The organism is Streptomyces sp. NPDC037421, assembly GCF_055602105.1.
Window position 1 is genome coordinate 1 of record NZ_JBVJWV010000002.1, and the last position, 55197, is coordinate 55197.

Genomic DNA, 55197 nt, shown 5'->3' on the forward strand with positions numbered 1-55197 from the left:
CCCCCCCCCCCCCCCCCCCCCCCCCCCCCCCCCCCCCCCCCCCCCCCCCCCCCCCCCCCCCCCCCCCCCCCCCCCCCCCCCCCCCCCCCCGGGGCGCCGTGCGTTTCAGGCGGTGAGCTGCTTGGGGTTCGCCCCGTACTCGTTCGGTCCGGCGTCGCCCTCGATGGCCATGAGGACGATGATCCCGATCCAGCCGACGAAGGGGATGAAGCCGATCAGGTACCACCAGCCGGACTTTCCGGTGTCGTGCAGGCGGCGGACGCTGAGCCCGAGGGTGGGGAGGAAGACCGCGAGGTTGTAGATGTAGAAGATGACCGGGTAGCTCCCGAGCGCGAAGTCGAGCGCGATCGCCACGGCCATGATCGGGATGCTGCACAGGACGAACATCCAGTATTCCTGGCGGCGCGCACGGCCGGAGAAGTCCGCGTAGCGCTTGATGACGTCGACGTAGTAGTGCACGAGTCCCCCCTAAGGACGGCATCGACGGCCCTTCGGCCTGAAAGGGGCCGGGCCCGACTTATGCCCTGGGGCCGTCGCGCTCAAGCCACTGCCGAGCGTCTGAATTAGGCCACCGGCCTTGGTTTCAAAGGGAGTTGACGACGCCTGCGACGGGTGGGGGAACGGGGACCGGTGGTGTCCCGGGCGCCTCAGCCGATGCGGTAGGAGTCCCCGTAGACCTTCCATTCGAGCGGGGTGTCCAGGTTCAGGTTGCCCTTCCTCAGGAAGACCCGCTGGGCGGTGTCGACGCGGCTGGTGTCGCTATGGGCCTCCTCCTGCCTCATCGCCCAGACCCGGGCGTCCAGGAAGGCGTTCAGCCAGGCGGTCTCGTTGCCGCCCTGGGCCGGGGGCTTGGCCTTGGCGAGGGCCCGCTTGCGGATGTTGCGGAAGCCGGTGGAGTCGCTCCCGTCGCCGTGCATGACGATGGCGTCGTAGTAGATGAACTGGCCGAGGGTGCCGACCCCGTCGGACTTGCCCTGCCTGACGGCCGGGTCGAAGTAGACCCGGTCTCGTTCGCGGTCCTGGGCCTTCTTGAACTCCGCGTCCTGGGCGGCCCTGGCCCAGTCCTCGGTGAAGTCCGGGTCGAGTCCGGCGTGCGAGTCGCCGCCGTTGACCTTGCGGAGGGCGGGGAGGTACTTGGCGAGCACGTTGCCGGGCTTGACCTGCGTGTAGTACTCGACGAGGCCGAGCATGTCGCCGGTGCCGGAGCAGAAGCCGATGATGCCGGCGGTGTAGCCGCGGCCGTCGCCTATGTCCTCGATGTACTTGTACTGGGCCTTCCAGTCGAGCGAGGAGTTCTCGGCGCTGGAGACGATCCGCATGGCGATGTCCTTCTTCGCCGGGTCGTCGAGTCCGGTGGCCGACGCCGGCACCGGGGCCGCGGGGGCGGCGGCCGGCGCGGCGGTGGCGTGCGCCGTGACCGGGGCCGCGAGGAGGGCGGCGGCGAGCACGGCGCCGACGGCGATCGTCTTGCGACGGGGAGTGAACACAGGGCCTCCATGGGGTGGTTGAGTCTTCCCTGATCCGTTAGGAAACTTTCCTACCAGACATCGGAGACAGGGAACACCCCTGCGGACGACCCGTCCGGAATCCGCCCGTCCGCGAGCTCAGCCCTCCTGCCGGACCGCCAGCCGCTCGATCAGGGCCCGCTTCGCGTCAGGCCATTCCGGGCGGATGAGGGCGAAGACCACCGTGTCCCGGACGTGGCCGTCGCGCATCACCATGTGCCGGCGCATGATCCCCTCCTGGGTGGCACCGAGCCGGGCGATCGCGGCCCGCGAGGCGGCATTGCGCACGTCCGTCAGCAGCTCGACCCGGTTCATCCCGAGGTCCTCGAAGGCGTGCGTGAGCATCAGCAGCTTGGCCTCGGCGTTCACCCCCGTGCGCTGCCAGGTCCGGCCGAGGAAGGTCCAGCCGATCTCCAGCCGCCGGTGCGCCGTGTTGATCGTCATCAGCCGGGTCGAGCCCGCGATCCGGCCCGTGGCGAGGTCCACCGTCGCGTACGCGAGCTCCCGGCCGGCCTCGCGCGCAGCGACGGCGTCGGCTATGAAGCCGCGTACGTCCTGCGGGTGCGGCACGAGGGTCACCGCGAGCTCCCACAGGTTGCCGTCGCGCACCGCCTCGCACAGCCCGTCGTGGTGCCGCTGCTCCAGCGGCTCCAGCCGCACCCGACCGCCGACCAGTTCTGCCATGTCCGACCTGCCCGTTCCCCAAGATCCGCTGTTGCCAGCGGGACCTTACGCGGCGACCGCGCCGGGCTTCACCCGAGTTTCGCCGGCTGGGCCCGGCCCGCCGACGGACGGTCGCTCCCGTCGGGCGGTCCCGTCGGGCGGTCCCGTCGGGCGGTCCCGTCGGGCGGGTTCAGATCCAGCCGTTGCGCCGGAACCCCCGGTGGATGACGAAGCAGGCGACCGCCATCACGGCCAGGACCAGCGGGTAGCCGTAGGTCCAGTGCAGCTCGGGCATGTGGTCGAAGTTCATCCCGTACACCCCGCAGACCATGGTCGGCACGGCCACTATGGCCGCCCACGCCGTGATCTTGCGCATGTCCTCGTTCTGGGCGACCGTCACCTGCGCGAGGTGCGCCTGGAGGATGGAGTCGAGGAGCCCGTCGTAGGCGCCGATCTGCTCGGTGGCCCGCGTCAGGTGGTCGGAGACGTCGCGGAAGTACGCGCGGACGTCCGGCGGGATCACCGGTATCGGCTGCGTGGCCAGGTGCTGGAGCGGACGGCCGAGCGGGGCCACGGCCCGGCGCAGTTCGAGCAGTTCGCGCTTGAGCTGGTAGATCCGGCCCGCGTCGCCCCGGCCGCCGTGCTCGCTGAACACGGCCGTCTCCACGGCGTCCATGTCGCTCTGCACCGCGTCCGTGACGGCCACGTAGTCGTCCACCACGTGGTCCGCCATGGCGTGCAGGACGGCCGCCGGCCCCTTGGCCAGCTGTTCCGGCTCCGCCTCCAGGGCCTCGCGGACCGGCCCGAGGGTGCCGCGCCCGCCGTGCCGGATGGTGATCACGAAGTCCTCGCCGATGAAGGCCATCAGCTCGCCGGTCTCCACCACCTCGCTCGTCGCGGTCAGCTCCTCGTGCTCGACGTAGCGCACGGTCTTGAAGACGGCGAAGAGCGTCTCGTCGTAGCGCTCCACCTTCGGCCGCTGGTGCGCGTTGACGGCGTCCTCGACGGCGAGGGGGTGCAGGCCGAAGAGCTCGGCGAGGCCGGCCAGCTCCTGCTGCGAGGGTTCGTGCAGGCCGATCCAGACGAATCCGGCGCCCGTCTTGCGGACCCGGCGCAGGGCCTCCTCCACCTCGGCACAGCCGTCCTGGCGGATGCCGTCCTGGTAGACCACGCAGTTGACGACGGCGCTGCCGAGGGGGGAGCGGGCGGGGTGGCTGAGGTCGACGGCCCGCCGGTAGCCGCGGCGCACGGCACGGCGCAGGTTGCTGAACATGGACACGGTCGTACTCCCCTTCGGCGGATCAGCGGCCAGTCTGCCACCGCCCGCCGCCGGCTCCGCCACGCGCCCGCACCGCCGCCGCGCCCCGGGGCTAACAGGCCGGGGAGGAGCCCTTCTGGCCCTTGAGGTCGCGGTTGTAGAGCCACCCGGTGGCGTTGGTGCCTTCCACGCGCACGAACGTCCACTGGTTGCCGTACGAGTTGACGATGTAACAGTGGTACCAGAGCTTCGTGCCGTCCTTGACCAGGGCGCCCTGCGCGCACTGCTGGTACGGCGCGGCCAGCAGGTGGTGGTCGCCGGATATGTAGCCGTACGTGCCCGGCTTCGGATCCCGGTGGGTCCAGCCCGCGCAGCCCGTCGGTACGGGGCTGGGCTTGCCCGGGGCGGCCGAGGGCGACTTCGCGGAGGGCGACGGCGTGCCCGTCTTCTTCGAGGCGCTCGCGGAGGGCTTGGCCGTGGGCCCGGAGCCGGAGGGCGAGGGGGCCGGGGTGTCCGTGCCCGGCTGCCCGCCGGCCGCCGCGGAACCGCCGGGCGCCGGGGTGGGCCCCACCGCGTTCGTGCGGCCGCCGCCGCCCGAGGTCATGGCGTAGGTGACCCCGCCCGCGGCGAGTACGGCGACCACCGCGACGGCGATCGCGGCGCGGCTGCGCCGGCGCGCCCGGTCCACGTCCGCCGAGCCGGACCGGGCGACCGTGAGCGGCTGGCCGGGCGGGGGGCCCTGCGGGGGCCCTTGCGAGGGCCCTTGCGAGGGCCCTTGCGGCGGGAAGCCGGGCTGCGGGGCGGGGGCGTAGGGCTGCGGAAACGATACGCCGCCGGGGCCGGCCGACGGTGGGGGCCCGAACCCGGGAGCCGGGGCAGGGGCCGGTGCCGGGGCAGGGGCCGGTGCCGGGGCCGGCGTCGGCGCGTAGGGGGACGGCGCGCCGCCCGCCGCCACCTGCTCCAGCATCGCGCGGGCCTGCTCGGCGGTCGGCCGGTGCTCCGGCTCCTTCGCCATCAGCGCCCGCAGCACCGGGGCGAGCGGCCCCGCGCGCCGGGGCTCGGGCAGCGGGTCGCCGACGATCGCGGCCAGCGTGGACCACACCGAGGTGCGGCGGAACGGCGACACCCCCTCCACCGCCGCGTACAGGGTCATCCCGAGCGACCAGATGTCCGAGGCCGGGCCGGGCTCCCTGCCCTGCGCCCGCTCCGGCGGCAGGTAGTCGAGCGAGCCGACCAGCTCCCCGCTGCGGGTCAGCTTCGCCAGGGCCTCGTCACCGGAGGACTCGATGGTGGCGATGCCGAAGTCGGTCAGCACGACCCGGCCGCCCCGCTCCAGCAGCACGTTGCCCGGCTTCACGTCCCGGTGCAGGACGCCCGCCCGGTGTGCGGCGCCGAGCGCGTCCATCAGCTTGGCGCCGATCGCGGCGGCCTCGTGCGGGTCGAGGGCTCCGTAACGGGTCACCGAGTCGTCGAGCGAGGGGCCGTCGACGAGTTCCATGACGATGACGGGCAGGCCCTGCTCGTGCGTGACGTCGTGGACGGTGACCACGCCGGGGTGCCGGATGCGGGCGGCGGCCTGCGCCTCGCGCTCCATCCGGGTGCGCAGGTCCGTCAGCTCGGCGTCGCTGGCGTCGGTGTAGGCCCGCACGACCTTGACGGCGACCTCGCGGGCGAGCAGTTCGTCGACGGCGCGGGCGACCACGCCCATGCCGCCCCGGCCGACCACGGAGGTCACCCGGTAGCGCCCTCCGAGCACCTTGCCGACGAGGTCCCCGTCGTTCGCTTCCTCCGCTTGGCCCGCTGGCACCACATGCTCCGTTCCACGACCGGTCGTCCGTCTCGACGCTCTGACGGGGCACAAGCGTAGATGCATGATCGGCGGGCGGGCCGGGCGGACACCCCCTAGCCCGCGGCGCGGGGCAGATGGGTCTTGGCTTCCTCGTAGCCGGCGCTGCCGGGCCGCCCGGCCGGGGCGTAGAAGAGGTTGAGCACGCCGGTGTCGAAGGCCTCGCAGGAGAGCAGTTCGAGCGGGATGGCCGGCTCGCCCTCCTCGAAGAGGCGCATGCCCTTGCCCAGCACGACGGGGTGGACGAGCAGCTGGAGCCGGTCCAGCAGTCCGGCGGCCAGCAGTTGGCGGACGACGGAGACCGAGCCGCTGATCACGATCGGGTCCTCGCCCGGCTCGTTCTTCAACGCCGTGACCGCCTCGACGAGTTCCCCGTCGAGCCGTTCGGAGTTGCGCCAGGTGAAGTCGAGCGGCTGCCGCGACACGACGATCTTCCGGGCGTCGCCGAGCCGCTCGGCGAAGCCGGCGTCCTCGCCGCCGGCCGCTTCGCGCCCGGGCCAGGCTCCGGCGAAGCTGTCGTACGTCCTGCGGCCGAGGAGCAGGGTGCCGGCGGAACCGACGACGGCGTCGACGGCCGCGCCCATCCGGTCGTCGAAGTAGGGGAAGTGCCACTCGTGGGGCGCCTCCACGACGCCGTCGAGCGAGATGAACAGCTCTGCGGTGATCTTCCTCATCCGGCCGCTCCAGGGAAGTGGGGTCCGTCCGCCTTCCAGTAGACGCCCGGGGGCGGGCCCCCACATCCAGGCCGCGCCCTTCGGATCAGACCGGCCGCAGCTCCTCCATGGCCGTTTCGGCGACGACCCGGGCGACCAGCGCGAGCGCGGGCGAGTCGAGCTTCCACTGCTGCCAGTACAGCGGTACGTCCAGCCACCGGCCCGGCGCGAGCGGCACCAGCGCGCCGGTCTCCAGCAGCGGTTCCGCCTGCGGTTCGGGTACGAGCCCCCAGCCGAGGCCCGCGGCCACCGCGTCCCGGTAGCCCTCCGAGGTGGGTACGAGGTGCCGTGCCGCCGAGGCGGGCGAGGCGCCGCCGGTGAGCGCGCGGACGAAGTCGTCCTGGAGGGCGTCGCGCCGGTCGAAGACGATCAGCGGGGCCTCCCGCAGGTCCCGGGCCGGGGCCACGGTCAGGTGCCGGGCGGCGAAGTCGGGGCTCGCCACCGGCAGGTAGCGGGCCAGTCCCAGCGCCCGCACCGTGCACCCGGCCACCGGGTCCGGCGAGGAGGTGACGGCCGCCATGACCTGGCCCTCCCGCAGCAGCGCCGTCGTGTGGGACTCGTCCTCGCGGTGCAGCTCGAAGCAGATGGGCGGCTGCTGCGGCACCCGGGTGAGTGCGGGCAGGAACCACGTGGCCAGCGAGTCCGCGTTGACCGCGATCGGCATCCGGACCGGGCCGAGGCCGTCGGCCATGCCCATCCCGAGCTCGGCGCGCGCGTCCCGTTCCAGCCGGGCCAGCTGCCGGGCGAAGCGGATGACCACCTCTCCGGACTCCGTCGCCCGGACCGGCTTGGTCCGCATCAGCAGTACCCGTCCGGTGCGCTGTTCCAGGGCCTTCACCCGCTGGCTGACGGCGGAGGGCGTCACGTGCAGGGCGGCGGCGGCCGCGTCGAACGTACCCTCGTCCACGACCGCGAGGAGGGTCCGGACCTGTTCCAGGGGAAGCTCGTCCATCACGAGTGCTAATGATACGTAAAAATCTTTAGCTGTACGCAGTGGCGCGCGGTCCTTACGGTCGAACCATGACGAACGGCATCACCACAGCACTCCTGGCGGGTTTCGGTACCGGCCTCTCCCTCATCGTCGCGATCGGCGCGCAGAACGCCTTCGTGCTGCGCCAGGGCGCGCGGCGGCACGCCGTCCTGGCGGTGGTCGCGATCTGCGCCGTCTCCGACGCGGTGCTCATCTTCCTCGGCGTGGCCGGGGTCGGCGCCTTCGTCACCGCCTGGCCGGCCGCCCTGACCGCCGTCGCGATCGCCGGCGGCGGCTTCCTGATCTGCTACGGGGTCCTCGCGGCCCGCCGGGTGCTGCGCCCCGCCCCCGGCGCGGCCCTCACCGCCGAGGGCGCCACGGCCGGTTCCGTCCGCGCGGCGGTGCTCACCTGCCTGGCCATGACCTGGCTCAACCCGCACGTCTACCTGGACACCGTCCTGCTGGTGGGCTCGCTGGCCGCCGACCGGGGCGACCTGCGCTGGGCCTTCGGGATCGGGGCCGGGCTGGCCAGCCTGATCTGGTTCGCCACCCTGGGCTACGGCGCCCGGCTGCTCAGCGGCCCGCTGTCACGGCCCGGCGCCTGGCGGGTGCTGGACGGCCTGGTCGCCGCGACGATGGTCACGATGGGCGGACTCCTCCTCGCCCGGGCCTGAAGCCGGGCCGGGACGTGGTACTGATTCCGGTACGCCGCCCCCTCACCCCGACCCCGGAGCCGCCGCCGTGCCCGACCGCCCGTCGCCCGAGGCCGTGCGCGCCTACTACGCGGCCCAGCCGTCCCCGCTCGTCGCCGCGACCGGCATCGTGCTGGACCCGCGGGGGCGGGTCCTCGTCCTGACCCCGTCGTACAAGGACGGCCTCGAACTGCCCGGAGGCACGGTGGAGGACACCGAGACCCCGGAACAGGGCCTGGCCCGGGAGCTGGAGGAGGAGCTGGACCTGTCCGTCCCGGTCGGCCGGCTGCTGGCCGTGGACTCCTGTCCGCCGGGCGCGCTCGGCCGCTCGCTCGTGGTCCACGTGTACCTCGTGGGGCCGCTGACCGGCCCCGGCGTCGAGGGGATCGCCTTCGCCGACGGCGAGGTGGCCGAAGCCCGCTGGCTCACCCCGCAGGAGGCCGCGGAGCAGCTGCCGGACCGGATCGCGCCCCGGCTGCGCGCCGGGCTGGCCGCCCTGTACTCCGGCTCCGTCGCGCACCTGGCCGACGGCGTCCCGCAGCCCGGCTCCCCCGCCGGGCTGGATCCGGCCGACCGCGCCGCGCTGGAGCACGCGGGCCGCTACGACCCGGCCGGTCACCGCGCGGCCCGGCCCAAGGCCCTCACCGCCGCGAACGTGCTGTTCACCGACGGGTCCGGCGGGGTCCTGCTCGTCCGGCCCGGCTACGGCGAGCCGGACCGCTGGCTGCTGCCCGGCGGCGGCGTCGACAGCGATCTCGGCGAGACCCCGCGGGACGCGGCGGCGCGCGAGGTCCGCGAGGAGACCGGCCTGGACCGGGCCCCCGGCCGCCTCCTCGCCGTCAACTGGACCCACCGGACCGGCTACCCGGCGCGGATCCGCTTCCTCTACGACGGCGGCGTCCTGGGCCCGGCCGAACTCGCCGCGGTCCGGCTGCCGCCCACGGAGCTGCTGGAGTGGCGCACGGCGCGCCGCGAGGAGCTGCGGGGGCTGGTCAAGCCCGGGCTGCGGCGCCAGATCGAGGCCTGCCTGACGGCCCTGGCCGAGGGCACCGGCCCGCTGGAACTCCACTCGGGGCGGCCGGCGGGCCCGGCCTGAGCCGATCCGTCCGGCCTTCGCGGGATCGCCCGGGCGGCCGGGCGGCGGTGAAGCCGCTGCCGCCGGACTTCTCCGCCGTACCGGCGGCGACGGTGCGCGGGATGCCGGACACCACGACGGTCGACGCCGTCGGGTAGCGGTACGCCGCCCCGTGAACCCGTGCGGGTGGACCCGCGCCGGGATACCCCCTACCCCTGTGGAGTACCGCCCAGGGGTCATCTACGATGCCGCCATGAGGACGAGTACGCGGGCCGGACGCGCGAGGAGGCCCTCCGGGCTGCCCGCACGGCTGCTCCTCGTACTGGCCGTGCTCACGGGGATCGTGGGCATGCACGGCCTCGGCCCGGGAGCGGTCCCGCCCGCCGCGGCGCACGCGGCGGCCGCGGAGCACCCGTCGGCCGACCCCTGCGACTGCGTCCACGCCGACGGCCCCGACCACGGGGGGCCCTCCGGCGGCCACGCCCAGCACGCCGACCCGACCTGTGCCGCGTCCGGCACCAGCGGCGCCCCGGTGCTGTACGCGCCGGCGCCCGCGCTCGGCGGGATCCCCGCCGGGACCGAGGCCTCGCACGGCGCCGTGCTCGGGGCGACGGCGTACGGGCGCGCGCCCCCGTCACTGAGCGAACTGCAACTCCTGCGCGTATAGGCGGCCCTGGCCGGCGTTCCCGCCGGTGAGCGCACCCGTACGCACCTCACCAGGAGAAGCACCACCATGACCGTCAAGCGTTCCCCGATCCGCCGCACCACCGCGCTGGCCGCGGCCGCCACCGCCGTCCTCGTCCTCGCCGCCTGCGGCGGGAAGGCCGGCTCCGGCTCCTCGGCGCACGACAGCCACGACGGCGCGGCCTCCGCGTCCGCCTCCCCGTCGGCCAAGCCCTCCGCACCGGCCTCCGGCAACGCGCAGGCCGCGAACAACGCCGCCGACACCGCCTTCGCCAAGGGGATGATCCCGCACCACCGGCAGGCGGTCGAGATGGCCGGCCTCGCCGCGACCCGCTCCGAATCAGCCGAGGTCAAGGCATTGGCCGACGAGATCAAGAAGGCCCAGGACCCGGAGATCAAGACCCTGTCCGGCTGGCTGACGGCCTGGGGCGAGCAGGTCCCGGCGGCCGATGCCGCACAGGGCGGGCACGGCGGCCACTCCATGTCCGGGATGATGACGGGCGAGGAGATGGACCAGCTCGCGAAGGCCTCCGGCAAGGCCTTCGACACCGCGTTCCTCGATCTGATGGTCAAGCACCACGAGGGTGCCGTCGCCATGGCCAAGACGGAGCAGTCCGACGGCAAGTACCAGCCCGCCAAGGAGATGGCCGCCGCCATCATCGGCTCGCAGAGCGCCGAGATCACCCGGATGAACAAGCTCCTCGGCAAGGGCTGACCCCGACGGCCGGGGAGCCCCGCGGAACCCGCGGGGCTCCCCGGCCTTCCGGTCCTGCGGAAACCGGGTCGGTCAGAACTGGCGCTGGGTGCGCCAGGTCGCCTGGCTGGACGGGTTGGTCAGGTCGTACGTCGTACCCGAGAGGCGGCCGTCCGGGCCCCGCGTTCCGGTGTAGCGGCCCACGGGACCGTGCGACCAGGCGATGACGAAGTAGATCTGCTGGCCGTCGACGGAGCCTTCCCGGACGTTTCCGACGGTGTTTCCGGAGCGCACCGACCCGTAGAGACGGCCGTCGGCGGCCTGCGAGAAGTCCACGTGGACGGTGGCGTTGCTCTGGTAGATGTCGTACACCCCGCTCGCGTTGAACCCGGGCGCCCGGGCTGACCGCTCCGCCGCCGGGACGGCCGAGGCGCCGCTCGCCGGGGCGGCGAGGCCCGCTCCGGCGACGGAGAGGAGCACGGCGACGGAGGCGGCGGTCAGCAGCTTGGGGATACGGCGTGCGATGGACATGGGCCCTCCAGGGGCGGCCGAAACGATCGGCTCCGGTGCATCGTGCACGGAACCTCGGCCGCAGGCCTACCCACCCGCTCGGCCCTGAGGCCTGACTTCACCCGAACGAGTCCCCGGCCGCTTCCGCCGTCGCGACCGGCACCCCCTCGGCGTCAGCCGCCCGGGTCAGCCGCCGACCCGCGCGACCATCAGGGCGATGTCGTCGTCGGCCGCCGCCGGGACGAGGTGGGTGATCAGCGAGTCGCACAGGTGGTCCAGCTGGCGCTGGGGGTCGGCGAGGAGCTGTGTCAGCTCGCCGAGCCGCTCGTCGAGGTCGCTGCCGCGCGCTTCGATGAGGCCGTCGGTGTAGAGGACGAGGAGGCTGCCCGGGGGCACTTCGACCTCGGTGGGGGTGAACGCGATGCCTCCGACGCCGAGCGGCACCCCGGGCGGGGTGTCGAGGAGGCGGACGGTTCCGTCGGGGAGGGCGAGGGCCGGCGGCGGGTGCCCGGCGCGGGTGACGGTGCAGCGGCCGGCGGCCGGGTCGCAGACCACGTAGAGGAAGGTGGCCAGCATCGGTTCGGCGAGGTCGGCGAGCGCGGCTTCCAGCTGGTGCAGCAGCCGTACGGGTGGGAGGTCCAGGCGCGAGAGGGACCGTACGGAGGCGGAGAGGCGGCCCATGACCGCGGCGGCGGCGATGCCGTGGCCCATCACGTCGCCGATGAGCAGGGCGGCCTTGCCACCGGACAGGGCGAGGACGTCGTACCAGTCGCCGCCGACCTCGTTGACGTCGCTCGCGGGCAGGTAGCGGTGGCTGACCTCGATGCCGGGCGGCGGGGTGATGTGCTGCGGGAGCATGCTGCGCTGGAGGATGACGGCGGTCTCGTGCTCGCGGTGGTAGAGCCGGGCGTTGTCGATGCTGAGCGCGGCGCGGGCGGCGAGTTCCCCGGCGAGGGTGACGTCCTCGGCGGTGAACGGCCCGACCGGGCGGGTGCGGTAGAAGGTGGCGACGCCGAGCACCGATTCCCGGGCGACCAGCGGGGCCATGACGAAGGAGTGCACCCCCGCGGTGAGCAGTTGGGCGGGTTTCGTCGTGTGGCGGGCGGCGGGGGCGACGGCCTGGTCGTCGAGGCGGGCGATGAGGAAGGGCTGCCGGGCGGAGAGGGCCTGGGTGTAGGGGGCGGTCGCGGGGAAGGTGAGCGTCCGGCCGAGGGGGGCGAGGATGTCGGTCACCCGGGATCCGGACAGCGGGGCCCGGCCGAGCCTGCGCAGGGCCACCCCGCCGGTCAGCCCCATGCCGGGCTCGTCGCCGCGGGCCAGGGCGTCGAGGACGTCGACGGTGACGGCGTCGGCGAGGCGCGGAACGGCGAGGTCGGCGAGTTCCTGCGCGGTGCGCTCCAGGTCCAGGCTGGAGCCGACCCGCATGCTGGCCTCGCTGAGCAGGGCGAGGCGGCGACGGCCGGCTTCGGCTTCGACGTGGTCGCGCTGCTGCTCGGTGATGTCGACGAGGGAGGCGATCACGCCGATCGGCATCCGGGCGGGGTCCTCCACCCGGACGTAGGAGCAGGACCACACCCGGTCGTGGTCCGGCTCGGAGGGGGTCCGCCCGACCCGGCGGCGGTCCAGGACGGGATCGCCGGTCTCCAGGACCTGCCGCATGGCCTCCTCCATCTCCAGGGCGTTCACCTCGGGGAGGATCTCGGCCAGGCGGCGTCCGACGTGCGCCGACTCGGGCAGGCCGTTCATGGCTTCGAGGGCGGCGTTGACCTGGAGGAAACGGAGCTGCGTGTCGAGGATGGCGATGCCGACGGGCGAGCGGGCGAAGAGGCCGTCCCAGACCGCCGAGGACCCCCGGATGCGGCGGGCCGCGTGGGCGTCGGCCGCGAAGACCAGCACCGTCGAGCCGTGCTGCCGGTCGGACACCGGGGAGGCCCAGATCTCCACCTCCAGGGGGTGCCCGTCGCGGTGCCAGGCGGTGACGGTGCCCATCACTCCGCGTCCGGAGGCGGCCGCCTCCCACAGGGAGCGGCCGAGGCTGCGGTCGGATCCGGGGTGCAACAGGTCGGCGATGTTGCGTCCGAGCATCTGGGGCGGGGTGTAGCCCAGCAGCTCCTGCGCGACCTGGTTCCAGCGCACGATGGTCCCGTCGGCGCCGGTGGCCACGAGCGCGACGGGCAGCGCGCCCAGCCAGCCGCCGGCGGCCTGCGCGGCGCTGCTGATCAGCTCGTCGACCGGGACCTTTTCGTTCACCGGGCCTCGCTCATCGGGGCCCGGTCACGGCGGCCGGCTCATGTGGCACGTGCACGCCTCCATCGTCTGCCGGTCCGGGGGCCGCCGCCTCCCGGAGCCCGCCACCGGGTGCCCGCCGGGCGCAGGTGCTCGGCGTCGAGGGTGAGCTCGACGCCCCGCCCGGTACCGGTCCGGGGACCGCTCGTCCGCGCACGCCGTGCGCGGGAGGAGGCCGTTCTCAGCGGAGGCGGACCGCTATGGCCGCGACCGGGCAGGCCTGTGCGGCTTCGCGCACCAGGGGGTCGCCGTTGCCGTCCTCCCGGCCGGGCAGCACCTCGCTGAATCCGCTGTCGCCCTGGGTGAACACGTCCGGGGCCGTCAGCGCGCACTGGCCCGCTCCGATGCAGCGGCCGGTGTCGATCGCGATGTGGACGGGACGCACGGCGCTCACCAGGCCACGGGGAGCTGGACGATGCCCTGGATGGTGTCGCCCGGCTTGAACGGGATCTCCTGCGCGGGTGCGTCCAGCCGGAGCCCGGGAAGCCGGGTGATCAGGGTGCCCAGGGCGATCTCCATCTCCGCGCGGGCCAGGTTCTGCCCGAGGCACTGGTGGATGCCGAAGCCGAAGCCGACGTGGTGGCGCGCCGAGCGCTGCCAGTCGAGCACGTCGGGGTGGGGGTAGACGCTCTCGTCGCGGTTGACGAGGGAGAGGGAGAAGACCACGCCGTCGTCCTTGCGGATCGTCTCCCCCGCGATCTCGATGTCCTCCAGGGCGACGCGCAGCATGCCTTCGACGATGGACAGGTACCTCATCAGCTCCTCGACGGCCGTCGGTACGAGCGAGGGGTCCGCCCGAAGCTCGGCCAGCCGCTCGGGGTGCTCCAGCAGGGTGTAGGCGCCCAGCGAGACCATGTTGGCCGTGGTCTCGTGGCCGGCGATGAGCAGGATGAACGCCAGCCCCGCCAGTTCCTCGGCGTCGAACTCGCCCACGGCGGTCTGCTCGCGGATGATGTCGTCGAGCATGCCCTCGCCCGGCTCCGCCTGCTTGGCCTCGATCAGCGCCCGCAGGTAGTCCTCCAGCCGGTCCCTCGCGTCCTCCACATCGGACAGCTCGGGGCCGCGCAGCAGCCGGCGCGACTGCTCCTCGAAGAAGGAGTGGTCCGCGTACGGCACGCCGAGCATCGAGCAGATGACCTTCGACGGCATCGGCAGGGCGAAGTCGCCCACCAGTTCCGCCTTCGGGCCCTTGGCGGTCATGTCGTCGATCAGCTGGTCGACGATCTCCTGGATCCGCGGACGCATCGCGTGGGTGCGCTTGAGCGTGAAGCTCGGGATCAGGAGCCGGCGCTGGCGGTTGTGCTCGGGGTCGTCGACGCCCAGCAGCGGCGTGCGCCGGCGCAGCAGCCCGGCGTAGCGCTCGGAGGGCACGGGGAACGCCTCGTTCTCGCTGTCGCTGGACAGCCGCGCGTCCCCCAGCAGCGCCCTCGCGGCGGCGTGTCCGGTCACCGCCCACACCGAGCGGCCGTCGAAGAACGTCACCCGCTTGAGCGGGGCGCCGCCCCGGAGCGGGTCGTAGGCGGCCGGCGGGTGGTAGGGGCAGGTGCGGTCCTCGGGGAACGCGACGGGCTCGGTCATCGGGCATCCTCACGCAGACGGGCGGCGGGCGGCACACCCGCCGCCCGCAGCGTGACCGGCACCGGCTGTACGGCGCTGAAGCGGGGCCGGCGGACGTACCGCACCCGGTCCTCGCCGCCCGCCCCGCGCCGCGCCGTGCCCGGCCGGCACGGCGCGGGGTGCGGGTCACGGGCGCAGGTCGGCCCCGGCCGTGGGGGTGTCGTCGAGGAAGCCTCCCGACTGGTGCTGCCACAGCTTCGCGTAGGCGCCGTCCGCGGTGAGCAGTTCCTGGTGGGTGCCCTGCTCCACGATCCGGCCGCGGTCGAGGACGACGAGCCGGTCCATGGTGGCGACGGTGCTGAGCCGGTGCGCCACGACGAGTGCGGTCCGCCCTTCCATGAGCCGCCAGAGGGCGTCCTGGACGAGGATCTCGCTCTCGGAGTCGAGGGCGCTGGTGGCCTCGTCGAGCAGCAGGATCGGGGCGTCGCGCAGGATCGCCCGGGCGAGGGCGACCCGCTGGCGCTGTCCGCCGGACAGCTTCACCCCGCGCTCGCCCACCATGGTGTCGAAGCCGTCCGGCAGGGCGTCGGCGAACTCCGTCACGTGCGCCGCCTCGGCGGCGCGGCGGATCTCGGCGTCGGTGGCGTCGGGGCGGGCGAAGGCGATGTTCTCGCGCAGGGTGCGGTGGAACATCGCCGGCTCCTGCGGCACGTACGCCATCAGGCCGCGCAGGTCGGCCTGGGCGAGCCGGCTGATGTCCTGCCCGCCGACCGTGATCCGGCCTCCGTCGATGTCGGTCATCCGCAGCAGCAGCCGGGTGAGGGTGGTCTTGCCGCCGCCGGACCGGCCGACGAGGCCGATCTTCGTCCCGCTGGGCACGTCCAGGTCGAGCCCGGTGAAGAGCGGTTCCCCGCCCGCGTGGGCGAAGTCCACACCCTCGAAGCGCACTTCCGCGCCCTGGGACAGCAGCGGCTCCGGGGACTTCGGGTCGAGGACGCTCGGCGGGGTCAGCAGCAGTGCGGTGAACTGCGCGGCCTCCGTCATCGAGCTTTCCAGGCGGCGGTAGATCTGGTTGAACTCGAACATGATCCGGGTCGCGTTGCCGTAGTAGGTGAAGGCGACGACGACCGTCTCCACGCCGTGCCCCCGGGCGGCGAGCCCGACGGCGACCAGCAGGCCGAGCGCGTTGGTCAGTACGGACATCGGCGCGACGATCGTGTCGATGCGCAGGTTGCCGTAGTCCCACGAACGCAGCATGAGCCGCCGCGACTCGGCGACCCGCGAGCGGTGCTCGGCGGCCTCGCGTTCCTCGGCGGCGAAGGCACGGACCGTGTCCATGTTCATCAGGCTGTCGGCGACGTGGCCGGAGACCCGGGCGATGGCCGCCTCGCGCTCGTCGACGAGCCGCTGCCGCCGGCGGATCAGCGGTGTCACCAGCAGCCCGGTGAACGCGATCATCGCCAACAGGCCGACGACGAGCAGCGGTTCGTACTGCCACAGCACCACCGAGCCGAAGATCAGGGGCACGAACTTGCCGACGATCTGGAAGGTCAGCGTGTCGACGAACTCCTCGAAGCGGGAGGCGAAGCTCAGGACCCGCTTGGTGAGCGAGCCGGCGAAGTTGTCGTGGAAGAACGCGGCGTCCTTGGCGAACAGCTCGTCCATTCCGAGCACGTAGAGCCGCTCGACGCCGAGGGCGTCGAGGCGGTTGAGGCAGTGCAGTCCGAGGCGCCACAGCGCCTCGGCCAGCAGCAGGGCGCCGGCGAACCCGAGGACGTAGGGCAGGACCGGGCCGATGCCCGAGGCGACTGCGCCGCGGTCGGCCGCGATCCGGCCGACGAGTTTGGCGACGACCAGCGGCGCGACGTAGTTGATGCCGATGTTGCCCAGCGCCGGGAACAGCATGGCGGGTACGGCCAGCCGGCGGAGCCGGAACAGCTCCCGTCCGTAGTGGCGCAGTGCGAGGAGTACCGGGCCCCTGCCCGGCGGACTTTGGTGCGATTCGGGAGATCCCATACCAACCCTGTGCGGTGTGAGCGAGCGGTGGCAGGACAGGAGTCGCAGTGTTCCGCAGGGCCGCTCACCCCGTCCAAGCGTTTTCTCCGTCTTTCCGCCGATCGGATGGCGTCTGCACCGTCACCGGCCGGGAACGCCCGTGCTGCCACCACCCGGTCATTGGACACGCAGAAGCCCAGAAAAACCGGCATAGCTCCTGGCAGATACTGGCCACAGTGGCGCATTCACCTCTTGAATGAGAGAATGCACCGGCGCGGGCCGCACCAGCCCGTGCCGCCTCTCCCGGGCGGACGAGCGGCTCTCGCCGCCACGGGACGACCGGCAGGAGGCCCCCGCGTACCGATCGCGGTGTTCGGTACGCGGGGGCCCTGCGCGGGAAGGACTCAGAAGCACTGCGACCAGCCACTGCCCGGGCATCTCGGCCGGCTCGCAGTCGAGGTTGTCGACGCCCGGCATCCACACGCTGCCGACGACCTGCGCCGAGTGCGATCACCTGCACCAGCCCCTTCGGGGTGTTCAACGCGCCGCCGGCCGAGCTCTCCCACTCGACGACGCCCTGCACGCCGAGGGCGTCGCACCCGCCGGCCTTGGAGAAGTCGGGCTTGTCCAGGGCGAGTTGCGGGAAGGCCGGGAGCAGCGCCGTCCCGAAGGCCCCCCGCTCGTCCTCCAGGTCCGGCAGGGACCGCTCGTAGTGCGGCCGGCCGGCCATGGCGGCGGGCTCGCCGGCGATCTCCGGGGTGTCCTGCGCCTCGAACCGGTCGAACCGGGCCCGGGGAAGAAACTTCGGCCGGAGGCGAATCCTCTGGGGGCCTCCCCGCCTCTTATCCGCGTACGACTGACCGGACACACCGCAACACCCGGAGGTACCCCATGCTGATCACCGCCCTCGTAGTCGTCGGAGCCCTGCTCGTCGGCGCCTGCACCTGGCACCTGCTGCGGCGCTTCAAGAGCCGAGGCTGAGCACCGGACACCCCCAAGGCACCCGTCGGAGACGAGCAGCACATGAAACAACGCTTCGCCTGGCCGGACGACCGGCTGATCAAGGCCGCCCAGAACGGTGACGTCACCTCGCTCACCGCCGTCGTCATGGAATCGCAGCCCCACGTACGCAAGTTCGCCCTCTCGCTGTGCGCCTCGCCGCAGGACGCGGAGGACGCGGCGCAGGAAGCGCTGATCATCCTCTACCGGAAGATCGGCACCCTGCGGGCCACCGGCGCGCTCGCCTCGTGGATGTTCCGGATCGTGCGCAACGAATGCCTGCGCCAGGTACGGGTGCTCGTCTCGCGGAGCGACGACGCCCCGGCCGCACCGGACGCGTCGGCGGAACCGTCCGCCGAGGAGGCGGTGCTGCGCGGGCTGGAGGCGGAGCGGATCGCGGCGGCGGTCAGCGCCCTCCCGCGCGACCAGCGGCAGGTCCTGATCATGCGGGACGTACAGGGCCTGCCCGGCAAGGCCGTGGCGGACGCGCTGGGCCTGAGCACCGCCGGGATGAAGTCCCGGCTGCACAGGGCCCGCGCGGCACTCCGGCTCTCACTGGCACAGGCCACCCGACCAGGGGCAGGAGACCCATGACCATGACCACCACGAAGCCCGCACGACCGGCGGCCCCCCGCCCCGACTTCGCCAGCAGCTCCGTCCCGCGCCACCTGGCGCGGGGCGCCGTCGGCTTCGGCCTGATCATCGGCTCGATCGCCCTGGTCCCCACGGCCGGCCCGGCCGTCCTGCTGGCGGCCCCGCTGTCCCTGATCGCCTTCCGCGGCTGCCCGACCTGCTGGATGGTCGGCCTGGCCCAGACCGTCTCCCGCGGCCGCCTGAAGCGCGATTGCGCGAACGGCACCTGCACCCTCACCAGGGCGGACCCGGCGGGCAGTCCCCGGGAATGACCGAAGGGCCGTTTCAGATCACTCTGAAACGGCCCTTCGACCTACGACTCTCACGAGTCGGGACGACAGGATTTGAACCTGCGACCCCTTGACCCCCAGTCAAGTGCGCTACCAAGCTGCGCCACGTCCCGATGCCTGCTGACCTGGGGTTTCCCCTGGCCTGACCGGCACGAGAACAATACCGCACTTCCGGGGGTGGTCGCGCGCACCTTTCCGGGGGCGGGTGCGGACGCGCGCGGGGGTTGACCTCAAGTCCGCTTGAGGTTGCACGGTTGCTGTATGACACAGGCATCCGCGGACACAGGGCTCCGCTACGAGGATCTGGACCGGCTGATCGCGCTCATGACCGGGGCCGAGAAGCACGGGCCCGCCGCCACTTCCACCCTCGACGTGCTGTGGGTGCTCTACGACCGGGTGCTGCGCGTCGGGCCCGGGAGCGCGCGGGACGCCGGCCGGGACCGGTTCCTGCTGTCCAAGGGGCACGGACCGATGGCCTACTACGCCGTGCTCGCCGCCAAGGGGTTCTTCCCCGTCGACCGGCTGCCCGGCTTCGGGGCGTACGACTCCCCGCTCGGCCACCACCCCGACCGCACCCTGATCCCCGGCGTGGAGATCGGCAGCGGCTCCCTCGGGCACGGGCTGCCGCTCGCCGTCGGCAGCGCCCTCGGGCTGCGGGCGCAGGGGCTGGACGAGGCCGCCGTGTGGGTGCTGATCGGGGACGCGGAGCTCGACGAGGGCAGCAACCACGAGGCCATCGCCCATGCCGGCCCTGCCGGGCTGGAGGCGCTGCACACCGTGGTGATCGACAACGACTCCGCCACCCACGGCTGGCCCGGCGGGATCGCCTCCCGCTTCGAGGCGGCCGGCTGGAGCGCCGTCACCGTGGACGGACGGGACCACGCGGCGCTGCACGCCGCCTTCACCACACCGCATCCGGGCCGGCCGCACGCCGTCGTCGCCCGCGTCGAGAAGAAGTTCTGAGGGGAAACGCCATGGACACCATGCGGGAGCGGTTCATCTCGGTCACGTCGCGGCTGCTCGACGAGGACCCCCGGCTGGCACTCGTGCTCGCCGAGATCTCCATGGACGGGTTCCGGCCCGCCCAGGAGCGGCACCCGGACCGGGTGATCAATGTCGGGATCCGGGAGCAGCTGCTCGTCGGCGTCGGCGGCGGGCTGGCCCTCACCGGGCTGCGGCCCGTGCTGCACACCTTCGCCAGCTTCCTCGTCGAGCGGCCGTTCGAGCAGCTCAAGCTGGACTTCGGACACCAGGGCACGGGCGGCGTCCTGGTCAGCGCCGGCGCCAGCTACGACTGGCCGGCCGGCGGGTTCACCCACATGGCACCCGGCGACGTGGCGCTGCTCGACACCCTCGACGGCTGGACCGTCCACGTGCCCGGCCACCCCGACGAGGCCGAGGCGCTGCTGCGGCACGCCTGCGCCGCCGGGGACGACCGGGTGTACGTCCGGCTGTCCCAGCAGTCGAACGCCGCCCCGCGCCCCCTGGGCGACCTGCGCTTCCAGACCGTGCGGGAGGGACGCGCGGGTGTGGTGCTCGCCGTCGGGCCGCTGCTCGACAACGTCCTCGCGGCGACCGAGGGCCTCGACGTCACCGTCCTGTACGCGGCCACCGTGCGCCCCTTCGACGACGCGGCCCTGCGCGCGGCCGCCGGGCGGGCCGCGGCCGACGTGGTGCTGGTGGAGCCGTACCTCGCCGGCACCTCGGCGGCGGCCGCCGGGCGGGCCCTCGTGGACGTCCCGCACCGGGTGCTGCCGCTGGGGGTCGGGCGCGCCGAGCTGCGCCGCTACGGCACGATCGACGAGCACACCGCCGCCCACGGCCTGGACGCGGGCTCCCTGCGGCAGCGGATCACCGGCTTCCTGCGCTGATCACCTCCGGCGGTCCGGCCGGGCGTGCAGCAGCTCCGCCAGCTCGGCGGCGAGCGCCTTGACCGTCGCGAGGCCCTGCGTCCCCCACCGCCTCGGCACCACGTCCACCGCGCAGACGGTGCCGAGGACGAAGCCGCGCCGGTCGGCGAGGGGCGCTCCGAGGTAGGAGCGCACCCCGCTCTCGTCGACGACCGCGTTGCCCGCGAAGCGCGCGAAGTCCCGTACGTCCTCCAGCACCAGGGCCCGCCGCCGCACCACCACGTGCGGGCAGTAGCCGTGGTCCCGGGGCAGCACCCGCGCCGGGTAGCCGCTCGCCGCGGCGTCCGGGCCGTGGTGCAGGCCGGCGAAGAACTGCCGTTCCTCGCCGACGAAGTTGACGCCCGCGTACGGGGCCTCCAGGGTCCGGGCCACCCGGCGGGCGAAGTCGTCGAGTTCCTCGTCCACCCGCTCGCCGAGGTCCATCTCGCGCAGCCGCACGGCCCGCGCGGGCGCCTCCCGGTCCACGGGGGTGAGCAGCAGGTGTCCGGTCGATTCGTAGTAGGTCATGGCGGTTCCCCCGGATCCGAGTGTGGTGGGCGGCCCTGCCGGGCCGTGGACAGCAGGTGGTGCACGAGGGCGGCCAGGGTCCCCGTACCGGAGCGGGTGAGGCGTGCGTCGCACCGGACGACGGGTACGTCCGGGCCCAGGCCGACGGCGTCGCGGACCTCCTGGGAGGTGTAGCGGTGGCCGCCGTCGAACTCGTTGACGGCGACGACGAAGCCGATCCCGCGCCGCTCGAAGAAGTCCACGGCGGGGAAGCAGTCCGCGAGGCGGCGGGTGTCGGCGAGGACCACCGCGCCGAGCGCTCCCGCGCACAGCTCCTCCCACAGGAACCAGAAGCGCTCCTGACCGGGCGTGCCGAAGAGGTACAGGACGTGCCGGTCGTCCAGGGTGAGGCGCCCGAAGTCCAGGGCGACCGTCGTCGCCGTCTTCGCCGCCACCCCGTCGAGCCGGTCCGCGTGCTCGCCGAACCCGCTCAGGAGTTCCTCCGTGCACAGCGGTTCGATCTCGCTGACCGCGCCCACGAAGGTGGTCTTCCCCGCCCCGAAGCCGCCCGCGACCAGGATCTTCAAGGTCGCGGGCAGGGCCGGGGCGGCCACCTCACAGCCGTCGGCGCAGGCCATCGAGCACCGCCCGCAGCAGGGACAGGTCGTCGGCGGCGAACGAGCCGCCGCCGTTCGGGAACCGGGGTGACTGCGCCATGACGGCCCCGTACTCCATCAGGTCGGACAGCAGCACCTTCACCACCACGGCCGGGAGCCGCAGTTGCCCGGCCACCTCGGCGACCGTCACCGCCGCCGCGCCCGCGCACACGCGCAGGGCGAGGGTGTGCTCGGCTCCGAGCGGGATCCCCGGGCGGACGCCGGTCGCGGTCATCCGGGACAGCAGGTCGAGCGCGACGGCGGGACGGGTCCGGCCGCCGCAGGCCGTGTACGGGCGCATGACCCGGCCGGCGGAATCGTCCAGCCAGGGCGTGTCCCGGGCCGTGGGAAAGCCGGCCGGCGGGAAACCGTGGACCCCCCTCGCCCAGGCCCTCATCGCTCCGCGTCGGCGACGGGCCGGCGCGGCGGGGCCGCCAGGTACGGCCGGACGCTCTTGACCAGCATCGCCATCTCGTAGCCCAGCACGCCGGCGTCGGCCTCCCGGTCCGCGAGCACCGCCAGGCAGGTGCCGGAGCCGGCCGCCGAGACGAAGACGAGCGCGGTGTCGAGCTCCACGACCACCTGCCGGACCTCGGCCCCGTCCCCGAAGCGTGCTCCGGCGCTGCGCCCCAGGGAGTACAGGCCGGAGGCGAGGGCGGCCATGTGGTCGGCGCTGTCGGAGTCCATGCCGTGTACGCAGGTGACGAGTCCGTCGGCGGTGAGCAGTACCGCGCTGCGGGTGTACGGCACCCGTTGGACCAGACCGCTGAGCAGCCAGTCGAGATCGGAGAGGCTGCCTGTCTTCGTCGCCAGTTCGCCGGCCATGGGGGTGTGCTCCTTGCTGGGGTTCATGCCTGCTCGTCCGCTTGGGCGAGGCCGAAGCCCCGCTGGAAGGCCGCCATCAGGCCGGGGTCGTGCACGGGCTGTTCGGTTTCGTCGGCCCGCCGGGGGGCGGGGGCTTCGCGCAGCTGGGGCGCGAGGTGCTGCTGGGCGCGGCGCCGGGGCAGGGGCGGCCGTGCCCCCTCGGGGGCGGGGCTCTGCGGCGGGACGCGGCGCGGCAGGGGGACGGGGGCCGGTTGCGGCTCGGTGGCCCGCACGGCCGCCCAGCCCTCCGCGGGGCCGGGCCGCGTGTCCGGAGCCGGTTCCGCGGCCTCCGGGCCCCGCGGCCAGGCCGGCTCCAGGCCCGGCGCCACGGCGGTGCCGGTGTCCAGGGGCCAGGCCGGGTCCGGTACGGGGTCCGGGGCCTCCTCGGATGCGGGGCCCCAGGCCCAGACCGACCCGCCGGATCCCGGCATCGCGGCCGGTCCGAGTGCGGGAGCGCCGGTGCGGTGGGGGTCGGCATCCCGGCCGAGGTCCGCGTCCGCGTCCGGAGCCGTGGCCTGGGCCCGGGCCGTGGCCTGGGCCGCGGCCTGGGCCTGGGCCTGGGCCTGGGCCCGGGCCCGGGTCAGTGCGCCGTCCAGGCCCCTGACCGATGCCGGGCAGGCGGCCGGGGCCGCTTCCACGGCCGGGGCGGATGCCGGGGCCCCTGCCGGTGCCTGCCAGAAGGCCCGGGCGGCTTCCGCAGCCGGGACCGGGCCGCGGGCCTCGCCGGAACCCGCCGGGGCCGGTCCCGCCTCCCGAGCGGAACCCGTGACCGGGTCCGCGTACGGCACCGGGGCGTGAGCCGGCTCCGGGATCCCGGAGCCGCCCGCACCCCGGCCCGGGTCCGCGTACGGCACCGGGGCGTGAGCCGGCTCCTGGGCCGCGTACGGCATCGGCGCCGGGTACGAGGGCCGGTCCGGTTCCGCGGCCCGGGCCGGGGGCCGTACCGCCGGGGTCAGGGGCTCGCGCCGGGCGGCGGCGGGCGGCGGCGTGGGGCGGGCCGTGTCCGGCCAGGAGACGGTGCCCCACGAGGTGGCCCGCGAGCCGCCCGCCGCGTCGGCCGCGCCCGGGGCCTCCGCGCCCAGCAGGCCCTGGGGCAGCACCAGCACGGCGAGCACCCCGCCGTAGATGTTGGACTTCAGCTCGACCGCGATCCCGTGCCGCCGGGCCAGCGCCGAGACCACGAACAGCCCGATCCGCCCGTCGGCCAGCAGGTGCCGGACGCTCACCTGGTCGGGGTCGCCCAGCAGGGTGTTCATCCGGTGCTGCTCCTCCGCCGGCATGCCCAGCCCGCGGTCCTCCACCTCGACGGCGATCCCGGCGGTGACCCGCTCGGCCCGCACCACCACGTCCGTGTCGGGTGCGGAGAACACCGTGGCGTTCTCGACGAGTTCGGCCAGCAGGTGCACCACGTCGGCGACGGCGTGGCCCCGGACGGTGCCGCCCGCCGGGGGCACCACCTTGACCCGCGTGTACTGCTCGACCTCGGCCACCGAGGAGCGCAGCACCTCGCTCAGGTCGATGGGCCGGGTCCACTGGCGCCGGGAGGCGGCCCCGCCCAGCACCGCGAGGTTCTCGGCGTGCCGGCGGATCCGGGTGGCCAGGTGGTCGACGTGGAAGAGCTCCTTCAGCAGGTCGGGGTCCTCGACGGTGTCCTCCAGCCCGTCGAGCAGTGAGATCTCGCGGTGCACGAGCGACTGAAGCCGGCGCGCGAGGTTGACGAAGACCTCCACCTTGCGGTCGCTGTCGGTCGGCGCGGGCGGCAGGGCCAGCCGTACGAGGGTCGCCTGCGCCTGCTCCCGGGCCCCCCGCAACTCCTGCGCGAGCAGCCAGAACTCGTCCACTCCGGCCTGGTCGCCCTCCGGCGGCGCGCTGCCCCGGTCCCCGGGCACGGGGCGGACCGCGCCCTCCCCGCGTTCGAGCCGCTCGGCGGCGGTGCGCAGCTCCTCGCGTCCGCGCACGCTGGAGCGGCGCAGCGCCTCGCAGCGGTCCCGGACGGCCTTGGCGGCGCGCTGGGCCCCGAGCAGGGCGGCCGCGAGCGCTCCGACGGCGAGCAGGGCGCAGCCCGCGAGCACCGGCCACAGCCGGTCGTCGCGCGCGCCGGAGCCACCGCCGAGGTGGAGGGTGAACATGACCGCGGCGGCGCCGCTGAGCCCGGCGGCGAGCGTGGGCAGCACGGCGGCGCGGACCAGCTGGGGGCGTATCTGCCGGCCCGGTCCCTTGACGGCGTGTCTCGACGGGGAGTGGCGGGCGGCGCGGAGTCCGGACATCGGCGTCCTCGGTACGTGGGGCCCGGCCCCCAGCGAGTCGCGGGGCCCGGTGTTGATCACCGGATACCCACGCTAGACCGCACGGTCCCGCAGCTGTTGCCCAGTTGGGGAACTTCACCGGGGTGCTTCCCGCTCCCGATGGAGCGCTCGTACGACAGCCCGAATGCGCCGGGAGCGCGTACTCCCGCACGGCCGGGGGGCGCGCGCCGCCGCCCGGCGGAGAACCTCGCCCGGACGGCGCCGCGACGCGCTCTTGTGCTCACCGCGCGCGCTGCCGGAAGGTACCTTCCCGGCCCACGCACGGCCCCGCGCAGCAGGCAGGCACCATGCGCGAAGCGTCCCGGGACGATGCCCGCGACGAACACCCGGAGGCCGGTGCGCACCCTGGCGGACGGCCTGCGGACGGACCTGAGCAGGACCGGCAAGGAAGTCGGACGCCGGGGAGCCGGGTTCACGGACTTCCGCTCACGGTACGAGCGCGACCGGGCAGCCGGGTCGGGTGCCGTCCGCGGTGCGGCCGCGCTCCGCCGGCGGCCGGGGCAGGACTGCTCTCGCAGGACCGGCCCGCAGGACGGGCGGGCCTTCCGGGCCTGCAAGGGGGCGGCCAGTGGAAGGAGCGGGCCGTGTGAGACGCCGTGCCGGCGTCGCGGGAGCCGCCGGCGGCGGGCCGGGCTGCCTCCCGGTCGCCCCGCCGCCGGTCAGCGCTCCGTGACGCCCCCGCGCCGACTCAGCGTTCGCCCGCCGGGTCGAGGTCGCCCCGGGGGGTGGGGTCGAGGGCGGGTTCCGGTGTCTTCACGACGACGGTGGCGGCCGGCGTCACCGCCGGGCGCCCCGCCACGAAGGGGCGCCACCACGGTTCGGTCGGGGCGTCGGGGGCGCCGGGTTCGAAGGGGCGGCCCGGGATCGGCAGGGCGATGGCCGCGCCGGCCGCGCCGGCGGCGGCGACGGTGCCTTCGCCGGGCTCGTCCCACGGGTGCAGGGCCAGGTTGAAGGTGCCCCAGTGGATCGGCAGCATCGTGCCGAGCGGGGCGCCGCCCTGGAGGTCGAGGTGGGCCCGCATGCCCTCCTCGGGGGTCATGTGGATGTCGGGCCAGTACTCCGAGTACGCGCCGATCTGGATCATCGTGGCGTCGAACGGCCCGTGCTCGGCGCCGATCTCCTTGAAGCCCGGGAAGTAGCCGGTGTCCCCGCTGTGGAAGATCCGGTGCTCGCCGCTGCTGACGACCCAGGAGGCCCACAGGGTGAACTGCTGGTTGCGCAGGCCGCGTCCGCAGAAGTGCCGGGCCGGGGTGGCGGTGAGGGTGAGTCCGGCGACCTCGGTGGCCTCGTTCCAGTCGAGCTCGCGCAGCCGGTCCGGGGAGACGCCCCAGCGTTCCAGGTGCGCCCCGACGCCGAGGGGGACGGCGAAGACCGTGTCCGTGCCGGCCAGGGCCTTGATCGTGGGGAGGTCGAGGTGATCGTAGTGGTCGTGGGAGATCACGACGACGTCGACGGCGCCCAGCGAGGCCAGCGGCACCGGGACGGGGTGGAGCCGCTTGGGCCCGGCGAAGGGGAAGGGGGAGCACCGGTCGCCCCACACGGGGTCGAAGAGCACCCGGCGGCCGTCGATCTCCGCGAGCACGCTGGAGTGGCCCATCCAGGTCAGGCGCAGCCCGCTCGCCGGCGGCTTGGCCAGGTCGGCGAGGGTGGTCGGGTGCACGGGGATCGGTGCGCCGGGGCCGCGCCGGGCGCGCTGCTCCTTGTGGAAGTAGATCTTGGCGAATTCCGCCATCGATCCGGAGGGTCTGGTCCGGGCCCCGACCGGGTTCCGGAAGGCGCCGTCGGCGAAGTTCGGCGAGCGCAGGATCCGCTCCAGCCGTGCGCCGGAGGGGTCCGCGCCGAAGGCTTCGGGCCGCAGGGCGCGCAGCCGGGGACGCAGGGGAAGGGAGCCGGTCAAGGCGCCTCCTGGGAAGGTGCAGGATGGGACGGTCGTACGTTTACGACCATCCCAACGCACACCGGCCCCGGAGGATTCCGCCGCGCGGCGGCCGGACCGCTGTCGCGGCCGTCACCCCGGCCGCCGGGCCCCGTCCCCCGCGCGTCCGCTACAGCGGCAGCAGGTCCGGGCGCTTGGCCTCGACGTGGTCGCCGGAGGACTCGCCGCGCAGCCGGCGGCCGATCCACGGTACGAGGTGCTCGCGCGCCCACTGGATGTTGTCGCGGGTCACGTCCACCGAGCCGCGCGGCGGGACGGGCGGCCAGGGCTGGTCCGGGTCGGCCGGCACCTCGTAGCCGAGGACCTGCGCGGCGCGCAGCGCGACGCGGGTGTGGCCCTCGGGCGAGAGGTGGAGCCGGTCGTCGTCCCAGGCCCGGCGGTCCTGGACGGTCTTGAGGGACCAGAGGTCGAGCACGGGGCAGTCGTAGCGGTCGGCGATGGCGCGGACGTGGACGTTGTACGTCGCCACCTTGCCCCGCAGGTGCTTGAGGACCGGAACGCCCCGCGTGTCGAAGCCGGTCGTGATCATCACGAGGCCCACGGAGGCCTTGAGGTCGGCCAAGGCCGCCTCGAACCGCTCCGCGACGTCGTCCGGGTCGCTGCCGGGGCGGATGATGTCGTTGCCGCCCGCGCAGAAGGTGACGAGGTCGGGTGCGAGTTCCTTGGCTCTGGGGACCTGGTCGGCCACGATCTGGTCGAGTACTTTGCCCCGCACGGCCAGATTCGCGTACCGGAAGTCGTGCTCGTCACGCTGGTCGGCCAGGAGCACGGCGAGCCGGTCCGCCCAGCCGAGATAGGAATCCCCGGGTCCCGGGTCCCCCACGCCTTCGGTGAAGCTGTCCCCGATCGCCGCGTACGAGCCGATGGTCTTCAGTGTCGTCTTCGTCGCTGCCACAGGACAACATCCTTCACCTTGGCAACCAACCTACGCCAACGTAATGAGGGGTTGACGGGCCGTGATCTATACCACGCGGGGGATAAGGAATAAGTACGCGTGGGGCCGGGACCCCCCTCGGGTCCCGGCCCCACGCGTGTCCTCGTGCCGACGGCGGGTGCCGTCAGATGCTCACGCCCTTGGAGCGGAGGTAGGCGAGCGGGTCGACGTCCGAGCCGTAGGACGGGCCCGTGCGGATCTCGAAGTGGAGGTGCGGGCCGGTCACGTTGCCGGTCGCGCCGGAGAGCCCGATGGTCTGGCCGCCGGTGACGCTCTGGCCCACGGAGACGGAGAGCGAGGAGAGGTGGCCGTACTGGGAGTACTTGCCGTCGGCGTGCTTGATGACGACCTCGTTGCCGTACGCGCCGCCCCAGCCTGCGGAGACCACGGTGCCCGCGCCGACGGCCCTGACGGTGGTGCCGGTGCTCGCGATGAAGTCGACGCCGGTGTGGTAGCCGGAGGACCACATGGCGCCGCCCACCCGGTACTGGGTGGAGACGCCGCCGGCGACGGGGGCGGTGAACCCGGACGCGGTGGCGGGCACGGCGGGCACGGCGGCCTTCTCGCTCTTGGCGGCGGCGCCGGAGCCCTGGGCGGCCGCGCCGCCGGAGGTACGGGCGGCCTTGCCGGCGGTGCCCTTGCCCGGACCCTTCGGGGACTGGGCCTTGCCGCCCACGCCCTCGGACGCGGCCGGAGCATCGGTGGAGGATTCCTCGGCCGGGGCCGCAGGTGCCTTCGGGGCGGGGGCCGGGCCCTCGCCGCCGGCGAGGGTCAGCTTCAGCCCCGGGTGGATGAGGGACGGGTCGGTGCCGACGGCCTCGCGGTTGTCGGCGTACAGCTGCTCCCAGCCGCCGTCGAGGTGGCGCTCGGCGGCGATCTTGGAGAGGTAGTCGCCCGGCACGACCGTGTAGACGGTGGGCGCGGCGGCCGCGGGCGCGGCGGCGGGGGTCGCGGCGCGGAGGGCCTCCGGGGCCTGCGCGCTCTGCGCGGGCGCGGACTTGGCCGGGGCGGCGGCCGGGGCCGCGTTGGCGCCGGCGGCACCCATCAGCGGGAGCGCGAGGGCCGCTCCGCCGGTTCCGGCGACGGCGAAGCCGCGGGATATCGAACGGGACTTCGGACGGCGGTGCTTACCCTTTCCGGGCATGGCGAATTCCTCTCCGGCGCCTGCGAGGTGAGCTGTCGGGTTCGGACTGGAGATGTCCGGCCGTACGTGCGGAGCACGGGTTCGGCTTCACCCCTAGCTGCGCCGGAAATGCTCCGGAACAGCGGACTACCTGGTTCCCCCGCTCCTGCCGCGCGCGATGGTCGGGTGCGGTTCCCGGGCGGCGGCAGGATTAGGCGGTCCACCCGGATCGATCGCGAAGGTAATCGAGCGGGGCGCCGGGCAACAAGCCGCGAATTCCCTGACGGATTCGCAGATATGGAGGATCAACGGAATTCCGGTCACCCTGCGTCCATTCCGCACCATCAACAACCGCCCCCACAAGGCAATTCGGTTCTCGTGATCAGGCACGCACGGTCACCGTATGATCTGGCTCACGGGGCCCGGCCCGATCTCGCCTCCACATATGGCAAGTTGTTCCCAACCGGACCAATTCGGACACCATGGACCCACGCGGAGGAGTACACGTGACCCAGCAGATACCCCAGCCCCTTCCGGCCGGACCCGAACCCGGCGCGGAGCTGACCGGAGTGCGCAACTTCCGCGACGTGGGCGGGTTGCCGACCACGGACGGACGGAGGGTCAGGCCGGGGCGACTGTTCCGAAGCGGACATCTGGCGCATGCCACCGAAACCGACGCAGACTTCCTCGCCTCGCTGGAGCTGCACACCGTCTTCGACTTCCGCAACGGAGCCGATCAGGCCCTGGAGGGCCCGGACGTCGAACTGCCGGGCGTACGCAACGTGAACATCCCGCTGACGGATCCGGCCGACGGCCGCGAATTCTGGAAGATGGTCCGCGACGGCGAGCTCGACCAGCTCCGCGGCCTCCTCGGCGAGGGCAGGGCCGCCGCCCGCATGACGGACTCGTACCGCACGATCATCCGCACCCGCACCGCCGAACACAGCCGCGTCGTGCACGCGCTCGCGCTGGACAGCGTGCCGGCGCTGATGCACTGCGCCGCCGGCAAGGACCGGGCCGGGCTGTCGGTCGCGGTGACCCTGCTCGCGCTGGGCGTGGAGCGCGAGGCGATCGTGGCGGACTACCTGGAGTCCAACGCCCCGCACAACCGCTACCGGGTGCGCCGGGGCAGCGACGCGCCCGAGGCCCGCTCCCCCGAGGTGATGGAGCTGCTGGCGCCGCTGTTCGACGCCCGCGCGGAGTACCTGCTCGCGGCCTTCGCGACCATCGACGAGCAGTGGGGCGGGGTGGAGCGCTACCTCGCCGAGGGGCTCGCGCTCGCGCCCGAGTCCCTGGACCGGCTGCGGGACCGGCTCCTGGAAGGCTGACCCCGAACGGCCGGAGGGGGCCCTGACGGGCTCCCTCCGGCGCCGCCGCGCCTCAGCGGTTGCCGACGGCCTGCTTCACCAGGGTCCGGCCGAAGTCCCACATCAGCCCGCCCCCGCCGTGCGCCTCGTCCATGACCTCCTGGAAGGCCCCGGTGAACCGCTCCACGTCCGCCTCGTCCACGATGAGCGGCGGGATGAGCTTGATGACCTCCAGGTGGTCCCCGGAGACCTGGGTGAGGATCCGGTGCCTGCGCAGCAGCGGCACCACCACCATCTGGGCGAACAGACCCTTGCGGGCCGCCTGGAGCACCGCCCACCGGCTGCGCAGCCCCAGGGAGGAGGGCTTGCCGAACTCGATGCCGATCATCAGTCCGCGCCCGCGCACCTCGTGCAGCAGCTCGTACCGGTCCACGAGCGCCGCCAGGCGTCCGCGCAGCAGGTCGCCCATGGCCCGGGCGTTGGCCACCACCTGCTCGTCCTCCATGACGGACAGGACCGCCAGCCCGGCCGCCATCGCCTGGGCGTTGGAACCGAAGCTGGCGGAGTGCACCAGCACCCGGTCCATGGACGAGTACACCTTCTGGAAGATCCAGTCCTTGCCCAGGGTGGCGCCGACCGGCACGTACCCGCCGGAGAGGGCCTTGGCCACGCACACCAGGTCCGGTTCCACGCCCGGCTCGTGCTGGTACGCGTAGAAATCTCCGGTCCGTCCGAGGCCGGTCTGCACCTCGTCGGCGATGAGGAGGGCCTTGTGCCGGTGCAGCAGCTCCTGCGCGGCGCGCAGGAATCCGGGCGGGGCGGCGTGCACCCCCTTGCCCTGGACCGGCTCCACCACGAAGGCGGCCACGTCCCCGCGCGCGAGTTCCCGCTCCAGCGCCGCCAGGTCCCCGAGCGCGATCTTCGTGTCGGGGAGCAGCGGGGCGAACCCGTCGCGGAAGCCGCCTTCGCCGTTGACCGACAGCGAGCCGGTGGTCAGCCCGTGGAAGGCGTGGTCGCAGTAGAGGATCCTGGGCCGCCCGGTGGCGTACCGGGCGAACTTCAGGGCGGTCTCCACCGCCTCGGTGCCGCTGTTGCCGAAGAAGACCCGGTCGAGGTGCGGGCTGTAGGACAGCAGCTTCTCGGCCAGCAGCCCGGGCAGCGGCTGGCAGTCGAAGCGGGTCAGGTCGGCGAGCTGGGCGTCCAGGACGTCGTGCAGGGCCTGGCGCACCACCGGGTGGTGCCGGCCCAGGCCCATCACCCCGAACCCGGCCAGCATGTCGAGGTAGTCGTTGCCCTCGGCGTCCCAGAAGTGGGCGCCCTCGGCCCGCTCGTAGACCTTGTCGAAGCCGATGGTGTGCAGCATGCGGGGCAGCTGGTGGTTGAGGTGGCGGGCGTGCAGCTCGTAGCGCTCCCCGCCGCGCTCGGCGAGCAGCGCGGCGAGGTCGAAGCCCCGCCGCGCTCCCTGTCCGCCGGTCACGCCGACGCGTCCCGGTTTCCGGCGATGGTCTCCCGGGCGGCACGCAGGGACTCCTTGAGGGAGCCCATGGTGGCGAGGACGGCGGTGGGCTCGTAGCCGCAGTGCGCCATGCAGTTGGCGCAGCGCGGGTCCTTGCCCCGGCCGTACTTGCTCCAGTCGGTGTCCTCGATGAGCTCCCGGTACGTGGGCACGTAGCCGTCGCTCATCAGGTAGCAGGGGCGCTGCCAGCCGAAGAGCGAGTAATTGGGAATGGCCCAGGCCGTGCAGGGGAAATCGGCCTTGCCTTCGAGGAAGTCGAGGAAGAGCGGGGAGTGGTTGAGCCGCCAGCGGCGCCGGTTGCCGCCGGCGAAGGCCTTCTTGAAGAGTTCGCGGGTCTGTTCGACGCCGAGGAAGTGCTCCTGGTCGGGTGCCTTTTCGTAGGCGTAGGCGGGCGAGATCATCATTTCGTCGACCTGGAGGTCGTCATTGAGGAAGTTCAGCACCTCGATGATCGTCTGCGGGGTGTCGGTGTTGAAGAAGGTGGAGTTGGTGGTCACCCGGAATCCGCGGCGCTTCGCCTCCTTGATGGCGGCGACGGCCTCGTCGAAGACGCCTTCCTTGGCCACGGATTCGTCGTGGCGTTCACGCAGGCCGTCGATGTGGACGGCGAAGGCGAAGTAGGGGGAGGGGGTGAACTTCTCGATCTTCTTCCGGAGCAGCAGTGCGTTGGTGCAGAGGAACACGTATTTCCGCCGGGCCACCAGCTGGCGCACGATCTCGTGGATCTGCGGGTGCATCAGGGGCTCGCCGCCCGCGATGGAGACCATGGGCGCGCCGGATTCCAGGACCGCGCCGACCGCCTGGGCGACGGGCATGCGCTGCTTGAGCACTCCGGCCGGGTGCTGGATCTTCCCGCAGCCTTCGCAGGCGAGGTTGCAGGCGTAGAGCGGCTCCAGCTCGACGATCAGCGGGAACTTCTCGCGCTTGCGGAGCTTCTGTTCGAGAAGATAGGTCCCGACCCTGATGGACTGTCGCAGGGGCATGGCCATCTGGATTCACCTCCTGGGAAGCAGCAACGAACGGTGCCATTCATAAAACGCGGGCAGTACGGCACGTAGTACACGGAAGGCAGATATTCCACCGCGAACCGTGCCGATACGGACGAGCTCGTGCTCCGGAGCGTCCACGATCACCCGGACGGCCGCAACCGGGCGTCCCGGTGCGGCGGCGGTCCACAGGGTGGCCGCGGACTCCATGTCGACCGCGACGGCGCCGGTGGCGCGCAGCTGCGCGCGCTCCTGGCCGCGGACGACGTGGTCGGATCCGGTCAGTGCGCCGGTGTGCACGGTCCGGCCGGGTGCGGCGCGGGCCAGTGCCTCGGCGAGCAGGGCGGTGCCGGTGCAGGTGACCGCCCCGCGGGGGTCCCGGGTCTCCTCGGCGACGACCAGGTCGCCGGGGTGCATGCCGGGCACCAGCCCGGCGCAGAACCCGGTCGCGAGGACGGCCGCCCGGCGCATCCCGGGCCGCCCCAGGGCCCGGGCGACGGACCGGTCGGCGGCGCGCGGTCCCATGCCGGTACGCAGGACCGTGCCGCCGTCTCCGGCCGCGCGGCCCGCGCTGCGCAGGGCCGCCTCCTCGATGCGCAGGGCGCAGGCGACCAGCAGCGGCGGCGGCGGGCCGGCCCCGGCGGGCGCGGCGGGCATCAGGACTCCCCCGCCGGCGGGGCGTTGCGGCGGCCGGGGCCGAACGGTTCTCCGTGGAGGTACCGGCCGAGGGCGGTGAGCGGGAACACCTGCCGGTAGAGGTGGTAGTTGATGGAGAAGTCCCAGGGGAAGCCGGTCCCGGTGAAGTACGGCTCGTCCCAGGTCCCGTCGGGGCACTGGGTCTCCACCAGGTACGCCAGGCCCCGTTCGACGGCCCGTCCGTCCCGCTCCCCCGCCGACAGCAGGGCCATCAGGGCCCACGCGGTCTGCGAGGCGGTCGAGGCGCCCTTCCCGGCCCAGGAGCGGTCCTGGTAGGAGCGCTGGTCCTCGCCCCAGCCGCCGTCCTCGTTCTGTACGGATTCCAGCCAGCGCACGGCCCGCCGGACGGCGGGGTGCGAGGGCGCGATCCCGGCGGCGGTGAGGGCCGGGACCACCGAGCCGGTCCCGTACACGTAGTTGGTGCCCCAGCGGCCGAACCAGGCGCCGTCCGCCTCCTGTTCGGCGAGCAGCCAGGCGATGCCGCGCCGGGTGCGCGGGTCGGCGGCCCTGCCCTCGGCGGCGAGCATCTCCACCACGTGGGCGGTGACGTCCGCCGAGGGCGGGTCGATGACCTCGCCGAAGTCGCAGAAGGGGAGCCGGTTGGGGAAGGGGCTGGTGTTGTCGGCGTCGAAGGCGCCCCAGGCCCCGTTCTTCGACTGCATCCCGAGGTTCCAGGACACCCCGCGGGCGATGGCGGCCTCGACCCTGGCCGGCTCGGGGTGGCGGATCCGGCGCAGCGCCAGGACCACCTCGGCGGTGTCGTCGATGTCGGGGTAGTTGTCGTTGTGGAACTCGAAGGCCCAGCCGCCGGGGGCGAGTCCGGGCCGGCGCACGGCCCAGTCCCCGGGGCGGCGGATCTCTTCGCCCAGCATCCAGTCGGCCGCCTTGACCAGGGCGGGGTGGTCGGGGCGCAGGCCCGCGTCGGCCAGGGCGATGGCGGCGAGGCAGGTGTCCCAGACCGGGGACTGGCAGGCCTCGACCATCCGGGCGCCGTCCTCGCGCCACACGGCGAAGCGGTCGAGGGATTCCAGTCCGGCCCGCATCACCGGGTGCTCCAGGTCGTACCCGAGCAGGTGCAGGGCGATGACGGAGTAGACGGCGGGGGGCTGGATCCCGCCCCAGCAGCCGTCGTTCTCCTGGCGTTCGATGATCCAGCGGCCGGCGGCGGCCATGGCCGCCTTCCGCAGCCGGCGCGGGGCGACGCGCCGGTAGAGGTGCAGGGCCTTGTCCATCCGCTGGAAGGCGCCGTCCCAACTGGCCAGCGGCGCCAGGGGCTTGGCGGGGCTGGGGTCGCGCGCGTCGGTGTGCAGCTCGTCGAGGGCGAAGGGGGCGGGGCGGACGGGCCGCAGCGCGGAGACCACCGTGAGCGGGACGATGGTCTGGCGGGCCCAGCAGCCGAAGTCGTAGATGTTCAGCGGTACCCACGGCGGCAGGAACACCAGCTCGGGCGGAAGCTCCGGCAGGTCGTCCCAGCTCCACCAGCCGAACAGGGCCAGCCAGATCCGGGTGAACACCCGGGCGGCGGCGATCCCCCCGTGGGCCCTGATCCAGGCCGAGGCGCGGACCATGTGCGGGGCGTCGGGCGGGTCCCCGGCCAGGCGCAGGGCGACGTACGCCTCGATGGTGGCGGAGAGTTCGGGCGGTCCGCCGTGGAAGGTGGACCAGGTTCCGTCGTCCCGCTGCTCGCCCCGGACGAAGAGGGCGGCGGCGCGGGTGACGGCCTCGTCCCGGATGCCGAGGAACTGCCGCAGCAGCAGGTCCTCGGCGTCCATGGTGACGTTGGTCTCCAGGTCGCCCTTCCACCAGCCCGCCGGGTCCTGGCGGGCCAGCAGCTCGCCGATCGCCCGGTCGGCGGCGTCCCGTACGCCTTTCAGCAGGCCGGTGCCGCCGCCGGACGGGCCGGCGGCGACGGCGGCCGGGGCCGCCGTGCTGTCGTGTCGCGGATCCGCGCCGCCGGTGATCGCACCGCCGCCGTCGGTCGTCGCTGTCATGGCTTCCCCTTCGAACAGAGCTTCGGCTGTGCCCGGGTCTGCCGTCGGCCGGGGGCGCCTGAGAAAGGTCCCCGGCCGGCGACTCGCGATTCATATCCACTTTCCGGCGGAGATCACCTCTTGCGCACGACGACGAAGTCGGCGAGGGCGACGAGCTGCTCCCGCACCCGCTGCGGCATGTCCACGTCGTCGAGCGCTCGAATGGCGATCGCGTGCTGGCGGCGCGCCTCGTCGGCGGTCCACTGGCGGCCGCCGGCGGCCTCGATGAGGGCGGCGCGGTGGGCGAACTCCTCCTCGGAGAAGTTCTCGAAGTCGTTGCTCTTGGCGTCGGCCGCGAGCAGCCGCGCGAGCTCCTCACATGCGGGTCCGCCCGCGGCGAGGGCCGCGACGACGGGCAGGGACTTCTTGCGCTGGCGCAGGTCGCTCCAGGTCTGCTTGCCCGTGGACTCGGGGTCGCCCCAGATGCCGAGGAGGTCGTCGACGGCCTGGAAGGCGAGGCCGAGGTGGTAGCCGTACTCCTCCAGCTTGTCGGCCGTGCGGTCGTCGGCACCGCCGAGCACGGCGCCGATCGACACCGAGCACGCGAGCAGGGCTCCGGTCTTGTTCCCCTCCATCTCCAGGCACTCCTGAACGCTGACGCGCTCGCGGTGCTCGTACGAGATGTCCTGGGCCTGGCCGTCGATGAGCTTGCGGCTGGCGGTCGTCAGGCGGCGGGTCGCCCGCCCGGCCTCGACGGTGCCCAGCTCCAGCAGCACCTCGTTGGCGAGGGCGAACAGGGCGTCGCCGACCAGGATCGCGAGGGCGGGGCCGTGCACCTTCCACACCGTGTCGCGGTGGCGGCGCTGCTCGTCGCCGTCCATCAGGTCGTCGTGCAGCAGTGAGAAGTTGTGGACGAGCTCGACGGCGACGGCGCCGGGGATGCCGACCTCGGCGGCGGCGCCCGCCGCCTCGGCGGAGAGCAGGGCGAGGGCGGGGCGCACGGCCTTGCCGCCGTCGCCGTCCGCCGGGTTGCCCTGGGCGTCGATCCAGCCGAAGTGGTAGGCGGCGACGGTGTCCATGGGTGCCGCGAGCCGGCTCACCGCCGCGCGGAGCACGGGGGTCGACAGGTCGCGGCCGCGTTCGAGGAGGGCGAGGGTGCCGGACTTCTCCGCTCCCCCTCCGGCCGCGCCCGTGCCGGCATCCGTGTTCTCGACAGCCGGGTTCCCCGGGTTCACTGGCTCTCCTCTGGTTCCTGTACGTGCTGTGCTGGTGGTAGTGGTGCTCATACCGCCTCCTGCAGGGGGTGTTCGCGGGGGCGGCCGAGAGCGGCCAGCGCGGCGTGCGCCGCGCCGAGGCCGCTGCGGACGGCGCTCTCCATGGTCGCGGGCCAGCCGGTGGCGGTCCACGCACCGGCGAGGTAGAGCCCCGGCGTGTCAGTGCGGGGGCCCGGGCGCAGCCGGCCGACGCCGGGGCTGGGGGCGAAGGTGGCGGTCCGCTCGCGGGTGACGAAGAAGTCCCGTACCTTCGCGCCGCGCGCGGCCGGCAGCAGCCGCTCCAGCTCGGGCAGGTACTTGGCGCGCAGGACGGAGACGGGCTCGTCGATGTCGTCCTGGGCGACCGACTGGGACAGTGCCAGGTACTGGCCGCCGTCGGTGAGTCCGGAGGCGTCGGTGCGGTCGAACACCCACTGGACGGGGGTGCCCAGCGCGGCGAAGAAGGGCTGCTTGAGCACCTTGCGGTCGTAGACGACGTGGACGTTGAGGATGGGGGCGGTGCCGATGTCGAGGAGCTTGTCGGGGTCGGCCAGTGCTCCGGCGGGCAGCAGGGCGTGCGCCTCGCGCTGGGGGACGGCCAGTACGACGGTGCCCGCGTCGAGGGACTCGCCCTCGGTGTCGACCCGCCAGCCGCCCTCCTCGGTACGGGTGACCGCGGTGACCCGGGTGCGCAGCTCGGTGCGTACGCCGGCGGCGTCGAGGGCCTTGCGGGCGAGGGTGTCGTGGAGGTCGCCGAGCGGGACCCGGGCCCAGCCGATGTCGGCGGCGCCGTTCTCGGAGAGCAGGCCGGTCTTGAAGACCATGGCGGCCAGGCCCAGCGAGGACTGGCCGGCGGTGGCGTTGAGGGTGGCGATGCCGACGAGGTCCCACAGGGCGTCGACGGTGCGTGGGGACTGGCCGTAGCGGGCGAGCCAGGTGCCGAAGTCGAGGCCGTCGAGGGCCGGGTCGGCGGGGTCGAGGCGGCGCAGCGCGAGGGCGGCGCGGCCGACGCTCGCGCGCTCGGCGAGGGAGAGGTGCGGGTACGTGGCCAGGGAGGCGGCCAGGTGCAGGGGTACGGGCAGCGCGCTGCGGCGCAGCCGCCCGAGGCGGGGGCCGCGGGGGTGGGCCACGTCGAGGACGGGTACGTCGAGCCGGTCCTGGAGCGGGGCGAGGGCCGCGCCGTCGACGCGGTCCAGGAACCACCGGTAGGCGGTGCAGCAGCGCAGGTAGACGTGCTGGCCGTTGTCGACGGTCAGGTCGCCGCGCTTGAAGGAGAAGGCGAGGCCGCCGAGGCGGGGGCGCCCTTCGAGGAGGGTGACCCGCAGTCCGGCGTCGGCCAGTTCGAGCGCGGCCGTGACCCCGGCGAGGCCGCCGCCGATGACGACGGCGCGGTTGTCGCCGCCGCCGGTTCCGCTGCCGCTCATGAGGCCTCCCAGGTGGTACGCCGGCCCGCCCGGCCGGGGGGTGCTGCGAAGCCCGCAGGGACAGACGCGGCCCCGCCCCGCACGGTTGCCCGCGCGGCGGCGGGCCGGCCGCGGCCTGCGGACCGGCCGGGCATCAGGGCCGCCGCCGGGTGCTCTGGCGGGAGACGGTGCGGGCGTCGAGGCCGGAGAGGCCGCGTACGGCCACGTACGCCTTCTCGTGGGTCGGCAGCGAGACGCGGCCGCGCAGCACCGCCTCGGGTTCGCGCTCGATGCGGTCCAGGAGGCGCCGGTAGATGCCCGCCATGGCGGCCACGCAGGCGCCGCTGCGCCGGTCGAGCATCGGCAGCAGCCGGTAGCCCTCGGTGAACAGGGCCCGGGCGCGCCGGACCTCGTGGTGCACGAGCCCGGCGAAGTCGGCGCCGGCGGGGGCCCTGTCGCCCTGGAAGCCCTCGGAGCAGCCGAACTTGGCGAGGTCCTCGGCCGGCAGGTAGGTGCGTCCGTTGCCGGCGTCCTCGCGGACGTCGCGCAGGATGTTGGTGAGCTGGAGGGCCAGGCCCAGGGTGTCGGCGTACTCGTCGGCGCGGTCGGCCGGGCCGACCGTGCCGAACACGCCGAGCGAGAGCCGTCCGATGGCCCCGGCCACGCAGCGGCAGTAGGCCTTGAGGTCGTCCCAGGTCTCGTACTCCTCGCCGCGGACGTCCATCAGGACGCCGTCGATGAGCTCGTCGAGGCCGCCGAGGGGGATCGGGAAGCGGCGCGCGGCGTGCGCGAGGGCGACGGCGACCGGGTCGGTGTCGTCCTCGTCGATCTCCTCGGCGCGGATCCGGCCGAGCAGGGCGCGGGTGTCCTCCAGCCGGGTCAGCTTGGCGTCGGGCGCGAGGGTGCCGTCGCCGATGTCGTCGACGCGCCGGGAGAAGGCGTACAGCGCGGACATCGCCTGCCGCTTGTCGGTGGGCAGCAGCCGGATGCCGTACGCGAAGTTGCGCGCCTGCGTGCCGGTGACGGCCTCGCAGTAGCTGTAGGCCGCGAGGACCTGGGCGGACGGTGCTGACGCGTGTGTGGGGCCCTCCACGTTCGGGCTCACCCCTTTCTCGGCGCTGTACGCAGGACGGCGGCCACCTCGCGGAGCAGGAGGCTCCGGGTGGGCTTGGGCGGGCCGGGCAGCACGTCGAAGCCGGCGGCGGAGATCGCTCGCAGGGCGGCTCGCCCCCCTCCCACGAATCCCGCGAGCAACAGCCGCAGCCTGCCGTGGACGCTACCCACGAGCGGGGTGCCTTCATTCAGGAGGTCGCGCGTGCGTTCGGCCTCGAAGGCGATCAGGGACCGTACGGAGGCTCCGGCGGACGGGGCCCCGAGGTCGGCCTCGGCGACATGGAAGCGGCGCATGTCCTCGGCCGGGAGGTAGATCCGGTCGCGGCCGAGGTCCTCGGCGACGTCCTGGAGGTGCTCGGCGAGCTGAAGGGCGGTGCAGACGGCGTCGGAGCGGCGGACCCGCTCGGGGGTGCTGGTGCCGGTGAGCTCCAGCACGAGGCGGCCGACCGTGTTGGCGGAGAGCTCGCAGTATCCGAGGAGCTCCCCGTACGTCTCGTAGCGGGCCACCCGCTGGTCCTGGCGGTTGGCCTCGATGAGCCCGAGGAAGTGCTCGGCGCCGAGGCCGTGGTCGCGTACGACGGGCTGGAGGGCCAGCAGCAGGGGGTGGCGCGGCGGGCCGTCGGTGCCGCCGAAGACGCGCAGCAGGTCGGTCTCGAAGGCGTCGAGCATCGCGAGCCGGTCGTCGGCCGCGGCCGGGTCGAGGCCGAGGAGGACGGCGTCGCGCCCGCCGGGGGCGAGGTCGCCGTCGCCGATGTCGTCGACCAGGCGGGCGTACCCGTAGACCGCCATGAGGCCCTCGCGCCAGGCGCGCGGGAGGAAGGCGGGGGCGACGGGGAAGTTCTCCGCCGCGGCCTTGCCGAGGGTGGCCCGTGTGTGGAGCAGGTCGGGGGTGCCTTCGCCGGCCGGCGGCGCGGGACGGATGCCGTGCCCGGGGGTCACCGCCCGCCGCCCGGGACGGCCTCTGTGCCTGGGGGCCGGAGAATTCCCGTAGCCATTGCCGTCACGTCTCCCGTTCTACACTGCCGACCCAAGTCATCCTATTTCGGACACGCCGCCGGACCTTACCCGGGGGTATCCCCACGGAGCCGGCTGCGGGGAATCGTCCACTCTTGGCGCGATTGAGAACTGGTCCAGCTTACGCTGTACAACGCCGCGGGGGCCTATCGGGTGCCCCCGCGCCCCGGAATGTCGGCCGCGGTCCCGGATCTCCCGCTCCGCCCGCCGGTCCGCCGGCGCCGCCCCCATGGCGAGGCCCCCACCGCGGCGAGCGGTGGGGGCCTGCGGGCCGGGAGCGGCGGCGGACCCTCGGGTCAGTGGCCGCTGGCCTTCTCGTACGCCGAGACCACTTCCTCGGTGGGCCCGTCCATCAGGAGCTCGCCCTTCTCCAGCCACAGCACCCGGTCGCAGGTGTCGCGGATGGACTTGTTGTTGTGGCTCACGAGGAAGACCGTGCCGGCCTTCTCCCGCAGCTCGCGGATGCGGTTCTCGGAACGCACCTGGAAGCTGCGGTCACCGGTGGCGAGCGCCTCGTCGATCATCAGGACGTCGTGGTCCTTGGCGGCGGCGATCGAGAAGCGCAGGCGCGCGGCCATGCCGGAGGAATAGGTGCGCATCGGCAGGGAGATGAAGTCGCCCTTCTCGTTGATCCCCGAGAAGTCGACGATGTCCTGGTAGCGCTCCTTGATCTGCTCGCGGCTCATGCCCATCGCGAGACCGCCGAGGACGACGTTGCGCTCACCGGTGAGGTCGTTCATCAGGGCGGCGTTCACGCCGAGCAGCGAGGGCTGGCCGTCGGTGTAGACCTTGCCGGACTCGCAGGGCAGCAGGCCCGCGATGGCGCGCAGCAGGGTCGACTTGCCGGAGCCGTTGGAGCCGATGAGGCCGATGGCCTCGCCGCGGTACGCCGTGAAGGAGACGCCCCGTACGGCGTGGACCCGGCGGACGCCCGGGGCGTCGCCCTTGCCCCGGCGGAGGATCTTGCTCAGCGCGGCGGTGGCGCTGCCCTTGCCGGAGCTGCCCGTGTTGACGCGGTACACGATGTGCACCTCGTCCGCGATGACGGTGGGGACGCGCCCCTGGGTGTTGTCAGCCACGGCCGTAACGCTCCTCAGCCTTCCAGAAGTACACGAAGCCGCCGATGCCGATCACGACGGCCCAGCCGACCGCGAAGGCCCAGACGTGCGGCGGGAGGTTCTCCCGGCCGTAGCCGTCGATCATCGCGAAGCGGACCAGGTCCATGTAGATCGCGGCGGGGTTCCACTGGAGCACGTCCGAGATCCACGCCGGCTTGTCCTTCAGCATCTCGCTGATGGAGAACATGACGCCCGAGGCGTACATCCAGGTACGGGTGAGGAAGGGCATCAGCTGCGCGAGGTCGGGGGTCTTGGACCCCATGCGCGCGAAGACCAGCGCGAGCCCGGTGTTGAAGACGAACTGCAGCACCAGCGTCGGGATCACCAGCAGCCACGACAGCCGCGGGTAGTTCCCGAAGGCCACGGCGACGACGACCACGACGATCATCGAGTACAGGAGCTGCTGGAGCTGCTGCATCGAGAAGGAGATCGGCAGGGAGGCGCGCGGGAAGTGCAGCGCGCGCACCAGGCCGAGGTTGCCCGGGATCGCCCGGACGCCCGCCATCAGCGAGCTCTGGGTGAAGGTGAAGACGAAGATGCCCATCACCAGGAAGGGGATGTAGACCCCCTTCTCCATGCCGCGGCCCGCGTTCAGGATGAGGCCGAAGATCAGGTAGTAGACCAGCGCGTTGAGCAGGGGGGTCGCCACCTGCCAGACCTGGCCGAGCTTGGCCTGGCTGTACTGCGCCACCAGCTTGGCCCGCGAGAACGCCATGATGAAGTGGCGCCGACCCCAGAGCTGCCGCACGTATCCGCCCAGGCTGGGCCGCGCGCCACTGACGGACAGGCCGTACTTCCTGGCGAGCTCCGCGGGTCCGAGCCCCGCGTCGTCGGACGGCGGCTTGCTCGTGGCGAGGGCGCCGTCGTGGGTTGTGTCACTCACAAGTTGGAACTTTCCGTCTTCAAGATGCGGCAGGAGGGGCATCGGGGGCTGGAACGCCGGACCCGTGATGGGCCCATGGTCCCAGACCCGAGCTTGTCAGATGACGGGCGGTCGGCCCAGCCGCGTCAGCCGCCAGACCGTGCGCCACCTCATGGGACGCCGGGGACCACAGGGGGTGGTCCAGCCCTCCTTGAACCCGCCGAACCAGGCCTTGAGCGCGGGCGCCGAGGGCCTGCGGACGAGCGTCAGCGCGAGCCAGACGCCCAGGTAGACCGGGACCAGCGGGGCGGGCAGGTTGCGGCGGGCGAGCCACACCCGGTTACGGGCCACCATACGGTGGTACACCGCGTGCCGGGAGGGAGCGGTCGCCGGGTGCAGCAGCACCATGTCCGCCCGGTAGTCGATCAGCCACCCGGCGTCGAGCGCCCGCCAGGCCAGGTCGGTCTCCTCGTGGGCGTAGAAGAACTCCCCGGGCAGCGTGCCGACCTGCTCGAACACCTTCGTGCGGACGGCGTTGGCGCCGCCCAGGAAGGTGGTCACGCGGGAGGAGCGCATCGGGTCCGAGGCGCGCAGCCGGGGCACGTGCCGGCGCTGGGTGGCGCCGGTCTCCGGGTCGGCGATCCGGAAGCTGACGATCCCGAGCTCCGGGTCCTCGGCGAAGGCCTGCCGGCACAGCTCGGCGGTGTCGGTGCGCTCCAGCAGCCCGTCGTCGTCGAGGAAGAGCAGGGCGTCGACGTCGGCGCCGCCGGGCCCGAAGGCCTCGATGCCGACGTTGCGTCCACCGGGGATGCCCAGGTTCTCCGGGAGGTCGACGGTGCGCACGCCCTCGGGGAGCCCGGTGACCTCGACGCCCTGGCCGACGACGACCACCTCGACGGGGTCGCCCTCCTGCCGGGCGACCGAGTCGAGGAGCGCCTTCAGCTCGTCGGGGCGGTTGCCCATGGTGATGATCACGGCGCCCAGCCGCATCGGGGCCGTCACTTGAGCCTGCTGGAGGCCAGGACCGAGACCAGGTGCAGCAGGGTCTGGAGCAGCGCGATGCCGGCGAGTACGGCGACGCCGAGGCGGGAGAAGAACAGGTCTCCCCGGACCTGGTCGGCGATGGCCAGGACCAGGATCAGCAGGGAGGCCTCGATGCCGAGGATCAGCCGGTGGAACTTGAGCGCGGCGGCGGCCCGGCGGGCGAACGCCATGCCGGAGGAGCGGGGCTCGGCGGCGGACTCCTGGACCACGGGCTTGCCGGCCTGGTGGCGGGCGACGCCGACCAGGTCGGTCTCGGCCTTGATCAGGATGGCGCCGAGGGCGGCGAGGGTGCCCAGGAAGGCCCACAGCCAGTCGATCCGCCCGCTGCCCCACAGGTCGGCGGCGCGCAGTCCGAAGCCGACGAGGACGGCCGCGTCGCACAGGTACGCGCCGACCCGGTCCAGGTAGACCCCGGAGAGCGAGTACTGCTTCTTCCAGCGGGCGACCTCGCCGTCGACGCAGTCGAGCAGCAGGTACAGCTGGACCGCGACCACGCCGAGGGCGGCGCCGAGCACGCCCGGCACCAGCAGGGCCGGGGCGGCGAGGACGCCGGCGAGGGTCATCACGTAGGTCAGCTGGTTCGGCGTGACCTTGGTGGTGACCAGCAGCCGGGTGATGCGCAGGGAGACCTCGCGCATGTACAGGCGACCGCCCCAGTGCTCGCCACTGCGCCGGTCCTTGACGCCCGGCGGGTGAACGACGGGCCGGAGTTCAGCTACGGATGGTCTGGGCATAGTCGGCGTAAGCGTCCCTGATCTCGGCTGCGGACAGGTTGAGGTGCTCCAGGACCGTGAAGCGTCCCGGGCGGGTCTGGGGGGCGTACTCGACCGCCGCGACGAACTCGTCCACGCTGAACCCGATCTCCTCGGGCAGCACGGGCAGGCCGTGGCGGCGCAGCACCTCCGTGAACAGGCCGGCCTGGTCGGCGGCCCCGCGCAGGTGCATGGCGAAGGCGGCGCCGATGCCGACCTGCTCGCCGTGGAGCGCGGAGCGCCCGGGGTAGAGCAGGTCGAAGGCGTGGCTGATCTCGTGGCAGGCCCCGGAGGAGGGGCGGCTGTCCCCGCTGATCGACATGGCGATGCCGGAGAGCACGAGGGCCTCGGAGAGGACGGTGAGGAACTCGTCGTCGCCGCATCCGCCCGGGTGGCGCAGCACCGACTCACCGGCGGTACGGGCCATGGCGGCGGCCAGGCCGTCCACGGACTCGCCGGTGATCCTGTGCGAGAGCTCCCAGTCTGCGATGGCCGAGATGTTGGAGATCGCGTCGCCGACTCCGGCACGGATGAAGCGGGTGGGGGCCTCGCGGATCACGTCGAGGTCGATCACCATGGCGATCGGCGTGGGGACGCCGTAGGAGCCCCGGCCGTTGTCGTTGTCCAGGATGGACACCGGGGAGCAGATGCCGTCGTGGGAGAGGTTGGTGGCGATGGCCACCATGGGCAGGCCGACCCGCGCCGCGGCGTACTTCGCCACGTCGATGATCTTCCCGCCGCCCAGCCCCACGACGGCGTCGTAGCGGCGGCCCTTTATGTCGTCGGCGAGCTTGACCGCCGAGTCGATGGTGCCGTCGACGACCGGGTACCAGTCGGCGAGCGGCAGGGCCGGCTCCAGACGGGCGCGCAGCGCCTGTCCGGAGCCCCCGCTGATCGCGATCGCGAGCCGGCCGGACGCGGAGATCCGCTGGTCGGCGAGGATGCCGTCCAGCTTGTCCATCGCCCCGCGGCTGATGTCGACGACGACCGGCGAGGGGATCAGCCGCGTCAGTACTGGCATGCGATCGTCCGGCCCTTGGCGAGGTCGTCGTGGTTGTCGATCTCGACCCACTCGACGTCACCGATGGGGGCGACGTCGATGGTGAAGCCGTCGTTGACGAGCTGCTGGTAGCCGTCCTCGTAGTAGAGGTCGGGGTCGCGCTCGAAGGTGGTCTTCAGGGCCTCGGCGAGCTGCTCGGCGGCCTCGGGCTCGATGAGGGTGACGCCGATGTACTCGCCGGTCGCGTCGGCGGGGTCCATCAGCTTGGTGATCTTCCGCACGCCCTGTCCGTCGGCGGTGACCACCTTCATCTCCTCGTCGGCCAGGTTCTTGACCGTGTCGAGGGCGAGGATGATCTTCTGGCCGTCGCCGCGGGCGGCGAGCAGGGTCTTCTCGACGGAGACGGGGTGGACGGTGTCGCCGTTGGCGAGGATCACGCCCTGCTTGAGGACGTCACGCGCGCACCACAGGGAGTAGGCGTTGTTCCACTCCTCGGCCTTGTCGTTGTCGATCAGCGTGATCTTGACGCCGTACTTGGCCTCCAGGGCCTCCCGGCGCTCGTAGACGGCTTCCTTGCGGTAGCCGACGACGATCGCGACCTCGGTCAGGCCGACCTCGGCGAAGTTGCCGAGGGTCAGGTCGAGGACGGTGAGGCTGTCCTCGTTCCCCTCGGGGCCGACGGGCACGAGGGCCTTGGGCAGGGTGTCGGTGTAGGGACGCAGGCGGCGTCCGGCACCGGCAGCGAGGACAAGGCCGATCATGCTGGTTCTCCTTCGTCATGTACGGCGGGTGCCCCGGAGGAGACCCAGAAGCGGATGCTCTCCACGAGCACCACGAGTGCCACGAACACGGCCATGGCCGCGAGCGCGACGGGGAACGCGTCACGGGCGAGGACGGCGGCGAGGACCACGGTCAGCAGGACCCTGCCCTCGTGACCGCCGGTCGTCCGCACCAGCCAGTGCGGGGGAGCGCCCGAGCCACCGCGGATGCGGTAGACGGTGTCGTAGTGATGGTAGGCGACCGCCGCGACCAGTCCGAATGCGGCCGGAAGGGCCCCGGGGACGTCCGCCTTGGCGGCGAGCGCTAGGACCGTCACGTATTCGCCGAACCGGAAGAGGGGCGGGATCAGCCAGTCGAGGGGGCCCTTGAGGGGGGCGGACACCGCCGCGCCGGCGAAGAACACGTACGCCACGGCGGTCCCGATCAGCCAGGGGGACCCGAAGTCCCGGGTGACCGCCGCGCCGGCCATCAGCACCGAGCCGCCGAGGGCCAGCCAGGGCGCGGCGCGGTCCGGCCGCTTCGTGGGCCGGGGGGAGCCGGTCCAGGCGAGGACGCCCGAGTCGGCGAGGTCCGCGAGGGCCTGGGCGGCCCGGTCGGTCCGCTTCGCCTTGCGGGTCACCGAGCGCAGGACGCGTCCGGCGGTGGTGTAGAGCGCGCCGAAGGCGCAGCCGACGAGCAGGGCGTAGAAGACGGTCCGGGGGCTGGTGGCCGCGGTCAGCACCGCGATCATGGCCCAGCGCTCGCCGATCGGCAGGATGATCATCCGCCGGACCCAGACCGTCCAGCCGACGCTGTCGAGCCGGCCGGACAGTGCGGCGGTGGGGCTGGTGTTGGCGGTGGCGTCGTGGTTGGCCTCGTTGAACGAGAAGTCCACCACGTGCCGGCAGGTCATGAGGATCATCGAGCCGAGGGCGAGGCCCCAGACGTCGTCGCCGTTCCTGGCCGCGCCGAGCGCGAGGCCCGCGTAGAAGGAGTACTCCTTCGCGCGGTCGAAGGTCGCGTCGAGCCAGGCGCCCATCGTCGAGTACTGGAGCGAGTAGCGGGCGAGCTGCCCGTCGGTGCAGTCCAGGACGAAGGAGACGAGCAGCAGCACGCCGGCGGTGACGTAGCCCCAGCGCTCCCCCGTGGCGGCGCAGCCCGCCGCGACCAGCGCGGTGATCAGCGAGGCGGTGGTGACCTGGTTCGGGGTCAGGCCGCGGCGCGCGCACCAGCGGGCGATGTAGCGCGAGTACGGGCTGATGAAGAAGGTGGTGAAGAAGCCGTCGCGGGACTTCACCGCGGTGCGCAGGCGCACGGCCTCGTCGTCCACGGCGGCCACGGCCGCGAGGACCTCGGAACGCTCGGCCTCCCCGGACGGCACGGCCGCGACCAGGCTGCCCAGCTCCGGCCGCTGGACGGTGGTCCCGCCGGCCTCCACGGCGGCGGCGAGCCGGTCCGCGTACGGTCCGGTGCCGGCCGGGGCCAGCGCGGCGGCCTTGTCGAGGGCCTCGCGGGCCCCCGCCTGGACGGCGAAGGCGCCGGTCACGGCGCAGGCGTCGAAGCGCGGGTCGGTCAGCGCGAGGCGCAGTGCGTGCGGGTGCCCGACGAAGGCGCTGTCGACGACGGCCACCCGCTCCTGGGCCGGGACCCCGGCGAGGGCGGTGGCGGTGTCTTCGGGACCGGCGGCCGGGCGGACGTCGAACCCGAGCGACCGGAGCTCGTCCTGGAGCGGTGATCCGGGTACCGGCGGGCCGGTGAGGATGACGGTCGGCAGACGAACTCACTCCTTGCGACGGACATTCCCGACGGCCGGGCGCCCGGGTGGGGGCGGCGGCAGCACGTCGGCAGGGCTGTCGGCAGAGGCTATCGGATGAATGGAAGGCCTCATTCATCAGCTGTTCAGGACGAATCAGGCCCGTTCGGACCCGGATGTTAGGGTGGACGGCGGCGCACCCGGGTCACGTGGGGGCGCGAAGGTGGGCCGAAGCGGCCCGGAACGGGAAACGAGGTGGGTTGATGACCGTCGCAGTGGTCGCGGCCGTGCGCAGCGAACTCCGGTACATCCCCGTTTCCTTCCGGGCGTCCGGCCGGGTCTGATCCCACACCGGTAAGACCTCGTCGGCCGGAGCCCCCGTTCAAGGGTTCACGTTGACCGACAACACCACCTCTTCCGCCTCCGGCTCTGATGACGGCGTCTTCGCCGCCTTCATGGAGCTGCACCGCGGGCTGCCCCGGCAGTCCCCCGGTTCCGACGACTCCACCCGGCACCTGCTCTCCCTGTGCGGACCGCTGCCTGAGCGGCCGCGCGTCCTCGACCTGGGCTGCGGCCCGGGCCGCAGCGCCCTGCTGCTCGCCGCCGAGGCGGGCGGGGCGGGCCTCGCCGAGGTGACCGCCGTCGACCTCCACGAGCCCTTCCTCGACGAACTGCGCGCGGCCGCCGGGGCCCGCGGCCTCGCGGGACGGGTCCGCACGGTGCGGGCCGACATGGGCGCGCTGCCCGCCGAGGGGTTCGAGGACGGCTCCTTCGACCTCGTGTGGGCGGAGGGTTCCGCCTACATCCTCGGCTTCGACCGGGCGCTCGCCGAGTGGAAGCGCCTGCTGGCACCCGGCGGGCGGCTCGTGCTGAGCGAGTGCGAGTGGACCGCCGAGGAGCCCTCGGCCGGGGCCCGGGCCTTCTGGGATCCCCAGTACCCGCTGCGCTCCACCGCCCGCAACACCGCGGCCGCCCAGTCCGCCGGGTACCGGGTGCTCGGCACCCGGCTCCAGCCCGACTCCGACTGGGCCGAGTACTACGGCCCGCTCGGCGAGCGGGTCCGGGCGGCCGTGCCCGCCTCCCCCGCGGAGGAGGCCGCGCTGGAATACGTACGCGAGGAGCTCGCCGTACGGGAACGGCACGGGCACGAGTACGGGTACACGGGCTTCGTGCTGGCCCCGGTCACCGCCGGGGACGGGGACCGCTGGCGGGCCCGCCCGGAGGCGCCCGCCGACGCGGAGGCCGTGCGGGCCGTCAACCTGGCGGCCTTCGGCACCCCGCTGGAGGCCGATCTCGTGGACGCGCTGCGCGCCGACGCCGGGGCCTGGCTGCCGGGGCTCTCGTACGTGGCCGAGGGCCCGGACGGGAAGGTGGCGGCGCACGCCCTGCTGACCCGGTGCCGGGTGGACGGGGTGCCCGCGCTGGCCCTCGCGCCGGTGGCCGCCGATCCCGCCCTCCAGCGCTCGGGGGCGGGGAGCGCCGTCGTACGGGCGCTGCTCGCGGCCGCGCGGGAGAGCGGGGAGGCGCTGGTGCTGGTCCTCGGGCATCCCTCGTACTATCCGCGGTTCGGTTTCGTGCCCGCTTCGCGGTTCGGGATCAGGGCGCCCTTCGAGGTGCCCGACGAGGCGATGATGGCCCTGGTGCTGGACGATTCCGTTCCGGTGCCGGCGGGCACGATCTCCTATCCGGCCCCCTTCGGGATCTGATCCCCGGCTGGACGTCCGCCCCCCGCCGCCTACCACGCGGCGGGGGGCGGACATGCGCGGATCGCCGAAGTGGGGACAAGCCTCTTTTGTACGGCAGACTGAAGGCCGAAGTCCGAAGCGAAGGATGGGTATGCCGACCACACCAGCCACCGACGCCACCAGCAGCGCGTCCGCCGGCACCGGAGCTCAAGAACCGATCATGCTCGAACTGGTCGACGAGTCCGGCAACACCATCGGCACGGCGGAGAAGCTCTCCGCGCACCAGGCACCGGGCCTGCTGCACCGGGCGTTCTCCGTGTTCCTCTTCGACCAGCAGGGCCGGCTGCTGCTCCAGCAGCGCGCCCTCGGGAAGTACCACTCCCCCGGCGTCTGGTCGAACACCTGCTGTGGCCACCCCTACCCCGGGGAGTCGCCGTTCGCGGCCGCGGCCCGGCGCACCCATGAGGAGCTCGGGCTCTCGCCCTCGCTGCTCGCGGAGGCGGGTACGGTCCGCTACAACCACCCGGACCCGGATTCCGGGCTGGTGGAGCAGGAGTACAACCACCTGTTCGTGGGACTGGCCCGGCCCGTGCTGGACCCGGATCCGGAGGAGGTCGGCGACACCGCCTTCGTCACGGCCGAGGAGCTGGCGAAGCGGCACGCGGAGCAGCCCTTCTCCGCCTGGTTCATGACCGTGCTGGACGCGGCGCGCCCGGCGATCCGCGAGCTGACCGGCGACGCGGCCGGCTGGTAGCCGCTACGCCGTTCAGGTGCGGACGCCCGGGATGCCGCCCCTGGGATCAGATCCCGGGGGCCGGGGCGACGAGCGGCAGGGCCGCCCAGATCACCTTGCCGCCCGTCGCGGTGTGCTCGACGTCGCACACCCCGCCGGCCTCCAGGGTGATCTCCCGGACCAGCAGCAGGCCCCGGCCGCCGGTCTGGCCGAAGTCGGCCTCCAGCGCCTTGGGCCGGTACGGGTGGTTGTCCTCGACGGCCACCCGTACCCACTCCCGGCCCACCGCCACCTCGACGGCGACCTCCGGGGAGAGCAGGGCCGCGTGCCGGACCGAGTTCGTCACCAGTTCGGAGACGATCAGCAGCAGGGAGTACACCAGGTCCTGCTGGGCCGGCACCCCCTGGCGGCCGAGCAGGTCGCGGACCGCGCGGCGGGCCTGCGGAACGGATTCTTCGACCGCGGGCGCGGTGAAGCGCCACACTCCCTCATAAGCGAGGGGGTCGGCCGGAGCCGACACCTCACCTCCCCTGGCCGGCGGGATGCTCCCGCTGTCGTCCATCTTCCGGCCCCCGTCTTCGCGCTCGATCGTCTCCACGCGTCAAGAGTGGGGAACAGCCTGGTCCGGACCGCGCCGCTGACCAGAAGTCAGCGTCAATCGGACGCTTTCTGACCACTGGTTTATGACAGAGTCAGTTGTTGGTCTGTTCCTGATCCGGCGGCGGCCGCTTCCCGGCCTCCTCCCGCGTCCCGCCCGCCGCGCCCGGGGCGGCCGTCTCGTCATCCTCCCTGACCAGGCCGAGGATCCGGCGGGCTCCCATGCCCAGCCCCACCAGGCTGAGTCCGTCGAACAGCAGGGCGAGCGAGAAGAAGGTTCCGATCACGTACAGGCTGCTGCCGGGCCAGTTGGAGAGGATCAGGATGCCCAGCAGGAGCCCGAAGGCACCCTGGACCAGCGAGATCCCGAAGTTCGCCCCGCGCACCACCAGGGCGCCGACGAGGCGGAACACCCCGCCGGTGAGGAAGAGCAGGGCCGCGAACATCGTCAGGGCCTCGGCACTCGCCTCCGGACGGCGCAGGATCACGAAGCCCGCGGCCAGGTTGATCGCCGCGACGATGACGGCGAGCCAGAAGTAGTTGCTCCCCCGCGACTGCACGGCCTGCGCGAGACCGACGACGCCGCCGATGAGCAGCAGCCAGCCGAAGAGGAACATCGAGGTCAGGGTGGCCACGCCCGTGTAGACCAGGCCCACCAGCCCGGCCAGTACGAGGACCACCCCGAGCAGGGCCAGCAGCCCGAAGCCGCGCTTCAGCTGCTCCTGCTCCCGCTGCCGCGGGCCCGGGTCACTGCGGTCGGCGCCCATGGACGTGCCACCTCCTCGGCACCCCCCGGGGGTCGGACTCCCCTTGATCATAGGATCGGCTGCCCGGGATAGCATCCGGCGCATGGACGCAGCCCTCCACCACACGCTTGCCGACGGGGTCGCCACCGTCGTCATCTCGCACCCGGCCAAGCGGAACGCCATGACCGCCTCGATGTGGCGGGCGCTGCCGGAGCTGCTGGAACTGCTCGCCGAGGACGAGGCCGTACGGGTGCTGGTGCTGACCGGGGCCGGTCCGACCTTCTGCGCGGGGGCCGACATCTCCTCGCTCACCGGCAAGGAGGACCCGCAGGCCCTGTCCGTGGCGGCGGAGGAGGCCCTCGCCGCCTTCCCGAAGCCGACGCTGGCGGCGATCCGCGGGTTCTGCGTGGGGGGCGGCAGCCAGCTGGCTGCCGCGTGCGACCTGCGCTTCGCGGAGGAGGGCGCGCGGTTCGGGGTGACCCCGGCGAGGCTGGGCATCGTCTACCCGGCGTCCTCCACCCGGCGGCTGGCCTCGGTGGTCGGCCCCGCGTGGGCCAAGTACCTGCTGTTCTCGGCGGAGTTGATCGGTGCGGAGACGGCCCTGCGGGCCGGGTTCCTGAACGAGCTGCTGCCGGCGGGCCGGCTGGAGGAGCGGGTGGCCGCCTTCGCCCGGATCCTGACCACCCGCTCGCGGCTGACGCAGGCCGCCGCCAAGGAGTTCGCGGACGGCCGCACCGGCCGGGACGCGTACTGGGCGGCCCAGGCCGCCGCGAGCGGCGACACCGCGGAGGGTGTCGCCGCGTTCCTGGAGCGGCGTGCTCCGGACTTCGGCTGGCGTCCGCCGGTGGACCGTACCGGTACTAGCTGAGCGGATTGGCGGCGCGCATCCGGGCGACGAGCTCGGCCGGGGCCTTCTCCGGGGAGCCGGCGTCGTAGGGCGGCTGGGGGTCGTACTCGCACAGCAGCTGCACGGCCTGGGCGTACTCGTCCCCCGAGATCCGGCCGAGCAGGCCGAGCCCCATGTCGATGCCGGAGGACACGCCGGCGGCGGTGACGTACTTGCCGTCGAAGACCACCCGCTCGCCGGTGGGCTCGGCGCCGAAGGGGACCAGCCTGTCGAGGTAGAGCCAGTGGCTGGTGGCCCGCCGGCCGTCGAGCAGGCCGGCGGCGGCGAGGAGGAGCGAGCCGGTGCAGACGGAGGTGGTCCAGGTGCTGGTGGCGTCCACGGCCCGGAGCCAGTCGAGCACGGCGGGGTTCTCCATCTCCGCCTCGGGGTGCGGCCCGCCGGGCACGATGACGATGTCCGGACGGGTCACCTCCCCGAGCGCCTTGTCGGCGACGAGCCCGAGCGCGCCGTTGTCGGTGCGGACGGGGCCGGGGCGCTCCGCGACGAACACGGTCTCGGCGTCGGGGATGCGGCTGAGGGTCTCGTAGGGTCCGACGGCGTCGAGCGCGGTGAAACGGTCGTAGAGCAGTACGGCGATCTGCATGGCTCCTCCGGAGCGGTTGGCCGCCCCTGCGTGCGGGGGCGGAAGCCTGTGTTTGCCGGGCGCCGGTACAACGCCCGTACCGTGCCCGGCGGCACGTTCCTTTCTGACGCGCCGCACCCCTTCTTGACGCGCGGCCGCGCCGGACTCCGTCCGTCGGGCCGCCGGGCGGGACCACGGGCATGGGCTGGGGCGGATGGCTCGTCTGCGGGTGGCCGGCGCTGCGCGGTGCGGGGCCCGCGTCACGGAGGAGGCTGGCGGCGGCCGAAGCGGCGGCGGTATTCGGCCGGGGGCTGGCCCAGGGTTTTGACGAACGCCCGCCGGAGGGCCTCCGGCGTTCCGTAGCCGCACGAGCGGGCGATCTGCGCGACCCCCTCCCCGCCCTCCTCCAGCAGCCGCCGCGCGTGTTCCACCCGCACCCGCTCCACGTACCGCCCCGGCGTCACCCCCGTCTCCGCCTGGAAGGCCCGCGCGAAGTGTCTCGGCGACAGCGCCGCCCGGGCCGCCAGGGCCTCCACGCTCAGGTCCCCGTCCGGGTGCTCGGTGATCCACTGCTGGACGTCCCGCAGCGGCTCCCGCCTGGCCGTCTGCGCCGCCAGCTGCGCGCTGAACTGCGCCTGGTTCCCGGGGCGGCGCAGGAACACCACCAGGTGCCGGGCGATCACCAGCGCCGCGTCCCGCCCGAGGTCCTCCTCCACCAGCGCCAGCGCGAGATCGATCCCGGCGGTGACCCCGGCCGAGGTGGCGACGGGGCCGTCGCGGACGTAGATGGGGTCCGGTTCCACCGACACCCGGGGGTAGTCCCGGGCCATCCGCTCGCACACCGACCAGTGCGACGTGGCCCGCCGCCCGTCCAGCAGCCCGGCCTCGGCCAGCAGCAGTCCCCCGGTGCAGACCGACACCAGTCGCTCCGCGCGACCCCCGTACGCGCGCAGCCAGTCGGTGAGCCTCGGTTCGAAGTCGGCCGTGTAGCGGCCGCCGGGCACCAGGAGGGTGGTCCCCGGGCCGGGGCGGGCACCCTCCAGGCCGCCGTCCGGGAGCAGGGTCAGCCCGCTGCTGGTGCGTACCGGCGCGCCTCCGAGGGAGGCGGTGCGGATCGCGTAGCCCTCCTCCCTCCGGAGGCGGCCGGCTCCGTCGAAGACCTCGACGGGGCCGGTGACGTCCAGGCTCTGCACCCCGTCGTAGAGGACGACGAGCACGTTTCGCGGTGACATGCCTCCATCCTGTGACGGGGCAGCGATGGCCGCAATGACGGGTGTCCCACCTATACGGACACGCGGCGGAGGTGCTGCATCCTTGGGCGGTCCCCCGCCACGCCGTCCGGAGTGCCGTCCTGCCCGGCGCGCGGCCGGGCGGGGGGCGGCGGGGCTGCTGGGCGGGGTGTTCCTGGTGCCAACCTGATCAACAACCTGCCCGCGGTGCTCGCGCTGCTGCCCCCGGCCGCGCCCGGCGGGCCGGGGGTGGTGCTGGCCGTGCCGATCGGCGTGGACATCGGCCCGGACCTCACGTACGCCGGCTCCCTGGCCACCTGCCGTGGCGGCGGCTCCTGCACGCGCACGGCGAGGACGTCCGGCTGGGCGAGTTCACCCGGCTCGGGCTCTCACCACGCCGGTGTCCCTCGCGGCGGCGGTGACGGCCCTGTGGGCGGGCCTGCGGCTGATCGGCGGGTAGGACGGCGGCGCGCCGATAGGATCGGGGCATCATGACTGCAACCCTCGTCGCCAAGAACCTCACCGCCGCGCACGGTGAGCGCACGCTCTTCGCCGGTCTCGACCTCGTCGTCGCGCCCGGCGACGTCATCGGACTCGTCGGTGTCAACGGCGCCGGGAAGTCGACCCTGCTGCGCCTGCTCGCCGGGCTGGACACCCCGGAGACCGGTGAGCTGCGGCTCTCCCCGCCCGGGGCGGCCGTCGGCCACCTCCCGCAGGAGCCGGAGCGGCGCGCCGGCGAGTCGGTGCGGGAGTTCCTCGCCCGCCGGACCGGCGTGGCCGCCGCGCAGGCGGCGCTGGACGAAGCCACGCAGGGGCTGGTGGACGGCACTCCGGGCGCCGACGACGCGTACGCGGACACCCTCGACCGCTGGCTGAACCTCGGCGGCGCCGACCTCGACGAGCGCGCCCAGGAGGTGGCGGACGAGCTGGGTCTGGCGGTGAGCCTGGACCTGCCGATGTCGGCCCTGTCCGGCGGCCAGGCCGCCCGGGCGGGCCTCGCCTCCCTGCTCCTGTCCCGCTACGACGTGTTCCTGCTCGACGAGCCCACCAATGACCTGGACCTGGCCGGTCTGGAGCGGCTGGAGCGGTTCGTGACGGGGCTCCGCGCGGGCACGGTGGTCATCAGCCACGACCGCGAGTTCCTGACCCGGACCGTCACCAAGGTCCTCGAACTGGACCTGGCACAGCAGCAGATCAAGCTCTTCGGCGGCGGCTACGAGTCGTACCTGGAGGAGCGCGCGCGGGCCCGCAGCCACGCCCGCGAGGAGTTCGAGGAGTACGCGGACAAGAAGGCCGCGCTCGAAGGCCGGGCGCAGATGCAGCGCAACTGGATGGACAAGGGCGTGCGCAACGCCCGCCGCAAGTCGAGCGACAACGACAAGATCGGCAAGGCGCTGCGCGGCGAGTCCAGCGAGAAGCAGGCCGCGAAGGCCCGCCAGACGCAGCGCGCGATCGAGCGCCTGGAGGTCGTGGACGAGCCCCGCAAGGAGTGGGAGCTGCGCATGGAGATCGCCGCGGCCCCGCGCTCCGGCTCGGTGGTCGCCACCCTGCGCGAGGCGGCGGTCAAGCGCGGCGACTTCTCCTTCGGCCCGGCGAGCCTGCAGATC

The 55197-nt window shown here is 73.5% G+C and carries 52 protein-coding genes, 1 tRNA gene, 1 pseudogene and 1 riboswitch (1 of these 55 only partly in view); of the genes and pseudogenes, 14 read left to right on the forward strand and 40 right to left on the reverse strand.

What is annotated here, in order from left to right; genetic code table 11:
- Positions 1-105 precede the first annotated feature (105 nt).
- From ACZ7IF_RS03465 to ACZ7IF_RS03495, 7 genes are all read right to left on the reverse strand, one after another.
- Entirely contained in the window at positions 106-459 is a 354-nt protein-coding gene (locus tag ACZ7IF_RS03465) for a DUF805 domain-containing protein (RefSeq protein ID WP_470962335.1), read from the reverse strand.
- 188 nt (positions 460-647) lie between these two features.
- On the reverse strand, positions 648-1487 hold the full coding sequence (locus ACZ7IF_RS03470; protein WP_470962338.1) for a chitosanase: 840 nt from the start codon (positions 1485-1487) through the stop codon (positions 648-650).
- Positions 1488-1604: 117 nt separating this feature from the next.
- The gene (locus ACZ7IF_RS03475; protein ID WP_470962341.1) at positions 1605-2189 is read right to left on the reverse strand and encodes a GNAT family N-acetyltransferase; all 585 of its coding nucleotides are present in this window, start codon (positions 2187-2189) and stop codon (positions 1605-1607) included.
- Positions 2190-2358: 169 nt separating this feature from the next.
- A complete protein-coding gene (gene corA, locus ACZ7IF_RS03480) occupies positions 2359-3441 on the reverse strand; it encodes a magnesium/cobalt transporter CorA (protein WP_470963453.1) in 1083 nt (360 codons plus the stop codon).
- A 97-nt stretch (positions 3442-3538) separates the two neighbouring features.
- On the reverse strand, positions 3539-5233 hold the full coding sequence (locus ACZ7IF_RS03485) for a serine/threonine-protein kinase (RefSeq protein WP_470962343.1): 1695 nt from the start codon (positions 5231-5233) through the stop codon (positions 3539-3541).
- Between the two features lie 95 nt (positions 5234-5328).
- Positions 5329-5946 (reverse strand): dihydrofolate reductase family protein, encoded by a 618-nt coding sequence (locus tag ACZ7IF_RS03490; protein ID WP_470962346.1) that lies wholly within the window; start codon positions 5944-5946, stop codon positions 5329-5331.
- An 85-nt stretch (positions 5947-6031) separates the two neighbouring features.
- A complete protein-coding gene (locus tag ACZ7IF_RS03495; RefSeq protein WP_470962349.1) occupies positions 6032-6937 on the reverse strand; it encodes a LysR family transcriptional regulator ArgP in 906 nt (301 codons plus the stop codon).
- 68 nt (positions 6938-7005) lie between these two features.
- On the opposite strand from ACZ7IF_RS03495, the gene ACZ7IF_RS03500 reads away from it, so the two are divergent.
- From ACZ7IF_RS03500 to ACZ7IF_RS03515, 4 genes are all read left to right on the forward strand, one after another.
- Positions 7006-7629, forward strand: a complete 624-nt coding sequence (locus ACZ7IF_RS03500) for a LysE/ArgO family amino acid transporter (RefSeq protein WP_470962352.1) — start codon at positions 7006-7008, stop codon at positions 7627-7629.
- A gap of 67 nt (positions 7630-7696) precedes the next feature.
- A complete protein-coding gene (locus ACZ7IF_RS03505) occupies positions 7697-8743 on the forward strand; it encodes an NUDIX domain-containing protein (protein ID WP_470962355.1) in 1047 nt (348 codons plus the stop codon).
- A 232-nt stretch (positions 8744-8975) separates the two neighbouring features.
- Positions 8976-9389 (forward strand): DUF6153 family protein, encoded by a 414-nt coding sequence (locus ACZ7IF_RS03510; protein ID WP_470962358.1) that lies wholly within the window; start codon positions 8976-8978, stop codon positions 9387-9389.
- Positions 9390-9455: 66 nt separating this feature from the next.
- The gene (locus ACZ7IF_RS03515; RefSeq protein ID WP_470962361.1) at positions 9456-10121 is read left to right on the forward strand and encodes a DUF305 domain-containing protein; all 666 of its coding nucleotides are present in this window, start codon (positions 9456-9458) and stop codon (positions 10119-10121) included.
- A gap of 72 nt (positions 10122-10193) precedes the next feature.
- On the opposite strand, the gene ACZ7IF_RS03520 is transcribed toward ACZ7IF_RS03515, so the two are convergent.
- The 5 genes from ACZ7IF_RS03520 to ACZ7IF_RS03540 all read right to left on the reverse strand — a co-directional run bounded on the left by ACZ7IF_RS03520 (position 10194) and on the right by ACZ7IF_RS03540 (position 16469).
- Positions 10194-10631 (reverse strand): hypothetical protein, encoded by a 438-nt coding sequence (locus tag ACZ7IF_RS03520; RefSeq protein ID WP_470962364.1) that lies wholly within the window; start codon positions 10629-10631, stop codon positions 10194-10196.
- A gap of 165 nt (positions 10632-10796) precedes the next feature.
- Positions 10797-12860, reverse strand: a complete 2064-nt coding sequence (locus tag ACZ7IF_RS03525) for a SpoIIE family protein phosphatase (protein ID WP_470962367.1) — start codon at positions 12858-12860, stop codon at positions 10797-10799.
- Between the two features lie 217 nt (positions 12861-13077).
- Positions 13078-13290, reverse strand: a complete 213-nt coding sequence (locus tag ACZ7IF_RS03530; RefSeq protein WP_470962370.1) for a ferredoxin — start codon at positions 13288-13290, stop codon at positions 13078-13080.
- Positions 13287-14474 (reverse strand): cytochrome P450, encoded by a 1188-nt coding sequence (locus tag ACZ7IF_RS03535; RefSeq protein WP_470962373.1) that lies wholly within the window; start codon positions 14472-14474, stop codon positions 13287-13289. Before ACZ7IF_RS03535 ends, ACZ7IF_RS03530 begins: the two co-directional genes overlap by 4 nt.
- A 165-nt stretch (positions 14475-14639) precedes the next feature.
- A complete protein-coding gene (locus ACZ7IF_RS03540) occupies positions 14640-16469 on the reverse strand; it encodes an ABC transporter ATP-binding protein (protein ID WP_470962376.1) in 1830 nt (609 codons plus the stop codon).
- 1002 nt (positions 16470-17471) lie between these two features.
- On the opposite strand from ACZ7IF_RS03540, the gene ACZ7IF_RS03545 reads away from it, so the two are divergent.
- Complete coding sequence (locus ACZ7IF_RS03545; protein ID WP_470962379.1) at positions 17472-18041, forward strand: RNA polymerase sigma factor; 570 nt, start codon at positions 17472-17474, stop codon at positions 18039-18041.
- 2 nt (positions 18042-18043) lie between these two features.
- The gene (locus ACZ7IF_RS03550; protein WP_470962382.1) at positions 18044-18352 is read left to right on the forward strand and encodes a hypothetical protein; all 309 of its coding nucleotides are present in this window, start codon (positions 18044-18046) and stop codon (positions 18350-18352) included.
- A 57-nt stretch (positions 18353-18409) separates the two neighbouring features.
- On the opposite strand, the gene ACZ7IF_RS03555 is transcribed toward ACZ7IF_RS03550, so the two are convergent.
- Positions 18410-18483: transfer RNA gene (locus ACZ7IF_RS03555), tRNA-Pro, on the reverse strand.
- 148 nt (positions 18484-18631) lie between these two features.
- Here ACZ7IF_RS03555 and ACZ7IF_RS03560 point away from each other — a divergent pair.
- Complete coding sequence (locus ACZ7IF_RS03560) at positions 18632-19333, forward strand: transketolase (protein ID WP_470962384.1); 702 nt, start codon at positions 18632-18634, stop codon at positions 19331-19333.
- An 11-nt stretch (positions 19334-19344) separates the two neighbouring features.
- Positions 19345-20241 (forward strand): transketolase family protein, encoded by an 897-nt coding sequence (locus ACZ7IF_RS03565; protein WP_470962387.1) that lies wholly within the window; start codon positions 19345-19347, stop codon positions 20239-20241.
- Here ACZ7IF_RS03565 and ACZ7IF_RS03570 read toward each other — a convergent pair whose 3' ends face one another.
- The 8 genes from ACZ7IF_RS03570 to ACZ7IF_RS03605 form a co-directional block, all read right to left on the reverse strand.
- The gene (locus tag ACZ7IF_RS03570) at positions 20242-20787 is read right to left on the reverse strand and encodes a GAF domain-containing protein (RefSeq protein WP_470962390.1); all 546 of its coding nucleotides are present in this window, start codon (positions 20785-20787) and stop codon (positions 20242-20244) included.
- Positions 20784-21404 (reverse strand): GTP-binding protein, encoded by a 621-nt coding sequence (locus tag ACZ7IF_RS03575; RefSeq protein ID WP_470962393.1) that lies wholly within the window; start codon positions 21402-21404, stop codon positions 20784-20786. The genes ACZ7IF_RS03570 and ACZ7IF_RS03575 overlap by 4 nt, the downstream gene beginning before the upstream one ends.
- Positions 21382-21723, reverse strand: coding sequence for a DUF742 domain-containing protein (locus ACZ7IF_RS03580; RefSeq protein WP_470962396.1), 342 nt, complete (start codon positions 21721-21723; stop codon positions 21382-21384). Before ACZ7IF_RS03580 ends, ACZ7IF_RS03575 begins: the two co-directional genes overlap by 23 nt.
- A gap of 92 nt (positions 21724-21815) precedes the next feature.
- On the reverse strand, positions 21816-22247 hold the full coding sequence (locus tag ACZ7IF_RS03585; RefSeq protein ID WP_362467099.1) for a roadblock/LC7 domain-containing protein: 432 nt from the start codon (positions 22245-22247) through the stop codon (positions 21816-21818).
- Between the two features lie 23 nt (positions 22248-22270).
- The gene (locus tag ACZ7IF_RS03590; protein WP_470962399.1) at positions 22271-24553 is read right to left on the reverse strand and encodes a sensor histidine kinase; all 2283 of its coding nucleotides are present in this window, start codon (positions 24551-24553) and stop codon (positions 22271-22273) included.
- Positions 24554-25280: 727 nt separating this feature from the next.
- A complete protein-coding gene (locus ACZ7IF_RS03595; RefSeq protein ID WP_470962402.1) occupies positions 25281-26489 on the reverse strand; it encodes an MBL fold metallo-hydrolase in 1209 nt (402 codons plus the stop codon).
- 148 nt (positions 26490-26637) lie between these two features.
- On the reverse strand, positions 26638-27423 hold the full coding sequence (locus ACZ7IF_RS03600) for an SGNH/GDSL hydrolase family protein (RefSeq protein WP_470962405.1): 786 nt from the start codon (positions 27421-27423) through the stop codon (positions 26638-26640).
- A 163-nt stretch (positions 27424-27586) separates the two neighbouring features.
- Positions 27587-28606 (reverse strand): peptidoglycan DD-metalloendopeptidase family protein, encoded by a 1020-nt coding sequence (locus tag ACZ7IF_RS03605; protein ID WP_470962408.1) that lies wholly within the window; start codon positions 28604-28606, stop codon positions 27587-27589.
- Positions 28607-28610: 4 nt separating this feature from the next.
- Positions 28611-28773: riboswitch (cyclic di-AMP (ydaO/yuaA leader) on the reverse strand.
- 318 nt (positions 28774-29091) lie between these two features.
- Between ACZ7IF_RS03605 and ACZ7IF_RS03610 the strand changes: the two genes are divergently transcribed.
- Positions 29092-29913 carry a tyrosine-protein phosphatase gene (locus ACZ7IF_RS03610; RefSeq protein WP_470962411.1) on the forward strand — a complete coding sequence of 274 codons (822 nt, stop codon included), beginning with the start codon at positions 29092-29094 and terminating at the stop codon, positions 29911-29913.
- Between the two features lie 52 nt (positions 29914-29965).
- On the opposite strand, the gene ACZ7IF_RS03615 is transcribed toward ACZ7IF_RS03610, so the two are convergent.
- The 15 genes from ACZ7IF_RS03615 to ACZ7IF_RS03685 all read right to left on the reverse strand — a co-directional run bounded on the left by ACZ7IF_RS03615 (position 29966) and on the right by ACZ7IF_RS03685 (position 47152).
- Positions 29966-31369 carry an aspartate aminotransferase family protein gene (locus ACZ7IF_RS03615; RefSeq protein WP_470962414.1) on the reverse strand — a complete coding sequence of 468 codons (1404 nt, stop codon included), beginning with the start codon at positions 31367-31369 and terminating at the stop codon, positions 29966-29968.
- Entirely contained in the window at positions 31366-32397 is a 1032-nt protein-coding gene (hpnH, locus tag ACZ7IF_RS03620) for an adenosyl-hopene transferase HpnH (protein WP_470962417.1), read from the reverse strand. The genes ACZ7IF_RS03615 and hpnH overlap by 4 nt, the downstream gene beginning before the upstream one ends.
- Positions 32398-32403: 6 nt before the next feature.
- Entirely contained in the window at positions 32404-33051 is a 648-nt protein-coding gene (locus ACZ7IF_RS03625; RefSeq protein WP_470962420.1) for a phosphorylase family protein, read from the reverse strand.
- Positions 33051-35081 (reverse strand): squalene--hopene cyclase, encoded by a 2031-nt coding sequence (gene shc, locus ACZ7IF_RS03630; protein ID WP_470962423.1) that lies wholly within the window; start codon positions 35079-35081, stop codon positions 33051-33053. Before shc ends, ACZ7IF_RS03625 begins: the two co-directional genes overlap by 1 nt.
- Before the next feature lie 113 nt (positions 35082-35194).
- On the reverse strand, positions 35195-36295 hold the full coding sequence (locus ACZ7IF_RS03635) for a polyprenyl synthetase family protein (protein ID WP_470962426.1): 1101 nt from the start codon (positions 36293-36295) through the stop codon (positions 35195-35197).
- A 47-nt stretch (positions 36296-36342) separates the two neighbouring features.
- Positions 36343-37737, reverse strand: coding sequence for a hydroxysqualene dehydroxylase HpnE (gene hpnE, locus ACZ7IF_RS03640; RefSeq protein WP_470962429.1), 1395 nt, complete (start codon positions 37735-37737; stop codon positions 36343-36345).
- Between the two features lie 133 nt (positions 37738-37870).
- Entirely contained in the window at positions 37871-38821 is a 951-nt protein-coding gene (hpnD, locus tag ACZ7IF_RS03645; protein WP_470962432.1) for a presqualene diphosphate synthase HpnD, read from the reverse strand.
- Positions 38818-39711 (reverse strand): squalene synthase HpnC, encoded by an 894-nt coding sequence (hpnC, locus tag ACZ7IF_RS03650; RefSeq protein WP_470963456.1) that lies wholly within the window; start codon positions 39709-39711, stop codon positions 38818-38820. The genes hpnD and hpnC overlap by 4 nt, the downstream gene beginning before the upstream one ends.
- 428 nt (positions 39712-40139) lie before the next feature.
- Positions 40140-40922: an ABC transporter ATP-binding protein gene (locus ACZ7IF_RS03655; RefSeq protein ID WP_007267598.1), complete on the reverse strand. Its 783-nt coding sequence runs from the start codon at positions 40920-40922 to the stop codon at positions 40140-40142.
- The gene (locus ACZ7IF_RS03660; protein WP_470962436.1) at positions 40915-41844 is read right to left on the reverse strand and encodes an ABC transporter permease; all 930 of its coding nucleotides are present in this window, start codon (positions 41842-41844) and stop codon (positions 40915-40917) included. The genes ACZ7IF_RS03655 and ACZ7IF_RS03660 overlap by 8 nt, the downstream gene beginning before the upstream one ends.
- A gap of 96 nt (positions 41845-41940) precedes the next feature.
- On the reverse strand, positions 41941-42813 hold the full coding sequence (locus ACZ7IF_RS03665) for a glycosyltransferase family 2 protein (protein ID WP_470963459.1): 873 nt from the start codon (positions 42811-42813) through the stop codon (positions 41941-41943).
- A gap of 8 nt (positions 42814-42821) precedes the next feature.
- Complete coding sequence (locus tag ACZ7IF_RS03670) at positions 42822-43601, reverse strand: CDP-alcohol phosphatidyltransferase family protein (protein WP_470962440.1); 780 nt, start codon at positions 43599-43601, stop codon at positions 42822-42824.
- Positions 43579-44640, reverse strand: a complete 1062-nt coding sequence (locus ACZ7IF_RS03675; protein WP_470962443.1) for an iron-containing alcohol dehydrogenase family protein — start codon at positions 44638-44640, stop codon at positions 43579-43581. Before ACZ7IF_RS03675 ends, ACZ7IF_RS03670 begins: the two co-directional genes overlap by 23 nt.
- Positions 44628-45380 carry a phosphocholine cytidylyltransferase family protein gene (locus ACZ7IF_RS03680; protein WP_470962446.1) on the reverse strand — a complete coding sequence of 251 codons (753 nt, stop codon included), beginning with the start codon at positions 45378-45380 and terminating at the stop codon, positions 44628-44630. The genes ACZ7IF_RS03675 and ACZ7IF_RS03680 overlap by 13 nt, the downstream gene beginning before the upstream one ends.
- Positions 45377-47152: a DUF5941 domain-containing protein gene (locus ACZ7IF_RS03685; protein WP_470963462.1), complete on the reverse strand. Its 1776-nt coding sequence runs from the start codon at positions 47150-47152 to the stop codon at positions 45377-45379. Before ACZ7IF_RS03685 ends, ACZ7IF_RS03680 begins: the two co-directional genes overlap by 4 nt.
- A gap of 434 nt (positions 47153-47586) precedes the next feature.
- On the opposite strand from ACZ7IF_RS03685, the gene ACZ7IF_RS03690 reads away from it, so the two are divergent.
- Both ACZ7IF_RS03690 and idi read left to right on the forward strand, forming a co-directional pair.
- On the forward strand, positions 47587-48837 hold the full coding sequence (locus ACZ7IF_RS03690; protein WP_470963465.1) for a GNAT family N-acetyltransferase: 1251 nt from the start codon (positions 47587-47589) through the stop codon (positions 48835-48837).
- 130 nt (positions 48838-48967) lie between these two features.
- Positions 48968-49570 (forward strand): isopentenyl-diphosphate Delta-isomerase, encoded by a 603-nt coding sequence (idi, locus tag ACZ7IF_RS03695; RefSeq protein ID WP_470962449.1) that lies wholly within the window; start codon positions 48968-48970, stop codon positions 49568-49570.
- Positions 49571-49616: 46 nt separating this feature from the next.
- On the opposite strand, the gene ACZ7IF_RS03700 is transcribed toward idi, so the two are convergent.
- Together ACZ7IF_RS03700 and ACZ7IF_RS03705 are read right to left on the reverse strand one after the other, a co-directional pair.
- Positions 49617-50111, reverse strand: coding sequence for an ATP-binding protein (locus ACZ7IF_RS03700; protein ID WP_470963468.1), 495 nt, complete (start codon positions 50109-50111; stop codon positions 49617-49619).
- Between the two features lie 130 nt (positions 50112-50241).
- Positions 50242-50913: an HdeD family acid-resistance protein gene (locus ACZ7IF_RS03705; protein ID WP_470962452.1), complete on the reverse strand. Its 672-nt coding sequence runs from the start codon at positions 50911-50913 to the stop codon at positions 50242-50244.
- An 82-nt stretch (positions 50914-50995) separates the two neighbouring features.
- Between ACZ7IF_RS03705 and ACZ7IF_RS03710 the strand changes: the two genes are divergently transcribed.
- Positions 50996-51760 carry an enoyl-CoA hydratase/isomerase family protein gene (locus ACZ7IF_RS03710; protein ID WP_470962455.1) on the forward strand — a complete coding sequence of 255 codons (765 nt, stop codon included), beginning with the start codon at positions 50996-50998 and terminating at the stop codon, positions 51758-51760.
- Here ACZ7IF_RS03710 and ACZ7IF_RS03715 read toward each other — a convergent pair.
- Positions 51753-52382 carry a DJ-1/PfpI family protein gene (locus ACZ7IF_RS03715; RefSeq protein WP_470962458.1) on the reverse strand — a complete coding sequence of 210 codons (630 nt, stop codon included), beginning with the start codon at positions 52380-52382 and terminating at the stop codon, positions 51753-51755. The genes ACZ7IF_RS03710 and ACZ7IF_RS03715 overlap by 8 nt on opposite strands.
- A 239-nt stretch (positions 52383-52621) precedes the next feature.
- Complete coding sequence (locus ACZ7IF_RS03720; protein ID WP_470962461.1) at positions 52622-53593, reverse strand: GlxA family transcriptional regulator; 972 nt, start codon at positions 53591-53593, stop codon at positions 52622-52624.
- Positions 53594-53770: 177 nt separating this feature from the next.
- Here ACZ7IF_RS03720 and ACZ7IF_RS03725 point away from each other — a divergent pair.
- Both ACZ7IF_RS03725 and ACZ7IF_RS03730 read left to right on the forward strand, forming a co-directional pair.
- Positions 53771-54050: pseudogene (locus ACZ7IF_RS03725) on the forward strand (ArsB/NhaD family transporter); the annotation flags it as partial.
- A gap of 31 nt (positions 54051-54081) precedes the next feature.
- On the forward strand, positions 54082-55197 hold the 5' portion of the coding sequence (locus tag ACZ7IF_RS03730; RefSeq protein ID WP_470962464.1) for an ABC-F family ATP-binding cassette domain-containing protein. The gene runs 522 nt beyond the window's last position; 1116 of the gene's 1638 nt are visible here — the first part of the coding sequence; the start codon lies at positions 54082-54084; its stop codon lies beyond the right edge, outside the window.

What these genes read in the sequence shown, in the direction of transcription:
- ACZ7IF_RS03605 (WP_470962408.1), bottom strand. Translation starts at nt 28,606, where the DNA reads ATGCCCGGAAAGGGTAAGCACCGCCGTCCGAAGTCCCGTTCGATATCC.
- ACZ7IF_RS03670 (WP_470962440.1), bottom strand. Translation starts at nt 43,601, where the DNA reads ATGCCCAGACCATCCGTAGCTGAACTCCGGCCCGTCGTTCACCCGCCG.
- ACZ7IF_RS03570 (WP_470962390.1), bottom strand. Translation starts at nt 20,787, where the DNA reads ATGACCTACTACGAATCGACCGGACACCTGCTGCTCACCCCCGTGGAC.
- ACZ7IF_RS03515 (WP_470962361.1), top strand. Translation starts at nt 9,456, where the DNA reads ATGACCGTCAAGCGTTCCCCGATCCGCCGCACCACCGCGCTGGCCGCG.
- ACZ7IF_RS03690 (WP_470963465.1), top strand. Translation starts at nt 47,587, where the DNA reads ATGGAGCTGCACCGCGGGCTGCCCCGGCAGTCCCCCGGTTCCGACGAC.
- ACZ7IF_RS03720 (WP_470962461.1), bottom strand. Translation starts at nt 53,593, where the DNA reads ATGTCACCGCGAAACGTGCTCGTCGTCCTCTACGACGGGGTGCAGAGC.
- ACZ7IF_RS03540 (WP_470962376.1), bottom strand. Translation starts at nt 16,469, where the DNA reads ATGGGATCTCCCGAATCGCACCAAAGTCCGCCGGGCAGGGGCCCGGTA.
- ACZ7IF_RS03590 (WP_470962399.1), bottom strand. Translation starts at nt 24,553, where the DNA reads ATGTCCGGACTCCGCGCCGCCCGCCACTCCCCGTCGAGACACGCCGTC.
- idi (WP_470962449.1), top strand. Translation starts at nt 48,968, where the DNA reads ATGCCGACCACACCAGCCACCGACGCCACCAGCAGCGCGTCCGCCGGC.
- ACZ7IF_RS03500 (WP_470962352.1), top strand. Translation starts at nt 7,006, where the DNA reads ATGACGAACGGCATCACCACAGCACTCCTGGCGGGTTTCGGTACCGGC.
- ACZ7IF_RS03585 (WP_362467099.1), bottom strand. Translation starts at nt 22,247, where the DNA reads ATGGCCGGCGAACTGGCGACGAAGACAGGCAGCCTCTCCGATCTCGAC.
- hpnH (WP_470962417.1), bottom strand. Translation starts at nt 32,397, where the DNA reads ATGGCCATGCCCCTGCGACAGTCCATCAGGGTCGGGACCTATCTTCTC.
- hpnE (WP_470962429.1), bottom strand. Translation starts at nt 37,737, where the DNA reads ATGAGCGGCAGCGGAACCGGCGGCGGCGACAACCGCGCCGTCGTCATC.
- ACZ7IF_RS03510 (WP_470962358.1), top strand. Translation starts at nt 8,976, where the DNA reads ATGAGGACGAGTACGCGGGCCGGACGCGCGAGGAGGCCCTCCGGGCTG.
- ACZ7IF_RS03710 (WP_470962455.1), top strand. Translation starts at nt 50,996, where the DNA reads ATGGACGCAGCCCTCCACCACACGCTTGCCGACGGGGTCGCCACCGTC.
- ACZ7IF_RS03490 (WP_470962346.1), bottom strand. Translation starts at nt 5,946, where the DNA reads ATGAGGAAGATCACCGCAGAGCTGTTCATCTCGCTCGACGGCGTCGTG.
- ACZ7IF_RS03580 (WP_470962396.1), bottom strand. Translation starts at nt 21,723, where the DNA reads ATGCGCCCGTACACGGCCTGCGGCGGCCGGACCCGTCCCGCCGTCGCG.
- ACZ7IF_RS03575 (WP_470962393.1), bottom strand. Translation starts at nt 21,404, where the DNA reads ATGGCCTGCGCCGACGGCTGTGAGGTGGCCGCCCCGGCCCTGCCCGCG.
- ACZ7IF_RS03535 (WP_470962373.1), bottom strand. Translation starts at nt 14,474, where the DNA reads ATGACCGAGCCCGTCGCGTTCCCCGAGGACCGCACCTGCCCCTACCAC.
- ACZ7IF_RS03550 (WP_470962382.1), top strand. Translation starts at nt 18,044, where the DNA reads ATGACCACCACGAAGCCCGCACGACCGGCGGCCCCCCGCCCCGACTTC.
- ACZ7IF_RS03475 (WP_470962341.1), bottom strand. Translation starts at nt 2,189, where the DNA reads ATGGCAGAACTGGTCGGCGGTCGGGTGCGGCTGGAGCCGCTGGAGCAG.
- corA (WP_470963453.1), bottom strand. Translation starts at nt 3,441, where the DNA reads ATGTTCAGCAACCTGCGCCGTGCCGTGCGCCGCGGCTACCGGCGGGCC.
- ACZ7IF_RS03520 (WP_470962364.1), bottom strand. Translation starts at nt 10,631, where the DNA reads ATGTCCATCGCACGCCGTATCCCCAAGCTGCTGACCGCCGCCTCCGTC.
- ACZ7IF_RS03675 (WP_470962443.1), bottom strand. Translation starts at nt 44,640, where the DNA reads ATGCCAGTACTGACGCGGCTGATCCCCTCGCCGGTCGTCGTCGACATC.
- ACZ7IF_RS03545 (WP_470962379.1), top strand. Translation starts at nt 17,472, where the DNA reads ATGAAACAACGCTTCGCCTGGCCGGACGACCGGCTGATCAAGGCCGCC.
- ACZ7IF_RS03700 (WP_470963468.1), bottom strand. Translation starts at nt 50,111, where the DNA reads ATGGACGACAGCGGGAGCATCCCGCCGGCCAGGGGAGGTGAGGTGTCG.
- ACZ7IF_RS03705 (WP_470962452.1), bottom strand. Translation starts at nt 50,913, where the DNA reads ATGGGCGCCGACCGCAGTGACCCGGGCCCGCGGCAGCGGGAGCAGGAG.
- shc (WP_470962423.1), bottom strand. Translation starts at nt 35,081, where the DNA reads ATGACAGCGACGACCGACGGCGGCGGTGCGATCACCGGCGGCGCGGAT.
- ACZ7IF_RS03495 (WP_470962349.1), bottom strand. Translation starts at nt 6,937, where the DNA reads ATGGACGAGCTTCCCCTGGAACAGGTCCGGACCCTCCTCGCGGTCGTG.
- ACZ7IF_RS03665 (WP_470963459.1), bottom strand. Translation starts at nt 42,813, where the DNA reads ATGCGGCTGGGCGCCGTGATCATCACCATGGGCAACCGCCCCGACGAG.
- ACZ7IF_RS03560 (WP_470962384.1), top strand. Translation starts at nt 18,632, where the DNA reads ATGACACAGGCATCCGCGGACACAGGGCTCCGCTACGAGGATCTGGAC.
- ACZ7IF_RS03565 (WP_470962387.1), top strand. Translation starts at nt 19,345, where the DNA reads ATGGACACCATGCGGGAGCGGTTCATCTCGGTCACGTCGCGGCTGCTC.
- ACZ7IF_RS03625 (WP_470962420.1), bottom strand. Translation starts at nt 33,051, where the DNA reads ATGCCCGCCGCGCCCGCCGGGGCCGGCCCGCCGCCGCCGCTGCTGGTC.
- ACZ7IF_RS03680 (WP_470962446.1), bottom strand. Translation starts at nt 45,380, where the DNA reads ATGATCGGCCTTGTCCTCGCTGCCGGTGCCGGACGCCGCCTGCGTCCC.
- ACZ7IF_RS03715 (WP_470962458.1), bottom strand. Translation starts at nt 52,382, where the DNA reads ATGCAGATCGCCGTACTGCTCTACGACCGTTTCACCGCGCTCGACGCC.